The sequence below is a fragment of the Mucilaginibacter sp. P4_E8 genome (assembly GCF_056401495.1).
This window is the reverse complement of record NZ_JBFUJG010000029.1, coordinates 1-55,959: the sequence shown is the minus strand read 5'-3', so window position 1 is coordinate 55,959 and position 55,959 is coordinate 1. Positions and strand designations below refer to the sequence as shown.

The 55,959-nt window shown below is 41.7% G+C and carries 37 protein-coding genes; 11 read left to right on the top strand and 26 right to left on the bottom strand.

Translation table 11 applies throughout. The features are described from left to right. The first annotated feature begins 31 nt into the window (after nt 1-31). From AC1DRQ_RS13580 to AC1DRQ_RS13555, 6 genes are all read left to right on the top strand, one after another. Nucleotides 32-3,304 carry a SusC/RagA family TonB-linked outer membrane protein gene (locus AC1DRQ_RS13580; protein WP_477425175.1) on the top strand — a complete coding sequence of 1,091 codons (3,273 nt, stop codon included), beginning with the start codon at nt 32-34 and terminating at the stop codon, nt 3,302-3,304. Between the two features lie 12 nt (nt 3,305-3,316). Then, nucleotides 3,317-4,759 (top strand): RagB/SusD family nutrient uptake outer membrane protein, encoded by a 1,443-nt coding sequence (locus AC1DRQ_RS13575; RefSeq protein ID WP_477425173.1) that lies wholly within the window; start codon nt 3,317-3,319, stop codon nt 4,757-4,759. 95 nt (nt 4,760-4,854) lie between these two features. Then, nucleotides 4,855-6,033, top strand: coding sequence for a redoxin domain-containing protein (locus AC1DRQ_RS13570; RefSeq protein ID WP_477425171.1), 1,179 nt, complete (start codon nt 4,855-4,857; stop codon nt 6,031-6,033). A gap of 8 nt (nt 6,034-6,041) precedes the next feature. Next, nucleotides 6,042-6,563, top strand: coding sequence for a hypothetical protein (locus tag AC1DRQ_RS13565; protein WP_477425169.1), 522 nt, complete (start codon nt 6,042-6,044; stop codon nt 6,561-6,563). A gap of 39 nt (nt 6,564-6,602) precedes the next feature. Further along, nucleotides 6,603-7,751: a redoxin domain-containing protein gene (locus AC1DRQ_RS13560; RefSeq protein ID WP_477425167.1), complete on the top strand. Its 1,149-nt coding sequence runs from the start codon at nt 6,603-6,605 to the stop codon at nt 7,749-7,751. A 13-nt stretch (nt 7,752-7,764) separates the two neighbouring features. Continuing rightward, a complete protein-coding gene (locus AC1DRQ_RS13555; protein WP_477425165.1) occupies nt 7,765-10,560 on the top strand; it encodes a M16 family metallopeptidase in 2,796 nt (931 codons plus the stop codon). Nucleotides 10,561-10,678: 118 nt separating this feature from the next. Here AC1DRQ_RS13555 and AC1DRQ_RS13550 read toward each other — a convergent pair whose 3' ends face one another. The 8 genes from AC1DRQ_RS13550 to AC1DRQ_RS13515 form a co-directional block, all read right to left on the bottom strand. Beyond that, complete coding sequence (locus AC1DRQ_RS13550) at nt 10,679-11,257, bottom strand: RNA polymerase sigma factor (RefSeq protein ID WP_477425163.1); 579 nt, start codon at nt 11,255-11,257, stop codon at nt 10,679-10,681. A gap of 650 nt (nt 11,258-11,907) precedes the next feature. Further along, entirely contained in the window at nt 11,908-14,220 is a 2,313-nt protein-coding gene (locus AC1DRQ_RS13545) for a glycoside hydrolase family 3 N-terminal domain-containing protein (protein ID WP_477425161.1), read from the bottom strand. A gap of 165 nt (nt 14,221-14,385) precedes the next feature. Next, nucleotides 14,386-16,194, bottom strand: coding sequence for a RagB/SusD family nutrient uptake outer membrane protein (locus AC1DRQ_RS13540; protein ID WP_477425159.1), 1,809 nt, complete (start codon nt 16,192-16,194; stop codon nt 14,386-14,388). Nucleotides 16,195-16,213: 19 nt separating this feature from the next. Continuing rightward, entirely contained in the window at nt 16,214-19,579 is a 3,366-nt protein-coding gene (locus tag AC1DRQ_RS13535) for a TonB-dependent receptor (protein ID WP_477425157.1), read from the bottom strand. 195 nt (nt 19,580-19,774) lie between these two features. Beyond that, nucleotides 19,775-20,971 carry a FecR family protein gene (locus AC1DRQ_RS13530; protein WP_477425155.1) on the bottom strand — a complete coding sequence of 399 codons (1,197 nt, stop codon included), beginning with the start codon at nt 20,969-20,971 and terminating at the stop codon, nt 19,775-19,777. 53 nt (nt 20,972-21,024) lie between these two features. Beyond that, nucleotides 21,025-21,621 (bottom strand): RNA polymerase sigma factor, encoded by a 597-nt coding sequence (locus tag AC1DRQ_RS13525; RefSeq protein WP_477425153.1) that lies wholly within the window; start codon nt 21,619-21,621, stop codon nt 21,025-21,027. A gap of 290 nt (nt 21,622-21,911) precedes the next feature. Continuing rightward, nucleotides 21,912-22,814: a helix-turn-helix domain-containing protein gene (locus AC1DRQ_RS13520; protein ID WP_477425151.1), complete on the bottom strand. Its 903-nt coding sequence runs from the start codon at nt 22,812-22,814 to the stop codon at nt 21,912-21,914. Between the two features lie 64 nt (nt 22,815-22,878). Further along, the gene (locus AC1DRQ_RS13515; protein WP_477425149.1) at nt 22,879-23,691 is read right to left on the bottom strand and encodes an SDR family oxidoreductase; all 813 of its coding nucleotides are present in this window, start codon (nt 23,689-23,691) and stop codon (nt 22,879-22,881) included. Between the two features lie 305 nt (nt 23,692-23,996). Between AC1DRQ_RS13515 and AC1DRQ_RS13510 the strand changes: the two genes are divergently transcribed. Continuing rightward, nucleotides 23,997-24,818 carry a universal stress protein gene (locus AC1DRQ_RS13510; RefSeq protein WP_429393835.1) on the top strand — a complete coding sequence of 274 codons (822 nt, stop codon included), beginning with the start codon at nt 23,997-23,999 and terminating at the stop codon, nt 24,816-24,818. 116 nt (nt 24,819-24,934) lie between these two features. On the opposite strand, the gene AC1DRQ_RS13505 is transcribed toward AC1DRQ_RS13510, so the two are convergent. The 8 genes from AC1DRQ_RS13505 to AC1DRQ_RS13470 form a co-directional block, all read right to left on the bottom strand. Beyond that, a complete protein-coding gene (locus tag AC1DRQ_RS13505; protein ID WP_477425146.1) occupies nt 24,935-25,324 on the bottom strand; it encodes a response regulator in 390 nt (129 codons plus the stop codon). Between the two features lie 334 nt (nt 25,325-25,658). Further along, nucleotides 25,659-27,446: a HAMP domain-containing sensor histidine kinase gene (locus AC1DRQ_RS13500; RefSeq protein ID WP_477425143.1), complete on the bottom strand. Its 1,788-nt coding sequence runs from the start codon at nt 27,444-27,446 to the stop codon at nt 25,659-25,661. Nucleotides 27,447-27,457: 11 nt separating this feature from the next. Beyond that, on the bottom strand, nt 27,458-28,588 hold the full coding sequence (locus tag AC1DRQ_RS13495) for a sensor protein KdpD (RefSeq protein WP_477425141.1): 1,131 nt from the start codon (nt 28,586-28,588) through the stop codon (nt 27,458-27,460). Nucleotides 28,589-28,826: 238 nt separating this feature from the next. Continuing rightward, entirely contained in the window at nt 28,827-29,429 is a 603-nt protein-coding gene (locus AC1DRQ_RS13490) for a hypothetical protein (protein WP_477425139.1), read from the bottom strand. Between the two features lie 249 nt (nt 29,430-29,678). Beyond that, nucleotides 29,679-31,019 (bottom strand): sigma-54-dependent transcriptional regulator, encoded by a 1,341-nt coding sequence (locus tag AC1DRQ_RS13485; RefSeq protein WP_477425137.1) that lies wholly within the window; start codon nt 31,017-31,019, stop codon nt 29,679-29,681. Beyond that, nucleotides 30,994-32,166, bottom strand: a complete 1,173-nt coding sequence (locus AC1DRQ_RS13480; RefSeq protein ID WP_477425135.1) for a M20/M25/M40 family metallo-hydrolase — start codon at nt 32,164-32,166, stop codon at nt 30,994-30,996. Before AC1DRQ_RS13480 ends, AC1DRQ_RS13485 begins: the two co-directional genes overlap by 26 nt. 12 nt (nt 32,167-32,178) lie before the next feature. Further along, the gene (locus AC1DRQ_RS13475) at nt 32,179-32,724 is read right to left on the bottom strand and encodes a GNAT family N-acetyltransferase (protein WP_477425133.1); all 546 of its coding nucleotides are present in this window, start codon (nt 32,722-32,724) and stop codon (nt 32,179-32,181) included. Nucleotides 32,725-33,134: 410 nt separating this feature from the next. Beyond that, on the bottom strand, nt 33,135-33,953 hold the full coding sequence (locus tag AC1DRQ_RS13470) for a hypothetical protein (protein WP_477425131.1): 819 nt from the start codon (nt 33,951-33,953) through the stop codon (nt 33,135-33,137). A gap of 469 nt (nt 33,954-34,422) precedes the next feature. Here AC1DRQ_RS13470 and AC1DRQ_RS13465 point away from each other — a divergent pair, with 469 nt between their 5' ends. Both AC1DRQ_RS13465 and AC1DRQ_RS13460 read left to right on the top strand, forming a co-directional pair. Beyond that, entirely contained in the window at nt 34,423-36,945 is a 2,523-nt protein-coding gene (locus AC1DRQ_RS13465; protein ID WP_477425129.1) for a DUF7133 domain-containing protein, read from the top strand. A gap of 311 nt (nt 36,946-37,256) precedes the next feature. Then, on the top strand, nt 37,257-37,661 hold the full coding sequence (locus AC1DRQ_RS13460) for a DoxX family protein (RefSeq protein ID WP_429393859.1): 405 nt from the start codon (nt 37,257-37,259) through the stop codon (nt 37,659-37,661). Nucleotides 37,662-37,748: 87 nt separating this feature from the next. Here AC1DRQ_RS13460 and AC1DRQ_RS13455 read toward each other — a convergent pair whose 3' ends face one another. Continuing rightward, nucleotides 37,749-38,795 carry a hypothetical protein gene (locus AC1DRQ_RS13455; protein WP_477425126.1) on the bottom strand — a complete coding sequence of 349 codons (1,047 nt, stop codon included), beginning with the start codon at nt 38,793-38,795 and terminating at the stop codon, nt 37,749-37,751. 455 nt (nt 38,796-39,250) lie between these two features. On the opposite strand from AC1DRQ_RS13455, the gene AC1DRQ_RS13450 reads away from it, so the two are divergent. Further along, complete coding sequence (locus AC1DRQ_RS13450) at nt 39,251-40,657, top strand: pectate lyase family protein (protein WP_477425124.1); 1,407 nt, start codon at nt 39,251-39,253, stop codon at nt 40,655-40,657. A gap of 102 nt (nt 40,658-40,759) precedes the next feature. Here the strand turns inward: AC1DRQ_RS13450 and AC1DRQ_RS13445 are convergent, their stop codons facing one another. Next, entirely contained in the window at nt 40,760-41,263 is a 504-nt protein-coding gene (locus AC1DRQ_RS13445) for a DoxX family protein (RefSeq protein WP_477425122.1), read from the bottom strand. A 308-nt stretch (nt 41,264-41,571) separates the two neighbouring features. On the opposite strand from AC1DRQ_RS13445, the gene AC1DRQ_RS13440 reads away from it, so the two are divergent. Next, entirely contained in the window at nt 41,572-42,030 is a 459-nt protein-coding gene (locus AC1DRQ_RS13440) for a hypothetical protein (protein WP_477425120.1), read from the top strand. A gap of 143 nt (nt 42,031-42,173) precedes the next feature. Here the strand turns inward: AC1DRQ_RS13440 and AC1DRQ_RS13435 are convergent, their stop codons facing one another. The 8 genes from AC1DRQ_RS13435 to AC1DRQ_RS13400 form a co-directional block, all read right to left on the bottom strand. After that, nucleotides 42,174-43,220 carry a phytase gene (locus tag AC1DRQ_RS13435; RefSeq protein WP_477425118.1) on the bottom strand — a complete coding sequence of 349 codons (1,047 nt, stop codon included), beginning with the start codon at nt 43,218-43,220 and terminating at the stop codon, nt 42,174-42,176. A gap of 4 nt (nt 43,221-43,224) precedes the next feature. Further along, on the bottom strand, nt 43,225-44,469 hold the full coding sequence (locus tag AC1DRQ_RS13430; RefSeq protein WP_429393875.1) for a right-handed parallel beta-helix repeat-containing protein: 1,245 nt from the start codon (nt 44,467-44,469) through the stop codon (nt 43,225-43,227). A gap of 41 nt (nt 44,470-44,510) precedes the next feature. Then, nucleotides 44,511-47,297: a TonB-dependent receptor gene (locus AC1DRQ_RS13425; protein WP_477425116.1), complete on the bottom strand. Its 2,787-nt coding sequence runs from the start codon at nt 47,295-47,297 to the stop codon at nt 44,511-44,513. 267 nt (nt 47,298-47,564) lie between these two features. Beyond that, complete coding sequence (locus AC1DRQ_RS13420; protein ID WP_477425114.1) at nt 47,565-49,172, bottom strand: tetratricopeptide repeat protein; 1,608 nt, start codon at nt 49,170-49,172, stop codon at nt 47,565-47,567. A 189-nt stretch (nt 49,173-49,361) separates the two neighbouring features. Next, nucleotides 49,362-50,783: a RagB/SusD family nutrient uptake outer membrane protein gene (locus AC1DRQ_RS13415; RefSeq protein ID WP_477425112.1), complete on the bottom strand. Its 1,422-nt coding sequence runs from the start codon at nt 50,781-50,783 to the stop codon at nt 49,362-49,364. A gap of 17 nt (nt 50,784-50,800) precedes the next feature. Beyond that, nucleotides 50,801-54,256, bottom strand: coding sequence for a TonB-dependent receptor (locus AC1DRQ_RS13410; protein ID WP_477425110.1), 3,456 nt, complete (start codon nt 54,254-54,256; stop codon nt 50,801-50,803). 142 nt (nt 54,257-54,398) lie between these two features. Further along, on the bottom strand, nt 54,399-55,460 hold the full coding sequence (locus tag AC1DRQ_RS13405) for a FecR family protein (RefSeq protein ID WP_477425108.1): 1,062 nt from the start codon (nt 55,458-55,460) through the stop codon (nt 54,399-54,401). 116 nt (nt 55,461-55,576) lie between these two features. Further along, nucleotides 55,577-55,945: an RNA polymerase sigma factor gene (locus AC1DRQ_RS13400; protein ID WP_477425106.1), complete on the bottom strand. Its 369-nt coding sequence runs from the start codon at nt 55,943-55,945 to the stop codon at nt 55,577-55,579. Nucleotides 55,946-55,959: the final 14 nt, after the last annotated feature.

Below are 55,959 nucleotides of genomic sequence, written 5' to 3'. Positions count from 1 at the left end.
TAAGAAAGGACTTCACAAATTTTTCCTGGTTATGAGATTGACCACTTTAGGAATTCTGCTTTGTATCATGCAGGTAAGCGCTGCCACTTTTGCGCAGCGCATCACCTTCAAGGCAAAAAACATATCGTACGAGAAGCTTTTCAAAACTATTGAACAACAGAGTGGCTACACTTTCGTGTATGATCCTGACGTGCTGCGTACTTTTCCAAGTTTCAATATCGAGATTAACGACGCCAACATTACAGAAGTAATGGAGAAATTATTGGCCAATAAACCGCTTAATTATAAAGTTATTGACAATACCATAGTGGTACGCCTTAAAGAAACTACGGCACAACGTAGTGAACTTATTTTCATATCAGGCAAGGTCACCGGCCAAAACGGCTTTGCATTACCGGGCGTTACGGTAAAAGTAAAAGGGTCAACCGTTATAACCGGCTGGGTGACAAATGCCGAAGGCCGGTTCAACGCTTTAGTTAATTCAAAAAATGTGGTTCTGGTATTTTCTTATGTAGGCTATCAAACACAGGAGATGCGTATTGAAGACCTTAAATCGCCATTTACGATACAGCTTAAAGAAGATATCAGCAAATTGGATGAAATACAGGTGATAGCCTACGGCCAAACAACCAAAAGGCTTAACGTGGGCGACCAGACTACCGTTACAGCCAAGGAAATTGAGAAATACCCGGTAGGTAACGTCTTATCTGTATTACAGGGTACTGTTCCTGGCATGGTTATCAGTCAGTCTACGGGACAGGCCGGGAGTACCTACAATGTGGTTATCAGGGGACAAAATGGTTTAACCACAAGTTCGGCCCCGCTTTATGTTATAGATGGTATCCCTTATAATGGCGGCGGCTATTCATCTCAGAAGTCTAATTTTTTAGGATCAAATAACCAGGCTTATGATGCATTAAGTTTAATTAATCCTTTGGATATAGAAAGTATTAACGTTTTAAAAGATGCTGATGCCACATCCATTTATGGTTCAAGAGGTGCCAATGGCGTTATATTGATCACTACAAAAAAAGGTAAAGCAGGCAATACAAGAATTGATGTAAATGTTTTCAGCGGTATAAGCCAGGCTATTACTACACCACAACTACTAAACACACAGCAATACCTGCAAATGCGCAATGAAGCCAAGAAAAATGATAATGCGGCTATACTACCTACCGATTATGACATAAACGGCACCTGGGACACCACCCGTTATACCAACTGGTCAAAAATGTTTTTAAAAGGTACCGGCTATAATACCAATGCCCAGGCCAGTATATCCGGAGGCGGTAATAATGTTTCCTATCTGGTCAGCGGTAACTTCAGGCGTTCAACAAATGTTCAACAGTTAATTGGTGGATCAGACCAAACATCTTCATTGCACTTCAGCTTGAACTCTACCAGCAATAATAACAAATTTAATATGCAGTTCACCGGTGGATATACTTATGACTTTAATAACATTCCATCGGTCGACTTGACCAGTAACGCCAACCTTGCACCGGATGCACCGGTACTTTATAACGCCGACGGATCACTGAACTTTCAAAACAATACATTTGGTAACCCTTTATTATCAGCCAAAGCCCTTGCAAGAACTTCTTTGTCAAATTTAACCAGCAGCATGGTTGCCAGTTATTTATTGGCAAAAGGTTTAAAGGTACAGGCAACTGTAGGCTACAACAAACAATCCCTTAATGAGTTTCTGGCTACTCCCCTGGCCTCTGTTCTGCCAACCCTTGTAGCCCTGGGGGTCAAGGGCTCGGCCAATTATAGCTGGAACAATAAAAGCTTCTGGAGTATAGAGCCGCAGCTTGAATACAACCGCAGTATAAGCAAAGGTACGCTTGACGTCTTGATTGGCGGAAGTATACAAAAGCAAATGGTTGATGCTACTCAATTGCAGGCATTAGGTTATAGCAATGACCTGCTGATCAACAACATTGCTGCAGGCAGCAGTATTGTTGCGTTAGGTCAGGGTTATAACGCCTATAATTACAAATACAGCGCTCTTTATGGCCGCGCCAATTATAACTGGGAAGGCAAATATATAGTTGATCTTTCTGGCAGGTATGATGGCTCAAGTAAATTTGGCCAGAGTCGGCAGTTCCATTTCTTTTATGCAACCGGCGCCGGTTGGGTATTCAGTTCCGAAAACTTTATTAAAAATGCCATACCATTCCTCAGTTTTGGCAAGATAAAAGGAAGCTACGGCACTTCCGGTAACGATCAGATAGGAACTTATTTGTATCTGGAAAACTTTTCGGMTGTATCATCAACCAACGCTTACCAGGGTGTACCGGGCATTATACCAACTAATCTGCCTAATCCGTATCTGAGTTGGGAAAGTACCGCTAAAGCAAATATCGGTATTGAGCTCCAGTTTTTGAAAGGAAGGATCGGCTTACAGGGTAACTTCTTCAGAAACCGTACAACTGATGTATTATCATCTGTACCACTATCTTCAACTACTGGCTTTACTGCGATAAATCAAAATATTGATGCTAAGGTTCAAAATAAAGGGTTCGACATCACGCTCAGCACTACTAATATCCAGTCGGGGAGCTTTGTATGGACAACCTCGTTTATGATTAGCAGGCAGCGTAACAAATTATTGGCCTTCCCGAATGCCACTGGGCTCGCTCAGCAACAAATCAGCCAATCTGTTGGTACTTTTTTTGTTAACCGCTATGCCGGTGTCGATCCGCAAACCGGCCTTTACCAGTTTTATGATAAAGACGGCAAAATTGTTTCCGCACCATCAAGTTCAGGTTCCGATCAAACCAAAATGATAAACACCGATCCTGGTTACTTTGGTTCCGTTTCCAACACCATCAGCTTCAAGGGCTTTTCACTCAGTTTCCTTTTCCGCGGCATAAAACAAACCGGACGAAGCCCTTTCGGACAGATCCTTTCTACCAGTTTTCTGCCAGGACTTCCTAATACCAACTATCCAACAGCGATTTTAGATCACTGGCAAAAACCGGGTGATGTGGCTAAGTTTGGCAAATTCGGCAGCACCTTTGGCACAACACTCTTCAATGCACTGAACGCCAGAAGCATGTTTTTAGATGCATATTACAGCGACGCCTCTTACATCAGGTTACAAAACGCATCGCTCAGTTACCAGTTCGATAACGAGGTAGCCAGGAAATGCCATCTGCGTAGCCTGAAAGTTTATGCATTAGGTGAAAATCTGGCCACTATTAGTGGTTACAATTTTTCGGACCCTGAAACTCAAAGCTATCTAAAAATGTCTCCGCTACGGACTATAACTTTTGGTATACAAGTATCACTTTAAAAATAAGGAACCATGAAAATTAGAAAGATATATTCAATAGCATTATATATGAGCGTGCTGGCCATTGTGGGCCTATTAGGCAGCTCCTGCAAAAAGGCCATACAAGTAGGCCCCTCGCTTGTTGCGGCAAATAGCAGCAATGCATTCTCCTCAAACAGTGCTGCACAGTCGGTAGTATCGGGTATATATACAAGAATGTCTGTCGGCTCATTTTTCCAGGGCAGTGCCGGTATAAGTTTAACTATGGGTTTAGCAGCAGATGAATTGATAAACATCAGCTCCAATAACTCATCATTAGGCACATTTTACTTAAACAGTTATGCCCCAATCACCCCACCTCCTTTCTGGAGTGAGTTTTATAAACAGCTTTTTTTCTGTAACACGGCCATTAATGGCATTTCCGGCTCTTCGGCCATTACCGATGGGGTTAAAAAACAGCTTTTAGGTGAGGTGAAGTTTTTACGCGCCTATATTTATTTTTATGCGGTAAATCTTTATGGTACCCCCCCATTAACAACCAGTGATGACTATACCGTTAATAATGTTCTTCCTAATAGTACTCCCGATGCCATTTACAAGCAGATAGTACAGGATTTGACTGACGCACAGGGAGCACTGGCCGATAATGTGTACGTAGACGCCTCTGGCAATACGGTTACAGACAGAATAAGGCCAAACAAACAGGTGGCAAGCGCCATGCTGGCAAGGGTTTATTTATATCTTAAAGATTGGAAAAATGCCGAAACCCAGGCCAGCTCCGTGATCGGCAATGCTAATTACACGCTGGTAGGCAATCTGAACCAGGTTTTTTTAAGGGCCAGCAAGGAAACCTTATGGGCATTGCAACCGGTTTCGCAACTTTACTTAAACACTATTGATGCCAACTACCTGATTGTTAATGCAAGTTATACATTATCAACCCAGTTACCGCTAAATAATAATCTGGTAAACGCTTTTGAGACCGGAGATGCCCGTTTAACAAACTGGGTTGGTACATTCACCACCACCACCGCGCCGGTAACCACTTATTATTATGCCAATAAATACAAGGTTGCGTCATTGAGTTCAACCATAGCAGTTACCGAATATCCAATAGTGATGCGTTTTGCCGAACAATACCTGATACGGGCCGAAGCGCGGGCTCAGCAGAACAACTTGTCTGGCGCTATTGCTGATATTAATATCATCCGTTCAAGGGCCGGGCTACCCAATACTGCAGCGGGCTCACAATCAGATATACTTGATGCCATTGCGCATGAGCGCCAGGTGGAGCTTTTTAGCGAATGGGGACACCGATGGTTTGATCTGAAACGCACTAACAAGCTTGATGCGGTTATGAGCGTGGTAACGCCACAAAAAGGCGGTTCCTGGAGTAGCTTCGAGCAATTGATGCCTATCCCCCTTGATGACATCCGGGCTGATGCAAACCTGAAACAAAATCCGGGATATAATTAACGTACACCCCTATTATCATAATGTCTCTTCAGCAGGATCGGATCAGGTTCTGCTGATTTTATCAATCCATCCATTTTTTAATAACAAAACTCATCATGAAAACAAAGATCATCGCTCTGTTTACCACAAGCTTGTGCATAGCAAGTTTACAAAGCATGGCACAAACCCAGCCATTTATTATTAATGGCAAGCTACAAAACATATCTCCGGTGCCCACAAAACTGTACCTGACGGAACTTTTATCCGGAACATTAAAAAAGCATATCGATAGCACCGAAGTAAAAAATAATGAGTACCAGTTTAAGGGGGAGCTCACTGTTGATGAAGCTATAGCAGTAACTATTAGCACTGCAACTAAAACCAATCCGGCAAATGATCTCACGTTGTATCTTGACAAGGGCGAACTCAACATCGTTTCTGATGGTACGCTTAAAAAATTCACCCTGTCTGGCTCGGCCGCAGCAGCTCAAAATCAGGTAATTGAAATAAGCAGCGGTGTTGTAAAGGAAAAAGAAGCGCTCAAACAAATAGCAGCCAGTGAAGCGTACAAAACAAACGAAGCACTGCAAGCAGATGTACTGAAAAGATCCAGGTTATTAGGCTCAAAGGGTTTAATTGATATGTACACGTTTGTTAGAAATAACCCGAATAACCGGGTAAGCCCCTTTACTACCTACGCGCTGCTGTTATCTGGCTATGTTGGTGGCACTGCCCAGGATACGCTGATGCAACAGCTACCTAACCACGTTAAAACCGACAAATTAGGCTTAGCCATTGCGCACATACCGGTAATGCGCGACTCGATGCTGAAAGCCGCGCTGGCTAAACAAAAAGTAGAAGCAGGCAAGATACCTGTGGGCAGTAAAGCACCTGAGTTTACAGAAAATGACATTCATGATAAACCTGTTAGCCTGTCATCATTTAAAGGTAAATACATATTGGTTGATTTTTGGGCCAGCTGGTGCTTACCATGCCGCCAGGAAAACCCTAACGTTTTAAAGGCCTACAACAAGTACAAAGACAAAGGCTTTACCGTATTAGGTGTTTCTCTTGATTCAGAATCGGCCAAAACCAGCTGGCTCAAGGCTATCGCAAGCGATGCGCTGCCATGGACACAGATATCCGACCTCAAGGGCTGGAAAAACCAGGCGGCACAACTGTACGGCGTAGGTTCTATTCCGCAAAACTTCCTGATCGACCCTAACGGTGTTGTTATTGCTACCAACCTGCGCGGCGAAGACCTGCATACCAAATTAGCTTCCATCTTTAAATAACATCCATAATGAAAACCCTCATGAAACATAGCTTAACAGCCATAATATTAGCGACCAGCCTTTTCCTGATAAACTACGGCGCTACGGCACAAACCAAAAAAGCGAATTTTGCAGGTGCATGGCATTTAAACGAAAGTAAAAGTGACTTTGGTCGCCTAACCGCGGCCAGTGCTAAAAAAGTTCAGGTACTCACCATTGATCAAACAGCTGATGAGATCGATATCAAGAGTGGAGATTCAACCGAAAGCACTAAGGCTACTATCAGGCTTGACGGAAAACCTTCTCAATTAACCAATAACACGGTTATCAATGAGATCCCCACTATTTCCAGGAGTGAGTTATCCACTCAATGGGTCAATGACCATGCTGTTACTATAACTTTGGACAACCCCAAAGGTATAATGCCGCCGAGCGTAAAAACTTATACCATTTCGCCAGATCTGCAAACCTTTACGATTGATTATAAACTCAAATTCGGCGAATCGGAAATATCTGGAAAACTGGTTTATGATAAACAAAAGAGCAATTAACATTACTCATTGATGCATAATAAATAATCGGAAACTATCATGAAAAAACTATTGGGGGTGCTGCTTATGGCGGCCCCTTTTATGGGCCTGGCCCAAAACAAAACCAACTTTGAGATCAGGGGAAAGCTGGATAGTATTGACGTACCAATGGTTTATGTTGTGCATATGCAGGGCTTCAAACAAGTTATTGACAGCGCCAAAGTAACCAACCATTCCTACAACCTGAAAGGGTATTTAGAAGTAGGCCAGCAAACCGTGTTGATGACTTACAACATGAGGACGGTTAAGCAAATACAACCGGATGGCATAGCGTTATTGTTCCTTTCACCGGGAATATCAACAGTAACGCATATCAAAAAATTTCATGACATCATCATAAGCGGCTCTGCCGGGTATAACGACTATAAAGCATTAACCTCAACAGCCAAACCTTACGAAGATAAAAACCAGGCACTCAAAACTAAGGCTTACCAGTTGCTGAAACAAAAGGATACCGTTGCAGCCAACGATGCCTACGCCGGGCAATATGCTTTTGAGCAGGATTTTATGGATAAAGTATACGGTGGTTTTATCAAACAACATGCTAAATCTTCGGTGGCATTTTTTGCGCTTCAGAAATTAGCAGGAACCGGTCATAGTATTGACGGCCAGAAGTTGAAACCTTATTTTGATATGCTGCCCTCCAATATCAAAGAAAGTGAAGATGGACGGCAGTTCAACAAAAGAATAACAGATGCCATCACCTTTAATACCAAGGGAGCGGTCGGCAGCCAGGCCACAGATTTTACCCTGCTGGACACCGCCGGGCATGCCGTAAAACTATCTGACTATAAAGGCAAATACGTATTGCTTGACCTGTGGGCCAGTTGGTGCAGCCCCTGCCGTGCCGATAACCCGCATTTAGTGGCAGCATACAAACAATACCACCAAAATGGATTTGAGATACTGAGTGTTTCGCTGGATACCCGTTCACGCGAGAAAGCCTGGCATAATGCCATCAGCCATGACCACTTAACCGCATGGGCACACGTTGCTGATCTTGATCATGAAACCAACAGCGTAGTAGCCTTATATGGTGTAAGCGGTATCCCGCAAAATTTCCTGATAGCTCCCGATGGTAAGATCATCGCCCGGAGCCTGCGCGATGGAGATCTGGAAAAGCAACTCAGCAAAATATTAAATAATTAAACTACCCCTCCCCATGGATATTAAAAAACTGATACTAACCACCGCAATCGGCTTTGCCGGATACGCTGCCTTAGCGCAATCCATCCCCTTAGATCCGGCTGTGCGCACCGGGAAACTGGCCAATGGCTTTACTTATTACATTCGTCATAATAATGAACCCAGGAAACGTGTAGAATTATACCTTGTTAATAAGGTAGGCTCTGTGCTGGAAGATGATGACCAGCAGGGCCTGGCGCACTTCATGGAGCACATGAACTTTAATGGCACCAAAAACTTTCCGAAGAATGACCTGGTTGATTACCTGCAGAAAGCCGGTGTCCGCTTTGGTGCCGACCTGAACGCCTATACCAGTTTTGACGAAACTGTTTACCAGTTACCCATCCCTACCGATAACCCTGCTATGTTTGGTAACGGCATCCGCATTATGCGCGACTGGGCGCAGGAAGCCACTTTAGACCCTACCGAAATTGAAAAGGAACGAGGCGTGGTATTAGAGGAAGAAAGGCTGGGTAAAGGTGCCAAAGACCGTATGTCAAGACAATACCTACCCATGCTGCTGAACCATGCCCGCTATGCCGACAGGCTGCCCATAGGTACTGACGAAGTGTTAACCAAATTTAAACCCGAAGTGATTAAACGTTTTCATCATGACTGGTATCGCCCTGACCTGCAGGCGCTGATCATTGTAGGTGATGTGGATGTAAATGAAGCCGAAAAACTCGTTAAAGAAAGATTTGCCGACCTCAAAAATCCTCAAAACGAAAAAGTACGCACACAATATAATGTACCGCTGACCGGCAAAAGCCAGTTCATGATCGTCACTGACAAGGAAGAAACATCAACCGATCTGGAGATCATGATGAAACATCAGGCTCCTGAATTGAAAACCGAGCAGGATTATATCACCTCCATCAAACAAAATCTGTTTAATCAGTTGCTCGGTAATCGCAAGCTGGCTGAATTAAGCCGCGAAAGCAACCCGGCCTTTACCGGTATGAGTGCGGGCATTGGCGGGGTATTAAAAAATGTGGACATGCTGAGCTTCAGCGTATCAGCTAAAGAAGGCAGGTTGGAGCAAAGCTTTGCACAAACCTGGCGCGTTATGGAGCGAATTAAACGTTACGGCTTTACACAAACCGAGTTTGACCGCATCAAACAAAGTTATTTGCGTGGCCTTCAAAACAGCGTAAATGAACAAGGCAAAACCCCTTCAACCAGTTATGTAAAGGAATATCAGCGTTTATTTTTAAATAATGAGGCATCGCCGGGTATTGCCTGGGAATATCGGTTTACCAACAACCATATCAATGCCATTACCCTGGCTGATATCAATACCCTGATGAACGAATATTTATCATCCAAAGATGTGGATGTACTGGTATCTGCCCCTGAAAAAGACAGAGCCTCCCTGCCTGATTCGGCAATGGTGCAAAGCTGGATAGCCAATGTAAGCAAGGAAGATATCCAGCCCTTTAAAGAAGATGAGATAAACAAACCACTGCTCTCTGTAAAACCAAAAGCTGGTAAAGTGGTCAGCAAACAGGAGATCGCGCAGCTTAATATCACTAAACTAACCTTCAGTAACGGTGTAACAGTGATCCTCAAGCCCACCGATTTTAAAAATGACCAGATCATCTACGGCGCATTTGCCCCCGGTGGTACATCGTTATATGAGGGTACCGATTACGATGTCGCGTCAAACGCCGGCGGTATCATGAACAGGATGGGCCTGGGTAATTTTAGTATGGTGCAACTCAACAACCTTTTTACCGGCAAGGTGGCATCATCGTCGGCTAACATTATAGGTCGTGCATCAACCATCAGGGCTGGCGCAGCACCTCAGGATTTAGAAGCTGCCCTGCAACTCACCTATTTGCAGTTTACTGCACCGCGTAAGGATACGCTGATGTTTAAAAACACCATCAATAATGCCATTGCCGGTTTAACAAATCGTTATGCCAGTCCGGCTAATGTATTTGCAGATACCGTTAGCTATATAATGGGTAACTACAATTATCGCTCGGCTCCTCCAACTATAGACCGTATTGGTAAGATCACACTGCAACGAGCCTATGCTATTTATAAGGAACGCTTTGCTGATGCCTCAGGATTCACATTTGTTTTTGTTGGCAACTTTAAACCAGAAACCATTACCCCATTGCTGGAGCGTTATTTAGGCTCATTGCCCGCTACCCATCAGCATATAAAACCCCGTGACCTCGGTATTCACATCCCTGCCGGACATATAGTAAAAAGGGTATACAAAGGCACCGAGAATAAGGCTACTGTACAGCTGGTGTTCAGCGGAGATTATACGTACAGCCCGCTGGCCAACCTGCAGTTAAAAGCCCTGGGCGACGTATTGCAGATCAAAGTATTGCAGCAGCTACGTGAAGCCGAAGGCGAGGTGTACAGCCCGCAGGTACAAACCAGCTACAACAAATATCCGCATAACCGCTTTGCCCTTACCGTGGCCTTTGGCTGCGCGCCGCAAAATGCAGATCACCTGGTAACCATGGTAGAGCAGGAAATGAAAATCTTAAAGGAGAAAGGTCCGGATGCGGACGACGTGCAAAAATTTAAAGCCCAGTATGAAAAAAATGTAGAGCTGGCTTTAAAGGACAACGGTTTCTGGATGAACTACCTGCTGGGCCAGTATGAAAATAACGAGGATGTGTTGCAGGCGCTTGATACAGATAAACTCCTGCAAAAGATAGATGCGGTATCGTTAAAGCAAGCCGCACAGGTATTTCTGTCAGGCAATAACATGATCACCTTCCAACTGCTGCCTGAAAAAACCGCAGAATAAAAGATACTTTCATACTACCTGCTTTAACCGGATAGCGCTGTGCGAACAGCGCTATTCTTATTTGCAGAAAATCTGGTCCATCAAAAAATTAAAAGTATTGTTATTTTGCTGTTGCTGATCAGCGGCCTATGAGCATTACGATAAACATCACCAAACCAAGGCGCGTACGCAGTATTTTAAGCGCATGCTTTACCTGGGTTTTAACGGTAAGCTCAGAAAGATCAAGCTGCTGGGCAATTTGTTTATGGCTGAGATTAGCCCTGCGGCTTAAAATAAATATCTCTCTCATTCGCGGAGGCAAGGCATCAATTTCTCGCTCAATGATGGAGGCCAGCTGTTTTTCACGAATAGCATGATCCGTAAGGCAAGTGCCGGTTTCATAGAATGATTTGAAGGAATTAATATGCCTGGAGTTTACTTCCTGATGCGTAAACCAGTCGATGACTTTGTTACGCATGGCAGCATAAAGGTAACCGGCGATACTTTTCTCCGGATCAAGGTATTCCCGCCGGTTCCAGAGATTAATGAATGTTTCCTGAATGATGTCCTGGGCATCTTCCGTGCTGGCCGTCCGTTTGCACGCGTCAATAAACATTAAGCCGAAATAACGTTTGTAAATTTCATTATAAGCTTCATGACTACCCGATTTCAGCAATTCGGACAAAGAATGATCAGGAAAAGCACTTATATCATCCATGGCATAATCAACAATGCTAAAAATAGCTAAATATTTTGTTAAACCATTGTTAATTATCAACAAATGATAGCTTTTGATATTTTTTTCAAACGGGTCCGTTTATTCAGCATTCCTAAACATATAAAATGGAACATTCTGCCATTTAATACTCACTTTTAATGTCAAAGTCGTATTGGAGAGCATAATTTACTATCAGCAGCGTTTTTTGAAGAATTGAACATCGAACTGCTAAAATGAGTGAGCTTTTTGGCTATATTTACCTGATTAACAATAAGTTAAACTGAAAAAAAAGAAGGACAAGCGACCGATTCTTCGTGCTTGTCCATTATGGCTCCTGAACCTGTGTACATTTTGAAACATTTGGTAGAAGATTTGAGGCGAATTGCAAACATTGGGGAAGATCCGTTAAAAGATTTTAAATAAGCCCAAGTCAACGGATAAATTTTATAAGTTAAAAGTTATCGCAAAACCTCCAGTCTCAAACTATTTCTATTAAGTATTTGCAGCTATTAATTGATCAAACAGCATAATTAAGCGTATTTTGAAAAGTGTGAATCAAATTTTATGTGGCTTGATGAATTAAACCCCGGATATAGGAATTATCCCCTTCAAGGAAAAAGCCAAACACCATTGTTGAATATGCTGAGACCTCACTCCTTATATTCCAATTGTTTTTTCAACACCACATTATTGGCGGCTTTGGCAATCATTACATCAAATGTGCCTGGTTCAGTAACCTGTTTCATTTGGCGGTTCCATATTGCTATATCTTTAGCATTGATAGTAAAGCTTACTGTTTTAACCTGTCCGGGTTCAATGGCTATTTTGCTAAAACGCTTTAATGCCATTACCGGGGTACTTACAGAATTTACCTTGTTACCCAGGTATAATTGTACTACTTCTTTACCCGGCATGTTACCTGTGTTTTTTACATCTACAGAAACCGTTACCTGTTCATTTTTGCTGAACTCCGTTTTTGATACCTTAAGATTACTATAATCAAACGAAGTATAACTTAATCCAAAGCCAAACGCAAACAATGGATCTGTTGACGAAAACACGTAATCACGTCCTGGTTTTTCAATGGTTCCTGGCTCACGGTTATTGCCTCTTGATGAGTTTACATAATTGTAAAATACCGGAATATGCCCTGTAGACTGCGGTACACTCATATTAAGCCTGCCCGATGGATTTACTTTACCAAACAGGATATTGGCAACAGCTGTACCGCCTTTTTCGCCCGGGTACCAGGCCTCTAAAATGGCCGGAATATTTTCCTTTTCCCAGCTTATGCTCCACGGACGGCCATTTTCCAATACCAGTATAACGGGTTTACCAGTTTTATATATGGCCTGCAACAATTCGCGTTGAACACCCTGTGGGTTAATATCGGTAACATCATACCCCTCGCCACAGGTGAACGGATCATTGGGTTCGTTACCTGGTGCCTGGCCATTCCAACCAACACCAGAAAATACAACACTGGTTGTTCCTAATACCACTACCACGGCATCGCTTTCCTCAGCAGTTTTTACGGCTTCGTCAAACCCGCTCTTGTCAAGGCCGGTAAGTTCGCACCCTTTGGCGTAGTTTACTTTAATGTTGTTCCCGGCAAATTGTTTTATACCTTCCAATACGTTTACTCCCGATAAGTTATCCCTGGTAAAGCTATAATCACCGTATTGTACCTTATTGGCATTGGGGCCTATCACGGCTATGGATTTTAGCTTACTGATATTAAGCGGCAAAAGGTTATCATTGTTTTTCAATAAAACTATTGATTCTTCCGCTATTTGCTGAGATAGTTTAATATGCTCTGGGGTATGTACCCTGTCTTTTATGCGTGCGGTATCAGCCAGGGGTTTTTCAAATAAGCCGGCCTTAAATTTAAGGGTAAGGATACGGGCTACCGCGGTATCAATCTGCGATTCTTTGATCTTACCGGCTTTAACCAACTCAACCAAATGGGTATACACGTCGGGGCGTGCCGCCTCCAGGTCAACACCTGCTTTTATTCCCAGCAAGGCGGCTTCTGATGCGTCTTTGGCTATTTTATGAAAATCGTACAGCTGACTAAGACCTCCATAGTCAGAGAATACGTACCCCTTAAATCCCCACTCTTGTCTCAACACTTGCTTTAATAAAAACTCATTACTGTGAGCAGGAATACCATCTATTTCATTGTATGACGGCATAATGGCTGCAATGTTTGCATCCTGCACAACATCACGGAAAGGTGCCAGGAACATAGAACGCAGCTCGCGTTCACCAATCTCGGCCGGTGCCAAATTAATGCCTGCTATGGTCTTGCTGTAGGCTGCGAAGTGCTTCCCGGTACACATCACCTTATCAAAGGCAAAGCTTTTACGGGTTTGCACCGGATCGCCCTGCATACCTCTTACAAAAGCAGAACCAAGCTGGCCAACCAGGTATGGGTCTTCAGAAAAACACTCTTCCACCCTACCATAACGGGCATCCCTGATGAGGTCAAACAAGGGAGAAAGCGCTTCATCAACCCCCGATGTGGATGCCTCGGTAGCAATCGCTTGCCCCATTTGCTCTATAAGTGCCGGGTTCCAGGTGCTGCCCTGCGCTATAGCTTGCGGAAAAGTGGTTGCCCCTGCTGCTAATTGCCCGTGTAAACATTCGCCAATTTGTATGGGCGGAATACCCAGCCGGGTTTGTTCACGGCTATATTTTTTTGCAGCGGCAGATTTTATGGCAACATCCTTTACATTAGTAAAGGGGCTTTCCAAAACACCGTAGGCAATTTTACTGTTTTTTGCACCTGAGAGTGACGACATGCTCATCTGGCCTACTTTTTCTTCCAGTGTCATTCGCTTTAAGAGATCAGCCACCCGTTTTTGTACAGGTGCTTTGGTGTCTTTATAAAGTTGTGCCTGAGCATTAAAGGCAAATACTACAGCGTAGATTAACAGAAACAGTGTTTTTTTTTTGCGCATTTGATTTAAATTAAATATTACGGATTTATTATCCATGTTTTACGATATGACCGGTACAGATTTCTATCCGTACCGGTCGTTTCAATTTGGCACCCTGACCTTTCAGAACAATTATTTCAATAAATAAAACGTCAAAAGTCAAACCTCATGAATATCTTGTTTGTCCTAATAATTAGGGTTTTGTTTGATATTGGAATTCCTGTCAATTACCTGTTGAGGTATAGGATTCAAATACATTTTGGGTGTAAATACGTGGGGGTGCCCAAGTAATACCGGCTCATATTTCCAAATACCTTTATTATCAGCCGGTGACGTGTTGGTAATTTTCATACCGTGCCTATCAACATTCATTACACTTTCGGCTATACGCCAGCGGATGATATCATAATACCTTTTGTTCTCAAAACAAAGTTCTACCCTTCTTTCATTACGGATAACGGCACGCATTTGCTCCTGGCTTAAAGTTTGGCCACCATAAGTAGCTTCAAGCGTAGGCAGCTGGCTTCTTGTTCTGATCTTATCAATAGCAGCGTAAACATCTGCATTGGGGCCGCCTGCTTCGTTCTGTGCCTCGGCATAGTTCAAAAGCACCTCGGCATACCGAAAGTATACATAATTTATACCATCGGTACTTCCCCCGGCCGGCCTTATATCAGGATTAAGACGCTTTTTGAAATAATAAGCAGTATTAGAAACATCCGATGAGCCAAAATCGATCTCATTTAGGGATGGATGAACTTTATTAATCCTGGTAAAAATGGTATCGGTACTGGTCATCCAGTTTTGCTTATAAGGAGCACCATCGTACACAATCCAATCGTAAAAACGCTTTTCACGGTGCAGGTATGGATGCTGTGGATCGTAACCGGATTTTGGATCGGTTATAGGTAAACCATTATCCATCCGAAACTGATCAACCAGTTCTTGAGTCGGATCGTAGTTACCCCAGGTAAAATACTGCCCTTGTATATATACCGGACCACCAAAAAGATTAAATGCGCTACCTGTGGTATTGGCCACAGACTGCTTGTCAAAGATCACTTCGGTGTTGTACTCGTTGGTTTCTTTCCAGAAAGTAGTCATATCCGGGTATAGTGTATAGGTACCGCCAAGCTCGTCAATAAATTTTTTGTTGGTTGCTGCAGCTTTGGTATAACGGGCTCCATCAGTGTTGCCAAAGCTAAAAAACTTGTTAGGATCGGAACCCGTAACCGGCGTTGCCGTATTAAAAGCAGGACTCGCGGCATATAATTCTATCCAGCCTTTTAGAGCCAGCGCCGCACCTATTGTAACACGTCCTGCGTCCGCCTCGCCTGCATTATATTTTTTTGCAAGGTAATTGTTGTTAACTACAGAATCTAACTGGGCATCAATAAAGTTAAATGTGTCGCCAAAGGTGCTTCGGGCTTTAAATAGTTCGGCCTGGCTATCTGTGTTTCTGTCCTGCGGCACTGTTATAATGGGTAGCCCACCAACATGCATCCATAAATAGCTGTAAAAAAACGCTCGCAGGAAACGTACCTCATCTATCCTTTTGTTCCGATAAGCTTCTGATAAGTTAGACGGGTGAGCATTAACCTGCTGAATAAAAGTATTACACTTCCTTATCTTGGAATAAACCTTGTTCCACTCCTCATAATTAGATGCATTGCCATCATTTTCTTGCGGGGTTCCGTCTTCAACACCGGGGCCAATAATACCTTGTCTCCAACGCCACGATTTCCAATATGGGCCACCGTCATTATCATCAGTATAACTGTCCAGGGGGTCTGGAGTATCGCCCTGATTATTTATCTGGCCGTATATATCGTTTAAAAACAGATCGGCAGTAGTTTCATTACTCCATTGCACATCGCCGGCTACAGAGTCTTTTGGTACGTTATCAAGGTACTTTTTACAGGCTGCTATTGGCAGCACCAATACAGCCAATAAAAGCCAGCTGTAGTAAATATTATATTTATTTAGTTTTTTCATGACTTTAATTACGGTGTTGTTAAAAAGTTACGTTTAGTCCAAAAATGAAGGTTTTTTGAAGCGGATAAGCTTCTTCACGATTGGTATAGCCTGTTTCAGGATCCATAAACTTGAGTGGGCTTACGGTGAATATGTTTTGCCCCGTAACATAAAAACGCAAATTTTGGATACTGAACTTTTTGGTAATAGCGGCAGGAATGGTGTAACCGATAACAGCAGTTTTTAACCGCAAAAAGCTGGTATTAGCCATCCATATAGAGGATGAAAATGCACCAAAGCCATCGCCATTAATCGGATTGGTAGTATTATTGGTGTTTTTTGAAGCATATGCTTTTGGATATTTAGCATCCTGATGATCGGGGGTCCAGCGGTTATCAAAATACTCATAAGATGTGTTGGTATTATTGATCCTGAAAGGAACATTTTGATATCCCTGTATATTCAGGCTTGCGTTGGCAGCACCCTGGAAAAATAAGGTTATGTCAAACCCTTTCCATGAAGCATTCAGGTTTAAGCCATAAGTTATTTCGGGCGTGGTGGGGTAACCAACTACGGTTTCATCATTATCATCAATTTTTCCATCTCCGTTTATATCAGCATATTTCACATCGCCGGGATGAATAGCGCCAAACTGGGTAATGTTATAACCATCCTTACTGTCAATCACCCCATCGCCGTTTTTATCATCGGATGTTTTAAATAAGCCCAGCGCCTTATAACCAAATGGCGTGCCAAATTCCCTGCCGGTTCGACTGCGATTGGGATTATTCTTTGTGGCATCAGACTCAAAAACCTGTAAAAGTTTATTCCGGGCGAAACTAAAATTACCCGATACGCCCAACTGCAAACCATTCCTGAATTTGTTGTTTGTACCAAGCACAAACTCAATACCATGATTGCTCATAATACCGGCGTTTGTTTGCGGCAAGGCTAACCCATACTCCACAGGAACAGTGGTTATAGGGTTAACCAACATATCTGATCTTTTTTCATAAAAGTAATCCGCCTCAAAAGTTAACTTTCCATGCCATAAGGATCCATCAAGGCCAATATCAGATTTGTTAGCTTTTTCCCATGTAATTTGAGGGTTAGACTCTAACGGTATATAAGCCCCCTGCACAAGGTTTCCTGCACCAAAAGCATAGGCATTGCCATACAAATTATACTTTGTAAGATATTGATAATGAGAATCCCTATCGGGAAGATTTCCAGACTTCCCGAATGAACCTCTCAGCTTCAGGTTATCTATAAAAGATAAATTGTCTTTAATGAACGATTCTTCAGACAAACGCCAGGCAGCTGAAAATGCAGGGAAAAATGCCCATCTATGTCCGGGTGCAAAATCATAAAACCCATCATACCTGCCGGTAGCTTCAATTAAATACTTTTGTTTATAAGCAYAATTTAACCGGTAAACGTATCCTAACTGACTACTGGTACTCGATGAACCTCCATTATCAAAGTTCGATTTATCTGATGTACCCAGATTCAATTCATCCACATCGACGCTAAAACCTCTTCTTGACGCTTGAAAGTTGCTACCGATACCTCTGCGAGCTTCCGCAACTATTAAACCGGTTATCTCATGATCACCAAATGTGCGGTGATAGTTCAAATATCCCTGGTAAGTAAAATTCTGGCTTTTGCCAAAATATTGTGAAAGCGTGGTAACTCCATCGCCCAGCAGGTTTTTGGTATAGGTAGCAGGCGTGGTAGAGCCATCATATATGTAATAATAATCGGGTCGTGTCCAGTCTTTATGCTCCTCTGTAGATGGATCATAGCTGAATACACCCTTAATACTTAAACCCTTTATAAAGGGTAATTGCTGTTCAATGGATATGGAGTTTAAGGCTGTGTTTTTGTTTATCTTATTGTAACTCCCACTCGCCAGATCCGCGGCTGGTGAGTAACCTCCCGATTGCCCCCAAAGGCCATTGCTATAATAAATAGGTGCGGTAGGTATATAAGAAATTCCCTGTGGATTTGGCCCGGTTTGATTTTGCTCGATAGAGTTGTTTAATGAAACACTAATTTTAGTAGTAGATGTCGCATTAATATCAACCATGGCGTTATAGTTATAGCGATTATAAGACAAGGGATCATAAATACCATCTTGCCTTAAGAAATTCAACCCCAAATAATACTGTACCCTGTCGGTCCCACCAGATAACTGTAAATTGTAGCTTTGTTGTGGTTTGTTTAATTTAATAAGTTCGCGTTCGGCATTGCTGTTCGGATATTTATCCGGATTTTGCGCGTGAAGGTTATTATAATTACTGATCAGGTCTGTTGCAAATTCCGGCGCTAACCCTGAGTTTATATCCGCCTCATTTTTAAGCGTCATATAATCTTTTGCATTTAACATATTAGGCGGAAACGTGGGGCGTAAAAAACCATAATAGGCCCCCAAAGAAAGTGTTGGGGCTCCTGTTTTACCATGTTTGGTAGTGATCAATATAACACCATTAGCTCCCCCCAAACCATAAGGCGCGACAGCAGCARCATCTTTTAACACCGATACAGACTCTATCTGGTTTTGATCAATCTCACTAATATTAGGGCGAACAATTCCGTCAATTACGATAAGCGCACCGCTATTATTACCAATTGTTCCGATGCCTCTAACGTGTATATCCGGATCGTCCTGTCCGGGTACACCACCATTGGGACGGGCAGATATACCCGCAACCCGGCCTGCTAAAGACGAAGTAATGTTAGGAACAGGCGCTTTAACTAACTCGGCACCTTTAACAGTTGAAACAGATGAGGTTAATGATGTTTTACGCTGGGTTCCGTAACCTACTACTACAACCTCATTTAAGTTTTGATTACTTCCATTTAACTGAACATTAATCACGGTATTTTCACCCAGCACCACCTCGCTGCTTTCAAAACCGATAAAACTAAATACCAGGGTTCCTTTATTATCAGGTACCGTGATTTTATAATTACCATTAATATCGGTAACAGCAGTCGTATTTGTTCCTTTCAACAAAACAGTTACACCGGGTAGCGGTAGTTTCTTATCGTCGGTTACATTACCCGTAATTGTAACAGGTTTCAACTGCTCCTTTTCAACAGGCGGAGCCGGTTTGTATTTAATAACAATGACATTGTTGGTAATAGTATAAGTTAATGGCTTATCCTTAAAGCAGGCCTTGAGGGCATCATCAATACTGGCATTTTTAAGGTTCAGATCGGTATTGCCTAAACCATTGATCATTTCATCGGCATACAACACCTTGAAAAAAGTTTGTGCTTGTATAACCTGAAAAAGCTTTTCCACAGGAACATTGGTGCCTTTATAGGTGATGCGCTGACCATAACTGGCCTGCGAAACTTGTAAAAAAATGGTGATCAATAAAACAAGGGTAAGTTTCATTACCAGCAAAAGTTTAGGAATGCGGACAGGGCGCATGCATCCCGTTTGAAAATAAAATTTCATACATTTGAATGTTTGGGTTAAATTTTGGTTAAAGATTGGTCGTACAATTGTTAGCGGTTTATCCCAGGCTCAGCCAGGAAAGCGTTCGTTGCGCTTCCTGGTTTCTATAGAAAAACCACCTTAAAGTAAATGTTAAGGCATGGCGGTAATTCTCCTTTCTGTTATCTTAAAGTGTACTAATCCGGTTAATTCGAGGTATTTTAAAACTTCGGTGATGTTTTGCGAACGGGGTATGGTACCTACAAAGGTCGCCGTTGTAGTTTTGGCCTCATAATCAATGTCCACATCATACCAGCGAGCTATTTTGCGCATAATTCCTGGCAGCTTTTCATGAGCAAAATTGAAGTTGCCGTTTTTCCATTCAACAGCTTCATTAACATCTACATTTTTTACAGTGATACTTTGTTTTACCATGGCTTGCTGCCCCGGAACTATCGTTTGTGCAGCATTACCTTTGGTTATTTTTACTGAACCTTCAAGCAGCGTAGTTGCAGTAGCGTCCTCATCCTTGTATCCCATGATGTTAAAATGGGTACCCAGCACCTCTACCTCCATGTTATTTACACTTACTTTAAATGGATGCGTTTTATCTTTAGCAACTTCAAAATACGCCTCACCTTCCAGCATCACCGTACGCTGCATACCGGTAAATCGGGCTGGAAATTTTAAAGATGAAGCTGCATTGAGCCATACTTTACTGCCATCGGGGAGCACCACCTGGTATTGGCCACCGCGTGGCGTATTTATGGTATTATAGGTCAGTTCATCAGTTGCCTGAGCCTTGTATTTTGAAACATCATAAACAAGCTGACCATTTTTTGACTTATAAATATGTACACTTCCCTGGCTGGCCAGCATACCATTATGGGCCGAATCAAGCACAATGGTATTGCCATTGCCCAGCGTAAGTGTAGCTTTATTACCACCAGGAACTATTTTGGATGTATGAGTGATTTGAGCCGAAAATTGTGGCTGCTTCCTGCCTTTAAAAAGGGAATAAAGTAAGCCTACCGCGCACAGCATAGCCGCGGCTGCAGTTGCTCTTCTTGCAAAAAGCCGGAAGTTTTTTCCCCTGGGAAATATTTTATCCGATACCGGTGAATGCCCGGCTTCATTGATCTTGTTCTCGATCAGCTTAACCAGATGCCCGTTTTCGGGATAACGTTCATCCGGCTCATCCTGGAAATACCAGCTATACTTGTTTAAAACTTCTTCGATCTCGGCTTCTGAAGCGGTTTTAAACCACTCTGTAAGCCGCAGATGATCGTTTTCATTCTGCTGGCGATTTTTAAGGTTCTCGAAAAATTGATCAGGTATCGATTGGCTCATATCTATTAAGACGAATGCCAACTCCGGAAAACCCCCTCTGTGTGAAAATATTTTTAATTTACCCGTGAAGAAATGGTAAGGTACAGGAACACAGCTATAATTTCGCCGTGTTTATAAAGGTATTTGCGTACAAAGCTAACGCCGGCATATAATTGCTTTTTTACAACCGATTTGGAGATATGAAGTTTTAAAGCAATCTCGTCAAGGGTAAGGTCATCATTTAAACGCAGTTTAAATATTTGTTTCCTTTTTTCGGGCAGCAAATCAATCGCATGTTGGGCCATTTGATAATACTCTTTATAGGAAAAATGATTGTCTGTGTAATTTTCTCCTATCAAAGCTTTTAATTCTACTACGTCCAGTATCTTGCTTTCCAGCTGCAAACGGCGGATATAGTCAAACAAAAGATTCTTTGCCGACTGGTATAAATAAGCTTTTGTAGATTTTACTTTAACGAGGTTTTCGCGGTTTTCCCAAACCTTTAAAAAAAGCTCCTGTACAATTTCCTCGCTGGTTTCCTTTACATAGCAAATACTATAAACATACTTGTAAATATTTTTCAGATATGCTGTGTAAAATTGCGCAAATGCTTCCCTGTCGCCAATGGCGATGCGATTAATCAATTCGGGTTCATTAAGAAGCACTTTCATTAAATTAAAACAGGGGTATCTATACTAAGCGCCGCTTCGCAATCGATTGCGATTTAATTCTAAGTCACTCAATTGTTTAAATAAATCTTAATATAATAAACTATTTAATGGTTAAATTGGCACAAAGCAATGATACAAACATAGAAAATTACTTGCAATACTAAAAATAGTACATTAAGACAGTCGGGGACCAAAGAAAGAAAAGGAGTATCAGGAACCGCCGGTTATTTTTCCAGTAGCAGAACACTGGAGAAATAAGCGAAGAAGTAAAAGCCTCAACAAACATAATTTTAGTTTAATAACCTGTACTCACTCGGCGACTTCCCTGTTTTTGTTTTAAATATTTTCGTAAAGTGCGATGGGTGCTCAAACCCAAGTCCGTAAGCAATTTCGCTGATGGACTGATTGGTACCCCACAGCATGGTTTTCGCTTTATCTATCAGTTCCAGGTGGATATGTTCCTGTGTGGTTTTACCCGTGAATTTACCCAACAGGTCAGACAGATAGTTAGGCGACAGGTTGAGCCTGGAGGCAAAATAACCCACGTTGGGCAGGCCGGTTTCTATGAGGTTGTTTTGAGAAAAATAATCTTTTAATAATTTTTCAAACTGCTGTACCACATCCGAATTAACCTTTGCCCTGGTATAAAACTGCCGGTCATAAAATCGGTTGCAATAATTCAACAGCAATTCAATATTGCTAACGATAAGGCCCTGTGAATGCTTATCGATGTTTTGCGCATACTCTTTTTCGATTTTGGCCACACAATCTTTAATGATCAGTTTTTCCTCTTCCGAAATGTGCAACGCCTCGTTTATCTCATAATTAAAAAACGAATACTGGTGTATCTTTTTGCCCAGGTCGGTACCATGGATCAGGTCGGGATGGATGAACAGCGCCCAGCCTTCTTCCACTTGAACATCGGGTCCGGGGCCGAGAACCTGGTCGGGAGCGGTAAACATCAGGGAACCCTCATTAAAATCATAATGTCCCTTGCCGTACTTTAACAATCCGTCAAACTTTTTACACGAAATGATATAAAACCCGAACCGGTAAAGTGCATCCTCTTTGGGCCGTTTGGCATAAAAGTCGCAATGATCTATCACGCTCACCAGGGGATGCCTGGGTGGGGTGTATTGTACCATCCTGTGCAGATCGCTGATTGATTTGACTTCAATGTATTTATCGGCCATGTTTTTATTGATAAAGTTACTGTAAAAAAAAGAAAGGCTGCCCAACGTGGGCAGCCAATGATATTTAAATGCCCATTTGGCCCACTATCATTTTTTTGAAATCCACATCGTCCATTTGATGCCTTGCCTCAATTATTGGCCCAGCGTCATGACCTACGGGGTAACGCAATTTTTCGGTACCGTCGGTAGCGGCCTCGTAAATAGCTTCGGCCACCTCGCCAATGTTTTCAGACATCGGCCAGTGCTCTATCGCGCTAATAAATTTATCAAACGGAGCCTGGTAATCGCCTGATTCGCCAACGCCGAAAATGGCTATCGAACGACCTGCGAACTCGGTTTTATAGCCGCCTGGTTCAACAATTTTTAACCGGATACCCAAAGGGTTGAGTTCGTATTGTATAGATTCTGTTAAACCTTCTACCGCGAATTTAGTAGCATGGTAAAGTGACGAGAATGGGAAGGTAACCTTACCGCCTATAGAAGAAACATTGATAATAACGCCCGATCTTTGTTCACGCATAACCGGTAATAAGGCTTTTGTTACCTCGATGAGCCCAAAGAAATTAACATCGAACTGTTGTTTGATCTCCGCTTCGGTAGCGGCTTCTAAAGCGCCAAATGCACCATAACCCGCGTTGTTCACCAATACATCAATCTGGCCAAACTTTTCGATTCCGGCTTTCACGGCATTTTGTATGCTGGCTTTATCGGTTACATCTAATTTGGTTACCAAAACCTGGTCAAGTGCCGATAACTCTGTTTCTTTTTCTGGTGAACGCATGGTAGCTATCACGTTCCAGTTGTTTTTATGAAATAATTTAACGGCCTCTTTTCCAAAACCTGATGAAGCGCCGGTTATTAATACTGTCTTTTTCATTTATTTTATATTTAATTGCTGAAACAAAGGTCAGGCTAAGAGAGATGGCTGATTTATACTTTTCTACTGATCACTTATACATTTCGGGGATCATCATCCCAACTACCGAAGAATAATCGTTTCAAGAAAAAAGTCTTACCCCTTTTGTTTCATTTTGGAAGTCTGAATAAATAGAAAAGTCCCCAACGCGGCTGCCGGGACTTTTCAACCTAAGCTTATTATTACGCTGTACCAACAATTGTTTTAGTAATTGCCGGTAATTTTAACCTTTATATTTTCAACCCTGATAATTCAATTTTTATATTATGAAAACCATATTGGCCGCTACCAATTATACAGAGCTGGCAGAAAACGCAGTTAATTATGCCGCAGGTATAGCCCGTCAAAATAATTATAAATTAATCCTGTTAAACGACTTTACCATTTCTGTGCATGTCGAAAATGCGCGTCTTGCGGCTGACCTGGTTGAGCAATTAATAGATGAAAACAGAGTACTCCTGGAATCAAAGGCTTTATTACTCGCTGATGAATATGGAATTGAAGTACTTGCCAGGGCCACTTTTTCCTTTATCGATAACGCCATTAAGGAAGTAGTTGCTGAATACCAACCGGAGATGATCGTGATGGGAATGGAAGAAAAGTCGCTTGAACAGGAACTTTTAGGAAATACCACGACATCTATTATCAAAAAGCTAAAATATCCGGTGTTGGCTGTTCCTGCGAATGTAAAATTCAATGTTCCCAAAAAGGTACTTTTTGCGTGTGATGTACTAAATGGAGTATCTGAACAAATATTGGCACAGGTCAAAAATGTGGCTTTAATTACTCATGCCGAAGTAGAAGTGCTTTTAATTAACGAAACCGTAGAGGAATTGAAAGAAATGGGGGCTGATACAGCGGCATTAAATCGCATTGACGATGGTCTTGAAGGTATTGATTATTACTATAAAAATGTCAAGTCAGATTCGATCATCGAGGGAATTGCCAATGAGATCAAGAGCGTAGGAGCTGACCTGTTAATTATGGTGCCCGAACAGCACGGATTTTGGGGATCCATGGTACATCGCAGCAAAACACGCATCATGGCCTCTGGCCTGAATATTCCCTTATTTTCAATTCCTGCATAAGCAGAATTGGACATTCCGGGACCGTTGACCAGCCCGTTCCGGAATTGCAAACCAAGGGTTCTGGAACACTTTGACCATGGTAATAATCTTACATTCACTGTCTGTTTATTGAGTCGTCATACACAAACGAATGAACCTGGAGTACAGAATAGCGTGGTCAAGGGTCCCGGAATATCCACATTATCCTTTCCCTTAATAAGATAATCAGACGCTCCACTTTTAATGGCTCTGATGGCGTCATGGATATTGCCATGATTGGTCAGGAGGGTTACTTCCACATAGGGCTTTTTTATCTTGACCGTTTTGACAAAATCTGCGAAGTCCATGTCAGGTAGGTCTACATCACTCATAACTACTTGTATTTTTTCTTTTTCAAGTAAAATAAGCGCTTCTAATCCGCTTTCAACCTGGTAACAAATATAACCGGCCAAACGCACAATCCGTCCTAACCAGCCCCCTGATCTTCTTTCGTCATCTATCAGTAACACGGTGGGTTGTATATTCATATATATAAAATTAAGGCTGCTACTTTCCTAAAGCCAGGTCGATAACAGCCGGTGAATAATACGGTTTCAATGCCCGGAATGACTAAAGTCAGTATCACAGCAGCTGCGAACCGCGGTTATCCGTTCCGGTTAAGGGGAATTAGCTATTGTAATGCCAAAAGTCCTGATTGAACAGAAAACGTGGTTTAAACCGCAGGAATTGCCTTTTCAAAATATCGGATCTCATAAAGGCAATTAAATCAATTTCAAAATGAGAGACTCAAAAAATCATTTTAATAAACAGTATGCAGGCCTGTTCGCAGATACCTAATTTCCATGGCCTTTGGTAAACCACTCAAGCCTTTTTTCCCTTATCCGGGATCCTTTTATTTTCCTGGTACGATGGCAACGAAAAATAAAAGCTGCTACCTTCGCCAATGGCGCTTTCCACCCAAATTTTTCCTTGCTGGGCTTCGATAAAATTTTTGGAAATGGCCAGGCCCAACCCGGAACCTGATTTATTCTGCCCATCTGTTGGTACCTGGAAATAGCGCTCAAACAAACGTTTTTGATATTGTTCATCTATCCCTTTACCAAAATCCTGAACATGAAAAATTACCTCCTTATTTTTTTCTAACACCCCAATGATCACTTTTGATTTTTCGGCGCTGTACCGAAGGGCATTAGAAACAAAATTAACCAATACCCAGGCCGTCTTTTCTACATCCACCAACACTTTGGGAAGATTGCCCGGCGTGCTGACTTGAAGGCTGATCCCCTTTTGTTCAGCCTGGAACTTAACGGTGTTTAATGAATAGTTTACAATTTCCAACGGATCGGACAATACAAAGTTCAACTGGATATTACCTGTTTCTACCTGCGAAAGATCAAGCAGTTCACTGGTTATTTTTAACAATCGGTCACTATCATCGCTGATGTGTTCCACCAGTTCAAGTTGTTGCGGATTAACAGTACCAATGCGCGCATCCTTAAGCAGTTTAAGGCTCATTTTTATGGAAGAAATTGGCGTCTTCAGTTCGTGCGAGATGGTTGCTATAAAATTGGTTTTGGCTTCATCCAGTTCTTTAAACTCGGTTATATTTCTTAATATGTACACCTTACCTACTGACCTGCTGGCGATGTTGAGTACTGTTTTTTGTGGGTTAAGATTGGGAATAACAATTTCCCGGCTCTCTAACTGAAAGTAGGACTCCTTGCCGTTCAGTGCAATTTTAAAAGGACGTAAACTATTGTTGCCCTCTAAAATGGATTTAAGCAGATCATTTTGAGCTGTAAACTCGTATGCCGGCTTTCCAATAACCTTTTTCCCGTCAAGGTTTAAAATATTTTCAGCAGCCGTATTGATAAACAAGATCTCTTTATCTTCATTTAAACCAATAATTGCATCCATCATTTGTTCAATAATCGTTTCGATGCGCTGTTTTTCTGACAGCACCGTGGCCAGGTTACTATTTTCCCATTCTTTCAACCGGTCGGTCATCTCGTTAAAAGCTGTAGCTACTTCGGCAAATTCATCATTTTTGGTAAAATTCAGCCGCTGGTTATAATTCTTTTGGCTGATCTCGCGTATGCCCTCCAATAAGGCGCGCATCGGATTGGCTATAAATCCCGGAAAGTTTACACTAAAGCTAAAAAGCACGAGGAAAGTGAAGGTACCTGCCAGCCCGAGGAACAGGGTAGCTCTTCGCACGGAGACCTGGGCCGAATCGTTTTTACGGACAATAGCCTGCATATTCAATTTCTCGATCTTCCTTAATTGTGCCCTTGCCTCATATTCTGCACTTTCTTGTTGCGCCAGTGTAGCTGAGGAAGATTGAAGTACGCCAAATGCCTTTCTAAGGCTGGCTGCCGCAGCGTCCTCGCCACCCTCCGTAATATTGTGCTCTTCCAGGCTAAGTTGGCGGCTAAAATCGGCTTTGGACTTATCACTTAACGGCAATTTATCTTCATCAAGAATGGTACGCATTTCCCGGGCAAAATTCAGTGATTCATAATTATTCTTCAGGATCACTTTGGCGCTATCCGAAATCTCATGGATATAAAATATGGATACTGCCCCAAAAAAGAGGACAACGACAAAAAGAAAGCCGAAACCCAGCCGAAGTTTATTCTTTATTTTCATGGCAAAATTGGTTATGATAAAATTACTAAATCTATTGCCGTCTTAGATATGTGATTAAGTAACTGATTAAATACGGCTGTTTTTAAAATTACCTGGAACAAATTTAAATGCGGTTTCCCGATGCAGATGGTGGTCACCTCACGTTCGTCTGCGATTTTCATAATAGTCTGGGTGATATGGTCGCTTTTTATCTTGATCACCTCCCCTCCCAACTCTGTTGCCAGCTTGAAATTATTGATCAGGTGACGTTGTTTATCCAGTTTTATGCGGTTGCCGCTTTCCCCGCTGCTCTGGACGTATAAAACGATCCAGGAAGAACGGTAATAAGAAGCAAGACGGGCCGTTTTGCGGATCACCACCTTTGCCGTATCCGAATTGGAAGATATACAGGCTAAAAACCGTTCGGGCCGTAGTTTGATCTGCTTGGGTATTTCTGTATCGATCTTCCGTTCAACATGATGCGCCACCTCTTTGAGCGCCAGTTCCCGCAGCTGTAGGATCTTGTCTGGTTGAAAGAAATTCAACAGGGCTGTTTTTACCTTTGACTGATCATATATTTTACCTTCTTTCAACCGGTCAATCAGTTCGTCGGCCGTAAGGTCAATATTTACAATTTCATCGGTTAGCTCCAGTACTTTATCAGGAATACGCTCAGTGATAGGAATACCTGTAATTTCTTCTATCTCCTGGTTCATACTTTCCAGGTGCTGGATATTGACCGCCGAAATCACGCTGATGCCCGCATCCAGTATATCAACAACATCCTGCCAGCGTTTGGAGTTCTTACTGCCTTCAACATTACTATGGGCAAGTTCATCAACAATCACTACCTCGGGGTGCCGGTTCAGGATTCCCTGGAGATCCATTTCCTCCAGCTGCTTGCCTTTATAAAATATACTCCGGCGTGATATAACCGGTAGCCCTGCTACCAATGCCTCTGTTTCAGCCCGGTTATGTGTTTCAATATAACCAATCTGTATATCAATCCCATTGCGTAAAAGCGCGTGCGCTTCCTGCAGCATCCGATAGCTTTTGCCTACCCCGGCACTCATACCGATATAGATCTTGAACTTTCCGCGCCTTGATTTTTTTACAAGCTCAATAAAGGTTTTGACGGTCGAATCTTTATCCTCTTCAGACATATTATTGATTAAATGAACCCGCTATACTAATGGCAATTAATGGATTATGAGCTACATAAATATGGCCCTTTACAAATATATTATATTACTATGTGAGCGCTATCATTGCCGTAGCTGCTAAAGGAATAAACAGGGGTATTTTTCTCAGTGTTTAGTTTAGAGGGTGGAAACCGGAAGCCGCTTTTTAACTCACGACTTCCAGGGTTCAGCATTATATGATAGGGGTACCAAATAGTTATTAAAGAGCTGCATGTTGAGTACCTGTGGCTTGTTTATGCTCAAAGTACAGGTGTTTGATTTCGTATTGATTATCCACCTTGTCAAATGTGATCAGATCAGCATCCTTATGGAAATAGCTTTGGACACTGTAACGGAACTCACTTTGCGCGGAAAAGCTTTTATCTATATTTTCAATGGTTAAACTTAAAACCGGCGCAGCGGAACTGGTACTATAGAAATATTGTTCAACGGGTATATATCCTTTACCCTGCTGAACTAATTGCTGATGGCTGTAAAGCAGGAAGCCGGAGGTATCCAGTACCCGGTATGCCTCATTATGAAAGTATCTGAAGTCCTGGTTGTTCCGGCGGTATCCAAAAATTTCGCTTTTGGACAGTTTCATTTTTTTACCCTGATAAACCAGACTGATATGCTTTCCGCCTAAAAACTCATTCAGCTGAAGTTTATCGTTTTCATTTAAAACATAACTTAGCCTGCCTGCCTTATAATCCTGTTCGGTAAGATAAATGCCTGTAGTGTTTTTTGAATTTTGTGCATGCAGTCGTATACTTTGTATACCGATTACAATCACCGCGATGAGCACTTTTATTGAATTTTTCATGATTATATATATTAAATTTATGATGATGTATACTTTTAGTAGTAAGGGCAAAGCTTGTATAAGTTTTGTCCGCTTTGCCCTTACCGGGTTATTACTTATTTGTGGCATGTTAGCCAATTGCTATACCAGACTGGATAGCTTAAGCATGGAGGAATTGATTATCAATAGTTTAAAAACAAAGCCACTGCTTTCTTTAAATGACTTTTTCAAAAAGCCTCTCAATTTGAAACAGTGGCATTCTCATGTTGATTAGTTCAACATGAGGTGATATTCATCTATTTTGCGGTAAAGCGTGGCGAGACCAATACCCAATATCCTGGCGGCCTCGGTTTTATTACCCCTGGCATATTTTAATATCCGCCTGATATGGTGTTTTTCCACGCTGTCCAGATCAAGTGCCACCAGGTCATAATAACCGCCGTTATGGAACTCCAAAGGCAATAGTTTGGGGGTCAGTATAGGTTCGTCCATGAGGATGATCACCCTTTCCATCACATTCTTCAGTTCCCTGATATTGCCGTTCCACTTATGCTGGTTCAGCAGTTTAAAAAAAAGTTCATCTACATCGGGTAATTTCTTTTTAATCTTAGCTGAATAAACTTCGATAAAGTGCCTGGCCAATACTTCTATATCTCCTATTCTTTCCCGCAGGGGCGGTAATACAATAGAGAAGCCGGATAAGCGATAAAAAAGGTCGAGACGGAAACGGCCCTCTTCAGATTCCTTTTGCAAATCACGATTGGTGGCGGCAATTAACCGTACATTAACTTTGGTGGTCTTGGTTTCCCCTATTTTTATAAAAGTGCCATTTTCCAGTACCCGCAGCAATTTGGCCTGCAGGTCATGGCTCATTTCACCCAGCTCATCCAGAAAAATAGTTCCTCCGCTGGCTTCTTCAAACAATCCTTTTTTATCTTTAACAGCCCCGGTGAAAGCCCCGGCTTTATAGCCAAACAATTCGCTTTCCAGTAATTCTTTACTAAATGCACTGCAGTTAACCGCTACAAAGGGTTTGTCTTTCCTTAGGCTTTCATAATGAATAGCTTCTGCGAATACTTCCTTGCCGGTACCGGTTTCCCCCAGTAGTAAAACGGTAGCATCTGTTTCGGCTACTTTCTTCGCCAGTTCTACGGCCTCTAAAATAGCGGGCGATTGCCCCAAAACAATGGGAAAGCCATGTTGCACCTCTATCTGTTTTTGCAGTTCGCTCACCTGAAACTGCAGGTTGGCTTTATCAATGGCCTTACTAACTAAAGGAATGATCTTATCATTATCATCGCCTTTTGTCAAATAATCAAAAGCCCCGTTCTTGATCGCTAAAACCCCGTCGCTGATCGATCCGAAAGCAGTCAGGTTGATCACCTCGATATAGGGTTTGATTTGCTTGATCTTACTAACCAGTTCTACCCCGTTAGCATCGGGTAGTTTAACATCACTTAACACCACACGGATGTCCTCACGCTCAACTATACGTAGTCCGGCTTTAGCATTGGGAGTCTGTAATACACTGTAGCCTTCTAATATCAGTATCCTTGCCAGTAATTCACTGAGCTTAATCTCGTCATCAATTATTAATATATTTGATTTCATCTTTGTACTTATTTGGGTTGTTGATCAGCATCAGCGGCAAGGTTTCCAGTAACCTGACATATATGCTGATCCCTTTTTTGATTTCCTCCAGGTAAATAAATTCATCTGAAGAATGTGACCTGGCCGAATCACCGGGCCCGATCTTGACGGAGGGTATGTTTAGCCAGCCCTGGTCTGAAGACGTGGGTGAACTATAGGTTTTACATCCTACCGCGATACCTGTTTTCACGATAGGGTGATCAAACGGAACTGAAGATGCCCCCAGTGAACCAGGACGAACCTTGATCTGGCAGGACACATGCTTTTTGATAGTATCAAGGATCTCCTGTTGCGAAAAAGTATCGTCATTACGGATATCTACCGTAAACTCACACTTGGCCGGCACAATATTATGTTGTAAGCCAGAATTGATGGTAGTAATGGTCATTTTTACTGGCGACGGCCCTTTTACCGGTTGCGCAAACTGGTAGTTCCTGAACCATTCCAGGTCTTTGAGACATTTGTGAATGGCATTATCCCCTTCTTCCCTGGCTGCGTGCCCGGAACGCCCGTTACTAATGCAATCAATCACCAGATTCCCCTTTTCTGCAATAGCCATCTGTAATAAAGTAGGCTCGCCAACAATGGCCAGCTCCAGCTTGCCCAACAGAGGAATAATGGACTTAATACCATTTTGCCCGGAATTTTCCTCTTCGGCGGTAGCAGTCAGGCAGAGGTTAAATCCCAGGCCCTTGTAACAGTAAAAATGCAAAAAAGTGGCGATCAATGACACCAGGCATCCCCCGGCGTCGTTACTGCCCAAACCATAAAGCTTTCCCGCAGCTATTTCAGGACAAAAGGGATCATTGGTATAACCGTCATTAGGCTTAACGGTATCCAAATGAGAATTGAGTAAAATGGTGGGTTTGGCACTGTCATAATACTTGTTATAACACCAGATATTATTTCCTTTTCTTTTAACTTTGATGGAATAGCTGGTGAGGTATCGCTGAACAATATCCGCCGCCGTCGCTTCCTCTCCGCTAAAAGAGGGCGTTTTTATTAATTGTTGCAGTAAAGTTACCGACTCGCTAAAAAGCAGAGAATTCATTGGCAGGCCGTCCCATACCCGGGAAATGCCTGATCCTTCATTCAGATCTTTTATCATAACAATAAATAATTAATTTAACTGTGGATCAAACAACATTGCGGTACAAAGGCAATTGCACCTCTTTTTACTTTGCAATACATCATAGTTAACGCAGCTTTTGCAAGCATCCCAAAAGGTGGATTCCTGTGCAACTTCTGCATAGGTTACCGGCTCAAAGCCCAACTTGGTGTTCAGTTTCATGATGGCCAGGCCCGAGGTAATACTAAATATCTTTGCGGATGGATACTTCGTTCGGGATAATTCAAATATTTGTGTTTTGATTTGGGAGGCAACACCCTGGTTACGGTGTTTAGGGGATACGATAAGACCGCTGTTTGAGACAAACTTTTCATTGTCCCAGGTCTCTATATAGGAGAAACCGGCCCATTCACCTTTTTCGGTTACGGCAACTATCGCTTTGCCGGTGTCAATTTTTTCTATTACAGAGGCTGCTGATCTTTTTGATATTCCGGAGCCTCTTGTTATCGCGGAACTTTCCATTTCATGAATAATCTGGTCAGCGAAGACCACGTCAGCCGGAATGGCTGACCTTACAATAATTCGTTCATCTTCCATTTCTTTTTAGTTTATTTCCAGTTAAAGCACGGATTGTTTAATAACTGTATATACCCTGTTGCCAAAAGAATGCCCATTATCCAGGCATAGCTGTGTTTATGTGTTTAGATCCTTTAAATGAAGGCTTTATTTTTTGGGGACTGAAAAGGTCATAAAAAAAGCCTATCAAAATGAAAGGCTTTTTTTATCAAATTAGGTTATTCCGGGAAAAATCATACCATATGATGATTCTCAGATTTGTCGCTGAAGTGCTCCCGATAATCATTTTCATCTACAGCCAGTATGCTAATACTATTCTGGCTTAGTGCCTTTTTTCTTTTAGGTCCGGAAGCGGTACTCATGCCTTTTACCAGCTGATAAGTCTGGGTTAGTTTTTTTATATTCTGCTAATTTCCCTTGATTAAAAAAAACTAAAATTTAACCAGTAGCTTTTCAGAAATAAGCTTACCATCCTTATAGTATTCGAAAAACCAATTTTCGTTCTTTTTCAGAACTATTCCGTTAGCAGTAGCGTTACTGGCTATAAAATAATTCTCTGCCGAGGTTTTCAGGAGGGTTAAAACTATTTTCGGCGTGGTGTCAATTAATTGATATCCATTAGCTATTGCCTGCGCATATAATGTTCCTGCCGGCTGATTGGTTACCGCTTCTGTTGTTTTTGGAGGTGCTGCTAAAGCCGTAGCTGAAGCTGCTACCGTTGATTTTACAGGTACTGCGGAAGCTGCTGTTGTAGCTATTTGTTTTTCAGGTTCTGTTGCAGCTATTGTTGTAACCACTGRCTGGGCCGGCTCATTGGTTGATCCGTTATAGGCATACGTAACTTCATTTAAGGATGTAAAAGCATCCCTTAAAGCCATATTATAAGAAACTTTATAATCTTTCTCCCGGCTTTTACCCTCTTTACTTTTAAAAACAATATTACCCTGGCAGTCCTTTAACAAAAGTGTAAGGCTGGTGGTAAACATTCCGCTTTTTTCTAATAATTCGGCATTCAATGCGTGGCATTTATTGTTAGCCACTTCGCTGGGCAATTCAGCATTATCAAAATAAACTGTAAAACCTTTATCCTGCAAAAGGCCTTTGGTTAGGCTATTTAGCGAATACTGATCATTTTGCTTAAGGAAACTGAATCTTTCGGGCACTACCACATATTTGTAATTATTAATGGAATTTTGCGAATAGCCCGAAAAAGAGAGAAATAAAAAAAGCACTAAAACATATCTTTTCATATAAAATAATTATAAAACCTTTTTTAGATTTATTAACTCGATTTAAAAGTTTGAGAATAGTAGGAATTGTATTTTTATTTGATAACCCTAAAATTAAAGATATTTTTTGACAAGCTTGAAATAATCATCCAACCTTTTAAAAGATGCCGTATTAAACAATCTTTAGCAGTATGTTCTGAATAGCAATTAATGGCTCAAAAATGCATTGCCAAACAATAATTCATTAATGATTAAAATAAATGTAACTATCATTAAATGAAACACATAATTTTATCTGTTTGCCATTGTAATAATTATTCATAATTTCAGACCACTTATGCTAAAATTTTCCTTCACTCTGTTTTTTGCCATAGTCTCTTTAGGCTTATTTAGATACTTTTCAGGTACTTTTTCCCAGGAAAGTCAACCTCAAAGTACTTCTTCTTTGTTAAATCAAAGGGAAACTTTAAGTACTGTACACCAAGATTCTTTGCATTGGCCCGAAGGATTAACGGTTACCATGTTTGCAGGCCCCGAGCTTACACCAAGCCCCGCCTGTATTGCGACAGCACCAACAGGTGAGGTATTTGTTGGTATAGATATGATAGGCTCGCTGGGCAAAACTCCCGGAAAAGGAAAAATTCTCCGGCTTGTGGACAGTGATCATGACGGTAAGATAGACAAGCATACAGAATTTGCCGAAGTTGACGATCCCCGGGGTATCCTCGTTATGGGTGATCAGGTTTTTGTAATGCACACTGTGTTTTCTAAAGAAACGGGTAAGGCGACCGGGATGAACCTGGAAGTTTTTCAAGATAAGGACCAGGACGGCATTGCCGACGGGCCCCCAAAACCGCTGATTGAGCATATCAGCAATGCGCACATGCTGGTTGAAAGAGGTACAGACCATGCTACCAATGGAATACGCATGGGCATCGACGGCTGGATATATATTGCTGTTGGTGACTTTGGATTTCATGATGCTATAGACCGCAGCGGCAAAAAACTAACCATGCTGGGTGGTGGTATCGTTAGAGTAAGGCCAGATGGAACTGAGACGGAGATTTACACACATGGAACCCGAAACATTTATGACGTTGCCATTGACCCCTACATGAATATTTTCACGAGGGACAATACCAATGATGGCGGCGGATGGAACATCCGTTTTTCTCACCACATACAATCGGGCGAATATGGGTACCCTGTATTGTTCMAGCATTTTACAGACGAAATTTTACCAGCCCTGGTAGATTTAGGAGGTGGATCGGGCACAGGCTCTTTGTTTATGGACGAACCCACCTGGCCGGAAAAATACAACCATGTACCAATGACAGCTGACTGGGGAAGAAGCGAACTTTATATTAACCGTGTAAAACCGGATGGCGCCAGCTTTCAGCAAAAAGAAGAAGAATTTATTCAATTACCTCAGATTACAGATCTTGACGTAGATGGATCCGGAATACTTTACCTTTCTGCATGGGATGGCGCTGGTTACTCCGGCGATCCAGCTAAAGGCTATGTTGTGCGGGCCGTGCCTAAAAACTGGACTTACAAGGCTTTCCCCGATCTTCATGCCGCTTCATCAAGTGATTTGGCAGACTTACTTAAATCAGCAAGCGCTGTAGCCAGGCTAAGTGCCTCTCAGGAACTCCTTACCAGGCCTGTTGAAGAGACCGGCAGGCTGTCGCTTGGAATTGCAAATGATGCAAGCCTGCCGTTATATGCCCGGGTAGCAGGTATTTACACCTATGGCCAGGCAACCCGTGAAAATGGAATACCCGCCTTAGTACAGCTTTCGAAAAATAAGGATTTAAGAGAATTTGCCTTAAGGGCATTGGCAGACAGAAAGGCCGGTATTCAAAACGTACCCATTGAACCGTTTTTAGCCGGTTTAAAGGATTCCTCCGAACGCGTTCAAGTCGCAGCCATTATAGGCCTGGGCCGCCTCGACAGAATAGCTGCAGCGCAACCGTTATTGGCAACACATGTTCCCGCTACTTTTGTGGCGCCGGGAAAAAATGAGGAAGGCCCTCATGCCAAACCTAATTCCGCAATTATACCGGCACATCTGGCTGTAAAGGCCCTTGTAAGTATGAATGCTGTTAATGAATCCGTTAACGCCATCGGAACCCAAAACTCCACCCTGGCACTATGGGCTTTAAGATACATGTATGATACCAAAGCTGTTGATGGTTTAATCGGCTCCTATTCAAAAATTAAGGATGAAAAAACCAAAAAGCAAATACTGGTAACGTTATCCCGGCTTTACAAAAAAGAAGGTGATTATGATGCTTCCTGGTGGTGGGGCACGAGGCCGGATTCGCACGGACCAATTTACAAAGGCGTTACATGGGCAGGTTCGTTACAGATTGAGCAGTTTTTAAAAACCCAATGGGCAAAATCGGCGCCTGGCGGGAAACAACTTTTTGCTGATTTAAATGCCCGGCACCAAATGGGTATCACCGCGTTTGGGGGCGAAGAAAAAAACGTTGCCTCGAAAGAAGTTAAGATCGACCTGGCAAAGATCAGGAACAAGAAAGGCCAGATCGGGAAATCTTCCATCGAGGATGTGATGCTGATGATCGCAAAAATAAAAGGGGACCCATTAAAGGGAAAAGTTCTTTTTGCACGCCAGGGCTGCATAGCCTGTCATAGCCTTAACAGGGGTGAAAAACAGAAAGGTCCGTTTATGGGGCAAATTGGTTCTATCATGAAACGGCAACAAATTGCAGAGTCGGTTCTTAAACCTAACGCATCTATTTCTCAGGGCTTTGCAACCGTCATGATATCGGCAAAAGGAAACAAAAGTTATATGGGGTTCATTACCGAGGAGTCGGCCCAAAAAATAGTCATGCGAAATATTACCGGTGACGTTTTTATGATAAAAACCGCTGACGTAATCAGTCGCAAAGAATTGAAAACATCTATGATGCCTACCGGTCTTGCCAATGCGTTATCATACGATGAGTTTGCCTCCCTCATCACTTTTCTTTCACAGCAAAAAAACTAAGTGCTATTTTCAAGCCCTCACTTAACTTAATTAATATAAACAAATCAAAAGTACCGGGTGGCTCCCGCCCGGTACTTCACCCATATAAATACCCATTGTAAAATTTACTGTCATCGGCATTAATTCCGGTGAATTTCCTTCTTACTTTCAACAATCCAGGCAGAATCCCCCTTGATGGTCATCAATATCGGTATCGGGTGCCTAAATGTCTATTCCACGATGAATTTTGCCTATTTCACTGATAAACTACTCGGCGTTTTAACCGGTAATGATCAAATTTGGTTTAACAAAACACTTAAACATCAAATATCATGACACTTAAAAATGCAAAAAGAATTTATTGGACAGGCGCCTTGTTAACCTCCTTATGGTTTGGTGCAAGCGGTTTTTTTGAACTGACTAAAAACCCCATTGTTTGGGACATCACCCTGCAATTGGGCTACCCCTCCTACTTTATTTACGTGCTGGGTATCGCTAAACTATCAGGAATTATTGTGCTTTTAATTCCAGACAAACTGCTTAGGTTAAAAGAATGGGTGTTTGCCGGAGTATTCTTCGATATCATCTTTGCCTTCGCCTCCAAATTGAATGTGGTTGGACCATCAGGTACCATCGACGCCATTGTTGCGTTTACCATGGTAACCATCACTTACCTAATGTTCCGGAAGATCTATTCTGCGACCTACCTTAATCTTTCGACCGGCGTAAAAAATTAAATCTAATATTAGCTAACTCTCAGGAATAAAGTGCCAAAGATAAAGTCTCTGGCACTTTATCAGCCGTCTGGTTTTTTAAATATCATTTCAGGATTTCTTAGTATTCAGCATCCCCCTCAGGACTTCGTTATATAGTAATTGTGTTGAAACCAGTGATGAATATCTACCATTTTCAGTTATTGCAATAAAGGCAGCTTCGCTTGAAAACAGCGTACTGGTTTGCTTTTCATCCGTCCAACTCTTGTCAATCTGCTGCTTTATCAATATTGGCTTAAAAACTTCATCCAGATGCACCATACTGATATGTTTCGCACCTCCCTTATTTTCAATATTTTCACCAAGTTCATGTTGTAAAAGTTGTTCCGTTAGTAATTCATTTGGTAGTCCTGAAATAGTTGAGAATGCCATCCAGGTATGATTTGTGGCAAGCGCACCTTGCATCCAGGGTTGCGCAGGCGGAATATTGTAATTATTATAGGGTTGTACAGGTTCCAACGGGGGTACTAATTCCCACTGCCTGGCTGCGGCCCGCGATGCATAAAAACTCTTCAAATATTGCGGATTCTCTTTTAATAATTGCTGTAACAGCTCTTTAGGCCGCGCCCATCCTACAAATGTTTGTTCCCTGCCTTCTATGGTTGCTAAGAACACTATTTTATCAGGTTTTCCAAGCCGGTCGGCACCGGCAATTAAAACCAACAGCCGGGTTTCCCACCAGGCATGTCCATCTTCCAAATCTATTACAACAACACCCGAAGAGGTAGCCTCACGCAATGTATCCAGGATATTGGAGGTTCCGCTATCGGCCACATGTTCTCCGCGTACGCCAATATTTGCAGGTACGGTAAACCCTGAATATGCCGATTGTTGTATTTTTGAAAAATCAATCTTAAGATCGCCATAACCTATGGTGCCTCCGCGTTCAATAATTATATCGAGAATAGCAAGTGTAACTGGTAACAAGCTCAGCAAAAAAACACCTATTAAGATCGTATTACTTGAAGTATCAGCCGGCCAGCCAGTAGTTGAGTGCAAAGTTCCGGTAATGAGCAATAACGAGATTAAAAGTATTACAGCAGAGATAATACTGATCTTTGGTGTGAATGGCCAAAAACGATGAGCAGGCGTTTTCATTTTGTATCTTTTATTTTTTGCTATGATAACCCTCGATCATCACGGCGGGGTCAGAACAACATAAAATTCACTATAAAACACTATAAAACAATGCGTTAAACCACGTTAAGCATATGTGGTTTTTACGCAAACTAACAATACTTATATTTTTAAATAAAAATACCCCTTAAATGCTGTCGTAAAGCTTAGATAATTAAGCATTTACCTAATTATTCTATGAGATTTTAAGTAATCATGATTTGCGGGTAGCTCCATGAAATGTCATTTAAATGTCATTAAATGCACATTACTTTACAACTTTCTGTGTTGTATTTTACATCATTTTTACACATATAAATCGCTCATAGCTTATTTTTTGAACCAATTTTAATTATAGTCTATAAACTTTTAAAAAAAATCAACGGTAATTTTTAAGGTAAGGCAGCGTTGCATGACCAACCTTTTAAAAACACTCTATGCAAAAAAAATCCTTAAAAAGAAGAAAATCAGTCGGTTTGGCACTAACTGCCATTCTTTTGATTGGTAGCTGCTCCAAAAATGCAGACGCACCCAGTCCCCCGGTTAATGCTATTTCACCGGAGAGTCTTTCTGTAACAAGTACAACAAATGTTGCGCCAACCGTTTATCCAATTAGTGTTTCCACAATGAGACATGATGCAGGCCATGGTTACAAAGCGGGGCCAATTTCTGCCACGGGCGATTCAAATGAACAGCCAACCGTTTCAACGCTTAAGATTTATGAAAACGGTGTCGCGTTAGGGCCCGCGCACTCGGCTCACAGTGACATCCGAGAGATCGGAAAAGGAAGCTTTAGCCATTGGGGAAAAGATTTGTATTTTTCTGCATCGGATAACAGTAATCCGCTTAATAACGGCAGGAAATACACCTATACCCTTACCGGAACGGCCGGAAGTTCCACAACTACGCAGACCACTTCAACAGCGCCTACAGGTTCAGTCTTAAATACCTTATTAACAGGATACGCTACCGTTAATGGAACAACCACCGGAGGTAAGGGCGGCAAAACCGTTACAGTAACATCATTAGCAGCTTTTAAAGCGGCAGTGGCCGGTTCGTCTCCTAAAATTGTTTACGTCAGCGGAACTATTAGAGGAGCCGGATATGATCCTGTTTATGTGGGATCCAACACCACGCTTATAGGTAAAACAGGAGCTATTTTACAAGGTATAAACCTGTATCTGTTTACAATAAGCAACGTTATCATTCAAAATATAACATTCAAAAACTATGTAACAGAGTGCGGGGTTTACATCAAATTCCAATCACACCACGTGTGGGTAGATCATTGTGATTTTTCAACAGACAAAATTCATGGCTGGGATTATTGGGGTAAGGACATTGGTCTTGCTGAGGGGGCCGATTTTGTAACCGTTTCATGGAGCAGGTTCCATGACACTAACTTATCGGTACTTATCGGTTCCACAGCAAGTGGTGCGGCAGCGGCTAACACCGGCAAATTACATGTTACATTTCATCACAACTTTTGGTATAACGTAAGCGAAAGAGAACCAACATTGCTTTTTGGATCAATTCACATGTACAACAACTACCATTTAAACAATTCGGGCTATTCTATAGGCGTCAGGTATGCTGGTATTGCACGAACTGATAGGGAATATTTTTCAGGCTGTAAAAAACCGCTTACAACTAACCTTGATGGGGAACCTGTAGGTTATTTCAGTGGTACATCAACTAATATCTATTCAAATTGTGGTGCCAATAATATTACTACAACATTAAAAACCTGGGTTCCACCTTATTCTTATACGTCCCTGCTTACTGCTGCTGCAAATGTGCCTACAGTTGTTAAAGCCGGGGCAGGCCCTAAAACAGTTAATTAAGGGATTCATTAATCAAAAAAAAATCTATCACGTTTAATTTAAGCCTGCCTCCAATGAGGCAGGCATTTTTTTTACTTTATGAGGCTATTCAGGTCCTGGCGTTTATGCCTTGCCATCTGTCAATTTCTTTCTATTCTTTAATTTATTGCGCATCAAAAACGCATCAAGGGAAAACACCCCTGCACCTGAAATGATTAAGGCGATGAGACCTGCTATGTATATCACGTTAATTTCATATCCGGGAGGACCGAATAAAGGTCCTTGAGGTGTCAGACCTATTGTATTCACAGAACTAAATCCAAACTTTAGTTGAATGGTGAACATGGCGACAAGCATCGTTGAGATGAGTGGAATGGAAACAAGCCCGACAAACAAGCCTAACAGAAGCGCTAATCCTCCAAATAATTCAATACAAGGTAAAATATAAGCTGTAATATGTGCTAATGGAACACCAATTAAATGTAGTAGCTTTTCAAAGCCTGCGGGCCCGCGGCTAAGTTTAACATACCCATGGGCCATAAAGCCAAAGCCCATTCCGGGACGCAAAAATAGTGGAGCCCAATTGTTGTAGTTTTTATTCGATCTTGAAAAAATGTCTTTTATCATATTGAGGCATATTAGTTTTGGAATTAGTCGCTGTAACTCACATATCCTTACAAAGATCTTTTAGTTTTTGTTGAGTTTCCCTCCTATACGCTATTTCAGATTGATTTTATAATCATTATCCAATTTTACCACTTTAGGTTTTAACGAAATAAACGTATTACGAACCATATTATTTAGCGGAATATGATGATAAAAATGCTGATGTCTATTATTCCGGTTGTTGGTCTACTATTTTTCTACTTCATTTCCTGTATGCTTAATATTGTTATCAGAAAATAGTTAAGGGTTTTCATTTAAAATTTTATATTATGAAACACACAACATTCAATCAGGCGTTTATTAAGATATTTACACTGATTACACTATGCTTCACCGCATTTGGTTTTACAACAAAGTTTGGGTTAGACAGTTACGAGATCTATCTTAATAACAAGCTCATCCTAAACCAGGCGGTGAACCAGCCTTTGAGTTTAAGAGTACTGCAACTGAGTAAGGCAAATGACAATGATCAGCTGCGCATCAATTACAAACATTGCACTGTAAAGGGAGCCGGTACGAGCAGGAGCATTGCCATAAAAGACGAGAAGGGAAATACGTTGAAGAAATTTGAGTTTGCCAATACCACCGGTTCGGATTTAAATATGACGATATCGGTAAAAGAGCTGTTGCAGTTGGAAAAGAATAATGTCAATCATGAGCTAAGCCTTCATTATACTTCACGGGAACTCCCTAAAGGCGAAATGCTTGCATCTCTTCATTTTAAATGATGAGATACTTTCCAGGAGAAATGAATCTAAGACAGAAATAGAAGCATAGAATGATATTCTATGCTTCTATTTAGCTTCCCCTCTCGGCAAGTTATAGTGATGAAGAACCAAAATTCAAGTCATCAAAACAGGCCATTGCAACCTTATTTTACCTTGAGCTCTTTGCCTGCAATATCTTCCCATCTGTAGTAATGAAAGGTCTTATCATTACTCATCACTACAAATAATCCATGTTTGAATGTATCATTCAGTGGTATATTGACCACATCAGATCCATCGCTCTGCTGTGCAGCTACGTTAGCTATCTTAAGCAGCTTATGCGTTGTTCCCTCCCGGTTAAAAATCTGAAAACGATTAGCCCCCTGATCAGACACCATAATGTAGCCGGTAGAATCAATTAATTTATAAATTGACAGACCCTCATGATCGGCCTGAAAACCTGTTGTGCCAAATATGGCCAGTTGCTCATTGCCTTTTTTCGGGTCCGCGTAATACTGCCTCACGCCTACCTGCTCATCTGAATAATAAATATAGCCCAGTTCATTATCAACCGCAATTGCTTCAATTTCCTTTTTGCCGCTGTACTTGCCAAACTTGCGCACAAGCGTAGCTTTTACATTGCCCGTGCCATCATCGCCCAGTAAATATTGCCAGATGTACCCACCGGTTGTAGGACCGCTCTTACGGCCAACTATGGCATACATTTTACCATCTTTAGCTGTATAGATAGCTATACCCATCAAGTCGCGGTACTCTGCGCCTGTTTCACCAACAAACATTTCAACCCCGCCGTTATCAACAGGTTTCATGGCCGGTAACGAATAAATACGGAGCTTGTGGCTCATGCGCTCGGTGGTAATAGCAATGTCAGTTGGTTTACCGTTTAACATCAGGCCATAGGCAATGTCTACATTGTTAGGGCGTTTCAATCCTCTTACAACCTTATCAGCTATTATCTTACCATGGAGGTTGAACACGTACAGGGCGCCATCAGCATCTTTATCGGTGCCAATAACCAGGCTTTCAGCCGGGCTGGTTTTATTAACCCAGATGGCGGGGTCATCGGTATCGTACTTAACGGCTTCTGTAATTATAACCGGCTTGATAGCCGTGGTATCTGCAGCTGGTTTGCATGAAGTAAGGAGTAATATGGCCAGCGGCGCTAAACAAAACAAGTTCAATTTCTTCATGCAATTATAATTTAGCACCATACGCGCCAACAAATACAGAAGGCTCAGGTGATGTATAAGTGAGGCCGTTGGCCAGGGTTATGCCCGCCTTATGGTGGCGTGTAAAGTTAGTGGTACCTTTTGTTAATGCAGGCGAATTACCTTGCAAATGAAAATCCCATGAGGTATTATAATCAGGACTCACCTCAGAATTGCTTAATGGGTAGTTCACAAATTTAGGGTCGTTGTCGCCCGCTTTGGTACCCCTTACATCGTTAGCGCCGCCTGCTACTATATCATTACTGCCAACCTGAAACTGGTCAACCGTAGTTTGGTCAAAACCGTAATACCAGTTGTAGTCGTTTTTAGAACGGTTATCCTCCGGTTTTTTAGGGTCGCGTTTTATACCGTAACGGGTATTGGCAAAAAGGTTGTTATATAAGTCGGCATGTACGGTGGCTTCCAGCCAAACAGAACCACCTTTAGCGGTAGGCCTGCGCCAGCCGGTATTGATCATCGTATTGTTATAAGCAATTATGTAAGCCTGCGGGGTGCGGTCACCAGTGTTTGATAGCTTCAACGCGTTGGTATTGCAGCTATAAACCAGGTTGTAGGCAATATCGGCCAGGCAACCTGATTTAAAGTTCATAGCCTCGCCGCCGCTTATACCAGTTGTGTAAAACACATTGTTCGAAAATATGCTTTTACCACCTTCAATGTATGTACAGTCTTCCTGGAAGTTGCGCACAATGCTGTTGGTTACAATAAGTTTACCGTTTACGTTTGAGAACCAAAGCGCCGGCAGGTTTTCACCGGCCACTGCTTTATACAGGCCCATTTTTACCGATGTTGAAGCATCAGATGTAGTGTTGCCGCCATACTCTAATATGGTATGGTCAAGTACAAGCTCGGCGCAGGTAGGCGCGGCCAACAAGCCCCCCCACATTTTGCCGAATTTATTGGCATCGGTTTTATAAACATCGCTCACGGTAAATTTAACAGGGCTTTCGGCAGTGCCTAACGAGTATAAATTACCTTTAATTACTATCTCGGGTTTGGCAGTCACATCCATTAATACGGTTACACCTTCTTCAATGGTAAGGCTTTTCCCTTCAGGGATAATGATATCACCTTTAATTTCGTGCACGCTGCCTTTAGTCCATACGCCCGATACTTCACCAATTGCCGAACCATTCTGCGGAGTGGTATCAACATTTATGTTAGCTTTTTCGCAACCTGTAAAAGCCAGTGCCGCAAATGCTAATGCCATTATAATCTGTTTGAATTTCATATTGAATGCTTTAATAAATATTAATTAAACTTATATCTTAAACCTATCAGGTAGCCCTGGCCATACTGATCATTACGGATCAAAGTCTGTCCGTTAGAAACAATATTCTCCCTGATATTATCATTCTCGGTGTTAGTGCCTTTTATAAATAGTTTGAATGGTGTATTAAGGAGGTTATTCGCTTTTACAAACACGCTTATACCGCTCTTGAAACTTTTTTCGGCAGAGGCATCCATCTGGATAAAGCCTTTTTGCCAAAGGTCATTGTTCAGGAATTGCGATACAGTGTTGATACGCTCGCCTGTATAGGCGCCTGCAAGCTGTATGTCTAAACCTTTTTTGGTGTCTTTATATAATAAAGACAGGTTTGCAACATGTGCCGACTGACCATACAATGGTCTCGACTGGTTAACCAGGAATGCTTCGATATCGCCTGTGGTTTGGTTTATCCTGCGCGATGTTTTTGGTGTAGTGATGCGTGAGTGTGTATAGGTATAGTTTGCCTTGATACCGATTTTGTTAAAAAATTTGACATAATCAATCTCGGCGCCATAGTTTTTGGCCGTCCCAAAGTTACCCGGGGTATAATAAATATCCTGCCCACGCACGGCATCCGGCTGGAAGGTATATTCAATAGGATCTTTTATTTTTTTGTAAAATGCGCCTACCAATAATTGTTCAGATGCACCCGGGAACAATTCATAACGCAGATCGTAATTATCTGCCAATGCACGTTTCAGATCAGGGTTACCGCGCTCTTCATATTCTTCGTTAACTATCTTACTCGGCACTATTTCATAAAAACCCGGACGGTTTACTGCCCTGTAGTATGATGCATGTAATTGTTCTTTATCGGTTAAATGGTATTTTATAATAGCGCTTGGTAACACATCTGTGTAGATCTGGCTTCCGGTAGGCCTTGATTCACCCTGTGGAAATAATAAGTTGTAGCCCTGGTTGGTATGCTCTACCCTTGCGCCGGCAGTTACCTCTAATTTATTCGATGTTAATTTAAACATACCATAACCTGCTCCTATCTTTTCCGAAGCATCGTATGTTAAAGAGTTGGCTACACCTCCCTGGGGATTACTTACTGATAAATTCAGATCAGTATAGTTTTGAAAATCAACCCCGTATAATGGTGCCTTACCCTGAGCATTAAGCGGGGCAAACAGGTTATATTTATTAAAAAAACCGCTCCTTTGCTTATCGCGGTATAAACCGCCTGCCATGAAATCGATCTTATTGTTTCCCGTTTTTACTGTATAACCAAGGTCTAAATAACCGGCTTTATCCTCATCGGTGTTACGTTCCCAGCGGCGTTCTACCGGGTTAGTGTTTACTAATGATAAACGAGTATCCTGGTTGTTTGTACGTAAGCCATTCAAACTTATCAGCGTATTATCAGGCACTTCGTTTCTTGCTGATGAATACACTCCCGACCATTGTACCTTGAATTTGCTATCGAAAAATTTATGATCACCATGCAGGGTGGTGTTATATATCTGCTGCTCGGTTAAACGGCTGCGGGTGCTGTAAACCAGCTCGGCGTTTTTACCCTGGCTCGCATTGTAAACATTGTTGTAGGTTGTACTTACTTCATCGCGCAGCTGTTGATTTTTAAGGTCTACATACAGGTTATAAAGGCTTATCTTATTGTTTTTATCAAACACATAATCAACCTTGCCATGTAAACCTAAACGTTTTTGCTGGTCAGAATATTCGCGCTTGTCCTGACTGGTAATTTTTGCATAAGCATCGGTACCATCAACAGATGAATCATAAAAGGTACTATTGCTGCCGCGATAGGTATTTTGATAACTACCTGCAATAATAACACCTAACTTATTATCAAAAAACCGCTGACCGATAGATAAGCTCCCGATCATATTAGGAGCAGTTTTTTTCGATGTATAATCAAGCGTACCTTTTGCAAAATCGGCTTGAGTGGCATTATAATTACGACCGTTTATTTCATAAGGAGATTTGTGGTTGATGCCCGAAGCATCAAAGCTTGTGAAATTACGGTCAAAGAATAACTGGCTGTAACCGGTTGCTATATTGGCGTTTATCTGGAAATGGTCAGGCGCGTTTTTCATTACCATGTTGACCGCGCCGCCAATAGCATCGCCTTCTAAATTAGGGGTTAAGGTTTTATAAACTTCGAGCCTTTCCAGTAAATCAGACGGAAACAGATCGAGCGGTACATAACGGTATTTGTTATCCGGGCTCGGTATCTTAACACCGTTCACTAATGTATAGTTGTAGCGTTTATCCATTCCACGTAAAATAGCATATTGGCCATCGCCGTTGCTATTACGCTCAATAGATACCCCGGATACACGCTGCATAACGTTGGCCACAGTCAAATCGGGTGATATCTCGATAGCACGGCCGGGTACGATGTTCATTATTTGTGTGGCATTCTGCTCAATACGGCGGGCATCACCATCGTTAGAGCCACTTGCATTTGCCCTAACGGTAACCTCGCTCAGATCTTTAGCCGAAGTTTCCATATAGAACTTTAAATGCGGATTGTCCTCCTTCAGGATGGTTATTTGCCGGACAATTGTTTTGTAAGTAATGTAACTTATCCGGATGGTTGCTGCACCGGGAGGTACATCTTTTATCTCGAATGAGCCGTCGAGCCCGGTGCTGGTTGATTTACCTGTACTTTCTAAAACAACCGTCGCGCCAACTAAGGCTTCGCCAGATTGTTTATCGTAAACATGGCCCTTTAGTTTGGTTGCGCTTGCTATTGTCGCACAAAGCAGCAGCGGTAAAAGGATTTGTAAAAGTTTATTCATTGTTGTGGGGATAATGTTTCATTTTTTTGTGATGCTGCAAAGGTGTGTATACATCCAAATAGAAATGAAACTTGTGGGGTTACATAAAGGCAACACCGTTACGTTAGCCGTATATTAAAAAGCAACAGTATAATTTAAATACCTTATTAACAGATATTTAATTGTTTTTAAAAACTCCGTTATCATTTTATTACCGTTACATTAAGTTAAAGTTAACACCAAAAACAAAGCTTTTTTTATAAGAAATAAGCCGTAACGGTAACGGTACTATAAGCTTTGAATAAAGGCTGTAAGATTGTCGCCCTGGGGTATATTTAGTTTTTTGCGGAGCCTGTATCTGGAAACACGCAGGCTGTCGGTAGATATTCCTAACAAGGTGGCTATATCTGCAGATCCGAGATTTATGCGGAGTAAGGCAATCAGGCGCATATCTGTAGAAGTCAATTCGCCGCTATGCTTTTTAATATTATCAAAAAATTGCTGGTGAACCTGCTCAAAGGCATTGGTAAATTCCTTCCAGTGTTGTTCGTGATTAAAACTTTCGTTAATCTGCGCTATAACTTGCTGCATTTGCTTTTTCTGGTCACGTTTATCTTCTTTGACCATAGCCTGTAGTGTGCTGCGCAAATGCTCAAGCAATTGATTATTCTTAATCAGATTTAAGGTATGGGCAGATAATTCCCTGCTTTTTACATCCAGTTGCTGTTTCAGGCTTTCTTCTTCAAGCTGCTGGTTTTTTATTTCCAGCTGCATCAGTTCATGCTGCGCCTCTTTTTGTTTGGCCAGTGCATTCTGGTCTTTGATCTTTAAGCGTTGCCTGCTAAAAATAACTATAACCAATATGATCAGCAGTGCCCCTATCACAACTGCAGCAAAAGCGATGATGCGATTTATTTTGCGAATATTGTTAAGCCTAACAATCTCGTCACTCTTTTTATCTATATCGTACAGCACCTGTAAAAAGGCAGTTTGCTTAACGCCATCTTTTGAATAAATCTCAAGCGAATACTTTCGGCTTAGTTCTGCGTAATAGTACGCACTATCCATGCGGTTGATTAATTCGTAGGTTTTTCCCAGATCCTTGCTGCATGCGGCAAGTTGGTAAATATTACCTGTTTGCCCTGCAAGTGTCATGGCCCGGTGCGATTGTACTATGCTTTCTTTATACTTACCTGTTTTGCGCAGAATATCACCAAGATTATTGATTACTTCGATACTGGCTATCTCATTATTCTCTTCCCTGTAAAGCTGTAAAGAGTGCTTAAAGCAGGTGTAAGCAGAATCAAATTTTGCCAGGTCTTCATAAATGCTTCCCAGGTTTTCGTATATTTTTGCAGCACCTTGTTTATAATTTGCACTGGTATATGTTTTAAGCGCCAGGTTTTGATAATAAAATGCACTATCATATTGGCGGCGCTTTTCATACAGGTGCCCTATATTTCCAAAAATTTCAGCCTGCCCTTTAAGATTATGGTTTTGTTTGTAAATAACTAAGGCCTTGTTATACATGGCACGTGATTTTCCCAGCTGTTTGTTATAATAATATAAAACGCCCATTTCGCCCAGATTAACGGCCAAAAAATTTTTGTCACCCAGGGTGCTGAACAGCTTATCGGCACGTTGATAAAAATCGATTGCCTGGGCGTAATGTCCCTGATTATAGCAAATCTGGCCCATTTGATGCAAACAAGCACCTTCGGTAGCGATGTTGCCTTCATCGACTGCCTTTGCATGAAGTTTTTTAAGAATTATAAGTGCTGAATCTGGATGCTTTTGGCTAAGTGAGCGGATCGCAAATAACTGTTTATCCTGCCCATAGGCATTGGTACTGGAAAAGAGAAACCAAATGACTATAAGGAAAATAGCTCTATGCATTTAATCATTTATGGTTACCGTTAACAAATTGCTGTGTCAGGATACAAATCAATCGTTTTAATATTAATTGAATGTTAACAACACGGGCATTTCATGTTTTAGAAACGAATTGCCACAATTATATATATTATAAAAGGGAATTAACCTTCAGATTAATTCCCTTTTATGATATAATTGACTGATGATTTATCAATAACCAGGGTTTTGAGTTATCTTGCTATTTTGCGTGATAACATATTGCGGTATAGGCAATAATAACCTTTGCTCGGTTACCGCTTTGCCTTTTGCTGTTAAAACGGTTAAAGCTCTTGCTGTCCGTTTTAAATCAAAGAAACGGTGGAACTCCAACGCCAGTTCTACCTTTCTTTCATGCTCAATGGCCAGTGCAAGTGTAGGGTATTGGGCAGAAGGATAACCCGCGCTCCCGAAGGCGGCTAAACCAACCCGTGCCCGTACCTGGTTTAAATAAGTAGCATCGCCGGTGGCTTCTGACAAAAGCAGTAATACATCGGCATAGCGCAGTACCATAAAATTGTTATTACTCAGTTCCTGTGTACCACTTGTAGGAGCAGTACGGTCTTCCCATTTTTTAGGGAATTTAATACTTACAAAATTTCCTTTAGCATCGGTATATCCTGTTTCGATGGAGGCATCTCTGCGGGGGTCACCAACTTCGTATTCATTGTACAGATCATCGGTTACCTGGTTAATGCCACCGCCATATTTGGTTATTACACCGTTAGTAACCGGCGCAAAGGCCGTCCAATAAGGGCTAAAAGGATTACTTGCTGATCCACCCAGATATTGAATTTCAAAAACTGATTCCTTTGTATTTTTAACATTTGGGCCAAATAACGAGGTATACTGTGGTAATAAGCTATATTGACCGCTATTGTAAACATCCTGCAGCACCTGTGTAGCGGCGGTTTTATTATTTAATGACAAATATACTTTACCCAGTACAGCTTCGGCAGCACCCTTTGATGCACGGCCCACGGCCGGAACAGCGTTTGCCAAAGGCAAATTATCAGCAGCGAATTTCAAATCGGATACAATCTGGTTGTACACATCGGCAACCGGAGAACGTAATATACCATAGCTTTCATCAGCGCTGATTACTTTGGTAACGAGTGGTACACCGCCAAACAACTGCACCATGTTATAGTAATACAGGCCACGGAGAAACATCATTTCGCCTTTTACACGATTAGTATAAGCCGCATCCAGTCCGGCTACTTGTATCTTATCTAAAACATTGTTAATATTAAATAATGYTTTATAATAATCCTGCCAGTATTGATACACCAGTGTGTTGCTTGCTGTTGCCGTATAATCTCTTATAGCCCATTTATCTGCCTGTGCGCCGGCCACTGCGTAAAGCGTACCCTCGTCAGACATGATCTCGGTGTATGATACCGCCTCCTCGGGCGCATAAATAACATACAAGGTAGCATAAGCGGAATTAATAGCTACCTCAAAATCGGCCTTGGTTTTATAAAAATTGTTGGCATTCGCATTGGAAACAGGCGACAATTCGAGGAATGATTTCTTGCAGCCGCAAGCCATTACACAGATGAAAGTGACGGCTAAAATTCTTTTTATATTTTTCATTTTCACGGTTATTAAAATTAAAAATCAACCTTAGCTCCAAAAGTTATCACACGAGGTACCGGGTATGAACCATAATCTACCCCGTAAAATGCTCCCGATGGAACCCCTGTTGTTGGCGTTGATGATGGAACTGTTGACGGATAGGTAGTATTTTCAGGATCAAAGTTTTTGTATTTACTAAACAAATGCACATTCTCGGCATTTACATAAATTCTTGCTCCTTTGACAGGCGTATGCTGAAGCCATGTTTTAGGAAGTGTGTATGATAACCTGATATTTTTAAGACGTACCCAGGTGGCGCTTTCTACCCAATAGCTTGAAAAGCTTTGCTCCATAGCCGTTGGACTAATAGATGGTTTAAAATGGACACCATCACCAGGATTACTTTCAGATCGCCAATAGTTTGCAACACCGGCATAAGCGTTTCGGCCGCCATTCCAGATGCCCAGGTAGCGGGTAAGCTGGTTGGTTATTTGCCCGCCAAATGAGCCCTGGAACATAAAGGAAAACTCAAACCCTTTAAACCCAAAGGTATTGGTTATGCCCGAAGCAAAATTAGCTTGCGCGTTACCAATGGTGGTTTGATCGGCAGCATCAATTTTACCGTCCTTGTTTACATCCCTCACAATAGGTTCGCCGGGAGTTGTGCCGGTAACGTGAGGCGAGCCATCAATTTGAGCCTGGTTTTTATAAACACCATCAAAAATATACCCGTAAAAATTTGATACGGGCTGCCCTACTTCGGTTTTAACCTGTACTACGTAATCGGTAAACAATAGCGGCGCGTTACCCGGCCCCAGCTGTAATACCTTGTTGCGGTTAAACGAAAGGTTAAAATCTGTACTCCATTTAAATGCACCAATCGTGTTTTTGGTGTTCAGGCTAAACTCCAGCCCCCGGTTCCTGACCTTGCCAATATTGGTAAGCTGTGTTGAAAAACCGGTAATATCCGGAACGGGTACATTTAGGAGCAGGTTATTAGTAATAGAGTTATAAAACTCCGCGGTAAAATTAACCCTGTTTTTAATAATGCCAATATCGATCCCCAGGTTAAACTGGTTTGTTTTTTCCCATTTGAGGTTAGGGTTGGAAATATTGGAAACGGTAAGACCGCTGGCCAGCGAACTGCCGCTTACATAATTTGATGTACTTAATAAACTTGTAGGGCCATAATTGGGGATTTGATTATTACCGGCTACACCATAGCTTGCCCTTAACTTTAAGTTGCTGATAAATTCTGCGTTTTTCAGAAAGTCCTCGTCTGATATGAGCCAGCCCGCTGACACGGATGGAAAATATCCCCATTTGGAATTTGTACCGAATCTTGAGCTGCCATCGCGGCGTACGGTACCTGTAAGGAAATACCTGTTCTTGTAATTATAGTTTACCCTTGCCAGGTACGAAACCATAGCCCACTCAGATGCAGTTGACGTTCCTGAACTGGCGGTACCGGCATTTAAAGTATGTACCAGGTCATTAGGGAAGTTTGACGATACCAACTGGCTATACTCGTCGCGTTCATGCTGGGCGGTGTAACCTACCAAGGCGCTAAAACTATGGTCGCCAAACTGTTTGTCATAGGTTACCGTGTTTTCTGTAAGCCAGTTCAATGAATAGTTTGATCTTACCACACCTTGCGCGGGCAATACCGCGGAGTAACCATAGCCCTGACCCGCATTGGAGTAGGAATTATAGCTGTTATTGTACAAGTTCGCGTTAATACTGGTACGAAACTTTAATCCATCAATAATCTTGTATTCTAAAAATCCGGTTGCGAGGGTATTAAACGATTTATTCTTGGCCTCAATCTGCCGGGTTAGAGAATATGGGTGCCACTCGATCAGATCGCTGTATGGAATAAAACGATACCATGCTGAATTGGGATCCCGGAAACCCAAACTTCCGGTTTCGGTATAAACAGGAAATATCGGATCGCTTTGCAAACCAAGGCTCACTACATCGCTTTTACCGGCTACGCCATCTGTACGATCAAATATCCCGGTAAAAGAAAGGTTGGTACCTACGGTAAAATGATCGGATATTTTGTGTTTGATATTGGTACGAAGCGACAGGCGTTTGTAATAATTAGCATCAAGCACGGCATCCTGGTTCAGGTATCCTACCGAGAACAGGAACTGTGTTTTATCGGTGCCACCCGATACCGATACCTGCGCGTTTTGCAACGGCGCTGAGCGGAACATCACATCCTGCCAGTTGGTACCGTTGCCAAACTGCCCCGGATTGGTCGTAAAATCTTCAGGGATCTTGTAGGCTGAGGTACGGGCACTGTTAGGGTCTGACGCCAGGTGACCGCCTCCCAGAGCAACCCAGGCGTTATTATGGGCGTCGACATAATATTGTATAAACTGCTGAGCGTTCATCATGTCAATCCTGCGTGTTACGTCCTGCACACCATACTCATAAGATGTATTTACACTGGTTTGGCCGGGCTTGCCCAGTTTGGTGGTAACAATTACAACACCGTTGGCACCGCGTGAACCATAAATGGCTGTTGAGGATGCATCCTTTAATACATCTATCGATTCAATATCCTGCGGGTTAATGTAATTTAAATTGAAGTTTTCCAAAGGTAAACCGTCTACTACATACAACGGATTGGTTCCTGCTGTAATAGAACTTGTCCCACGAATCTTGATAATAGGAGTCGAACCAGGAGCTCCCTGCGCCTGTGTAATGCTTACGCCAGGTAATTCGCCGGCTAATGACTGGGTTACATTGCTGTTAGTCCTGTCCTTGAAATTATCATACTTTACTGAGGCTATAGAACCGGTTACGGCCCTTTTACTTTGTGTACCATAACCAACCACTATAATTTCATTCAGTTGTTTGCCTGATGTATTAATTTTAAGGGTAATATTCAGCGTTTCCACATTATCAGTACCTTTTACACTCACAGTTTGGCTGTTAAAACCTATATATGAAAAGGTAAGCTGGGCGCCGCTTTGAACGGTGAGCTCATACTCACCGTTAACATTGGTTATTGCCCCAAACTTTGTCCCCTCCTGCTTAACCGTTACACCGGCTAATGGCAGGCCTTTTTCATCAATTACTTTTCCTTTTACCCTGATGTCTTTTATCCCGGTACTTTTCGGGGCTATGATGACCAGCCCATTCTCGGTGATCTGGTATTTCAGTTGGGTATCTTTCAGCAGGCTTTGCAGCACATCAGCAAAAAGCGCATCTTTTACATTAATGGTAACCTCTTTGGCATTGGGCAACACCTCTTCGCTGTATAAAAAACGAATGTTACTTTTCTTTTCAAGCACAGAGAGCGCTTTTTTAAGCTCCATTTTTTTGACATCCATGGTTACCCGCAGGTTTTGAGAGTAGGTGTATGCCGATACCCTTAAACAAAACAAAAAAGTAAAAATGAAAACATATTTAAGCATTAGTAAATATTTTTTGTATTGAAAAACAGGGTAGCCGTAACTATGAAGTTGTTTTATTTTCATAGATTTAAAAGTTTAATTAGTTAAACAATCTGTTAATTACCGGGGTTAGTAATAACCCATGTCAAAAAAATTTGCAGATTTTTCGGCGGAAGATGTTCGAGCATCTTCCGCTTACTTTTACTCCTTATTTAAGTTGTGTTGGTTAGTTAATGTCTATCTCATCGTTGTTTATTTTAAATTTAAATGGTCTGATTAATTGCATGGCTTTTAAGGCCTGTTCTATAGTTTCGTTCTGGAAAATTCCGGTAAAGTGATAATCATTTATTGCACTGTTGCCTATATGTATCTTAACATTGTACCAACGTTCTAACTTGGGTACCAGCTCACGGAACGACTCATTTTTAAAGATGAGCTTATCGGTTATCCATGATGTTTCTTCTATATATTCCTGGCTTTCAATTTCAACAGGTTTAATATTTTCAATGGATAATTTTCTCTTTTCAGCAATAGCAGCAGGCAGTGGGGTATCTTTACTATTAGTGTTTTTATCTGCCAGCAGGAGTTTTTCACCGGCCTTTAATAATATTTTTTGATGCTGGTTATCTGTCACCGTTAACTCAATCGATCCCCTGATTAATGCTGTTTCTGTAATACTATCGGTTGGATAAGCCTTTACATTAAATGCGGTACCCAATACTTTAATTAAAACTTTATCGGTTTGTATAATAAATGGACGATGTTTGTTTTTAACCACATCAAAATAAGCCTCACCAGTAAGCATTACTACTCTGTTGGGTGCTGCGTTTAAATCATTATTAAAAGTTAGCCTGCTGTTGCTGTTAAGCCATACCTGCGTACCATCGGGCAGTATTATTTTTTTACGGACACCTTTACCGGCAGAAATTTCTGTAGCTGTAACCGGGGTATTTTTCACAAACCGGTGGTAATAAAATACTCCCGATCCTGTTAATAAACAGATTACAGCTATAGCCAAATAGCTTTTAATCTGTGAATAAAATTTAGGGTGATAGCCATCTTCTGCAGGCTCAAAATCTGCCGCATATTTTAACTTATGTTTAATGTATTCAAGATCCTGCCCGGCATTATCAACGGGCTGTTTTGCCCATAATTGAGTTAATACCTCTTCCATGTATACCCCATCCGGATGCCTTTCAAGTAAATTCTGCAATTCGCTCAATTCATCAGCAGTAGCTTCGCCGGCTACTTTACGCGCCAATAGCTGTAATATCCTGTTATCTGGCATGAAAAAGGGATCTTGAAAATCCGGTTAATATTGGTTATTATGTAGAGGACAAGAAAAAACAGGGAGTTCCCTATAAGAAATTTAAATATTTTAAGGTCTTGTAAAGTCCGTCAATATCAAATTAAATTATACTCGCTTTTAATGGCGCATGAAATTCTTTTTACCGCGGTAACCAAATGCGCGTCAACAGTTTTGGCCGAAATATCAAGTATCTGGGCTACTTCTTTATAGCTTAAGTTATCTTCCTTCACCAATTTAAATACCATTTTGCAGCGGGGAGGTAAAGCCTGAACAATAAGTTCAATGCTTTTTTTGAACTCCTCGTTTATTAAGATCTGCTCTGGTGTTAAATTATCAAAAGTAATATCAATGTTGGTTTCATCTAACTGTACTGTATTGCCCGATTGCTTTTTCAACATATTCAACGCGGTGTTTTTAGCCATCACAAAAGCATAAACCTTTATATTCTGAATGTTGAGTAACATTCAGAATATAAAGG

Coding starts and splice junctions, on each gene's coding strand:
- AC1DRQ_RS13575 (WP_477425173.1), top strand. CDS start 3,317: ATGAAAATTAGAAAGATATATTCAATAGCATTATATATGAGCGTGCTG.
- AC1DRQ_RS13570 (WP_477425171.1), top strand. CDS start 4,855: ATGAAAACAAAGATCATCGCTCTGTTTACCACAAGCTTGTGCATAGCA.
- AC1DRQ_RS13565 (WP_477425169.1), top strand. CDS start 6,042: ATGAAAACCCTCATGAAACATAGCTTAACAGCCATAATATTAGCGACC.
- AC1DRQ_RS13560 (WP_477425167.1), top strand. CDS start 6,603: ATGAAAAAACTATTGGGGGTGCTGCTTATGGCGGCCCCTTTTATGGGC.
- AC1DRQ_RS13555 (WP_477425165.1), top strand. CDS start 7,765: ATGGATATTAAAAAACTGATACTAACCACCGCAATCGGCTTTGCCGGA.
- AC1DRQ_RS13550 (WP_477425163.1), bottom strand. CDS start 11,257: ATGGATGATATAAGTGCTTTTCCTGATCATTCTTTGTCCGAATTGCTG.
- AC1DRQ_RS13545 (WP_477425161.1), bottom strand. CDS start 14,220: ATGCGCAAAAAAAAAACACTGTTTCTGTTAATCTACGCTGTAGTATTT.
- AC1DRQ_RS13540 (WP_477425159.1), bottom strand. CDS start 16,194: ATGAAAAAACTAAATAAATATAATATTTACTACAGCTGGCTTTTATTG.
- AC1DRQ_RS13530 (WP_477425155.1), bottom strand. CDS start 20,971: ATGAGCCAATCGATACCTGATCAATTTTTCGAGAACCTTAAAAATCGC.
- AC1DRQ_RS13525 (WP_477425153.1), bottom strand. CDS start 21,621: ATGAAAGTGCTTCTTAATGAACCCGAATTGATTAATCGCATCGCCATT.
- AC1DRQ_RS13520 (WP_477425151.1), bottom strand. CDS start 22,814: ATGGCCGATAAATACATTGAAGTCAAATCAATCAGCGATCTGCACAGG.
- AC1DRQ_RS13515 (WP_477425149.1), bottom strand. CDS start 23,691: ATGAAAAAGACAGTATTAATAACCGGCGCTTCATCAGGTTTTGGAAAA.
- AC1DRQ_RS13510 (WP_429393835.1), top strand. CDS start 23,997: ATGAAAACCATATTGGCCGCTACCAATTATACAGAGCTGGCAGAAAAC.
- AC1DRQ_RS13505 (WP_477425146.1), bottom strand. CDS start 25,324: ATGAATATACAACCCACCGTGTTACTGATAGATGACGAAAGAAGATCA.
- AC1DRQ_RS13500 (WP_477425143.1), bottom strand. CDS start 27,446: ATGAAAATAAAGAATAAACTTCGGCTGGGTTTCGGCTTTCTTTTTGTC.
- AC1DRQ_RS13495 (WP_477425141.1), bottom strand. CDS start 28,588: ATGTCTGAAGAGGATAAAGATTCGACCGTCAAAACCTTTATTGAGCTT.
- AC1DRQ_RS13490 (WP_477425139.1), bottom strand. CDS start 29,429: ATGAAAAATTCAATAAAAGTGCTCATCGCGGTGATTGTAATCGGTATA.
- AC1DRQ_RS13485 (WP_477425137.1), bottom strand. CDS start 31,019: ATGAAATCAAATATATTAATAATTGATGACGAGATTAAGCTCAGTGAA.
- AC1DRQ_RS13480 (WP_477425135.1), bottom strand. CDS start 32,166: ATGATAAAAGATCTGAATGAAGGATCAGGCATTTCCCGGGTATGGGAC.
- AC1DRQ_RS13475 (WP_477425133.1), bottom strand. CDS start 32,724: ATGGAAGATGAACGAATTATTGTAAGGTCAGCCATTCCGGCTGACGTG.
- AC1DRQ_RS13460 (WP_429393859.1), top strand. CDS start 37,257: ATGACACTTAAAAATGCAAAAAGAATTTATTGGACAGGCGCCTTGTTA.
- AC1DRQ_RS13455 (WP_477425126.1), bottom strand. CDS start 38,795: ATGAAAACGCCTGCTCATCGTTTTTGGCCATTCACACCAAAGATCAGT.
- AC1DRQ_RS13450 (WP_477425124.1), top strand. CDS start 39,251: ATGCAAAAAAAATCCTTAAAAAGAAGAAAATCAGTCGGTTTGGCACTA.
- AC1DRQ_RS13445 (WP_477425122.1), bottom strand. CDS start 41,263: ATGATAAAAGACATTTTTTCAAGATCGAATAAAAACTACAACAATTGG.
- AC1DRQ_RS13440 (WP_477425120.1), top strand. CDS start 41,572: ATGAAACACACAACATTCAATCAGGCGTTTATTAAGATATTTACACTG.
- AC1DRQ_RS13435 (WP_477425118.1), bottom strand. CDS start 43,220: ATGAAGAAATTGAACTTGTTTTGTTTAGCGCCGCTGGCCATATTACTC.
- AC1DRQ_RS13430 (WP_429393875.1), bottom strand. CDS start 44,469: ATGGCATTAGCATTTGCGGCACTGGCTTTTACAGGTTGCGAAAAAGCT.
- AC1DRQ_RS13425 (WP_477425116.1), bottom strand. CDS start 47,297: ATGAATAAACTTTTACAAATCCTTTTACCGCTGCTGCTTTGTGCGACA.
- AC1DRQ_RS13420 (WP_477425114.1), bottom strand. CDS start 49,172: ATGCATAGAGCTATTTTCCTTATAGTCATTTGGTTTCTCTTTTCCAGT.
- AC1DRQ_RS13410 (WP_477425110.1), bottom strand. CDS start 54,256: ATGAAAATAAAACAACTTCATAGTTACGGCTACCCTGTTTTTCAATAC.
- AC1DRQ_RS13405 (WP_477425108.1), bottom strand. CDS start 55,460: ATGCCAGATAACAGGATATTACAGCTATTGGCGCGTAAAGTAGCCGGC.
- AC1DRQ_RS13400 (WP_477425106.1), bottom strand. CDS start 55,945: ATGTTACTCAACATTCAGAATATAAAGGTTTATGCTTTTGTGATGGCT.